Origin of the sequence: Kitasatospora sp. NPDC058115 (genome assembly GCF_042884635.1) — a bacterium.
Classification (GTDB): Bacteria; Actinomycetota; Actinomycetes; order Streptomycetales; family Streptomycetaceae; genus Kitasatospora.
This window is the reverse complement of the sequence record NZ_JBHVTL010000016.1, coordinates 57672-115342: the sequence shown is the minus strand read 5'-3', so window position 1 is coordinate 115342 and position 57671 is coordinate 57672. Positions and strand designations below refer to the sequence as shown.

General features: G+C 74.7%; 47 protein-coding genes (2 of these 47 cut by a window edge). 20 read left to right on the top strand and 27 right to left on the bottom strand.

Annotated features, from left to right (window positions below; genetic code table 11):
• The 3 genes from ACFVVL_RS18775 to ACFVVL_RS18765 form a co-directional block, all read left to right on the top strand.
• Positions 1 to 1759, top strand: partial view of a hypothetical protein gene (locus ACFVVL_RS18775; protein ID WP_387676521.1) — the end only. Its footprint begins 4157 nt before the window's first position; only the last 1759 of its 5916 coding nucleotides appear in the window; its start codon lies beyond the left edge, outside the window; the stop codon is at positions 1757 to 1759.
• Complete coding sequence (locus tag ACFVVL_RS18770; protein WP_387676518.1) at positions 1756 to 3294, top strand: hypothetical protein; 1539 nt, start codon at positions 1756 to 1758, stop codon at positions 3292 to 3294. Before ACFVVL_RS18775 ends, ACFVVL_RS18770 begins: the two co-directional genes overlap by 4 nt.
• A gap of 284 nt (positions 3295 to 3578) precedes the next feature.
• Positions 3579 to 4622: a substrate-binding domain-containing protein gene (locus ACFVVL_RS18765; protein WP_387676515.1), complete on the top strand. Its 1044-nt coding sequence runs from the start codon at positions 3579 to 3581 to the stop codon at positions 4620 to 4622.
• A gap of 84 nt (positions 4623 to 4706) precedes the next feature.
• Here ACFVVL_RS18765 and ACFVVL_RS18760 read toward each other — a convergent pair whose 3' ends face one another.
• Positions 4707 to 7052, bottom strand: coding sequence for a collagenase (locus ACFVVL_RS18760; RefSeq protein ID WP_387676513.1), 2346 nt, complete (start codon positions 7050 to 7052; stop codon positions 4707 to 4709).
• 371 nt (positions 7053 to 7423) lie between these two features.
• Here ACFVVL_RS18760 and ACFVVL_RS18755 point away from each other — a divergent pair, with 371 nt between their 5' ends.
• The 6 genes from ACFVVL_RS18755 (at position 7424) to ACFVVL_RS18730 (ending at position 14665) form a co-directional block, all read left to right on the top strand.
• Complete coding sequence (locus ACFVVL_RS18755; RefSeq protein WP_387676510.1) at positions 7424 to 8608, top strand: aminotransferase class V-fold PLP-dependent enzyme; 1185 nt, start codon at positions 7424 to 7426, stop codon at positions 8606 to 8608.
• A gap of 56 nt (positions 8609 to 8664) precedes the next feature.
• On the top strand, positions 8665 to 10008 hold the full coding sequence (locus ACFVVL_RS18750; RefSeq protein WP_387676508.1) for an extracellular solute-binding protein: 1344 nt from the start codon (positions 8665 to 8667) through the stop codon (positions 10006 to 10008).
• Between the two features lie 17 nt (positions 10009 to 10025).
• On the top strand, positions 10026 to 10946 hold the full coding sequence (locus ACFVVL_RS18745) for a carbohydrate ABC transporter permease (RefSeq protein ID WP_380290870.1): 921 nt from the start codon (positions 10026 to 10028) through the stop codon (positions 10944 to 10946).
• An 80-nt stretch (positions 10947 to 11026) separates the two neighbouring features.
• A complete protein-coding gene (locus tag ACFVVL_RS18740; RefSeq protein ID WP_380290868.1) occupies positions 11027 to 11824 on the top strand; it encodes a carbohydrate ABC transporter permease in 798 nt (265 codons plus the stop codon).
• Positions 11825 to 11832: 8 nt separating this feature from the next.
• On the top strand, positions 11833 to 13608 hold the full coding sequence (locus ACFVVL_RS18735; RefSeq protein ID WP_387676505.1) for a glycoside hydrolase family 36 protein: 1776 nt from the start codon (positions 11833 to 11835) through the stop codon (positions 13606 to 13608).
• Positions 13609 to 13636: 28 nt separating this feature from the next.
• Positions 13637 to 14665 carry a LacI family DNA-binding transcriptional regulator gene (locus tag ACFVVL_RS18730; protein WP_387676503.1) on the top strand — a complete coding sequence of 343 codons (1029 nt, stop codon included), beginning with the start codon at positions 13637 to 13639 and terminating at the stop codon, positions 14663 to 14665.
• A gap of 521 nt (positions 14666 to 15186) precedes the next feature.
• Here ACFVVL_RS18730 and ACFVVL_RS18725 read toward each other — a convergent pair.
• Complete coding sequence (locus ACFVVL_RS18725) at positions 15187 to 16116, bottom strand: hypothetical protein (RefSeq protein WP_387676500.1); 930 nt, start codon at positions 16114 to 16116, stop codon at positions 15187 to 15189.
• Between the two features lie 182 nt (positions 16117 to 16298).
• On the opposite strand from ACFVVL_RS18725, the gene ACFVVL_RS18720 reads away from it, so the two are divergent.
• Positions 16299 to 17543, top strand: a complete 1245-nt coding sequence (locus tag ACFVVL_RS18720; RefSeq protein WP_387676497.1) for a styrene monooxygenase/indole monooxygenase family protein — start codon at positions 16299 to 16301, stop codon at positions 17541 to 17543.
• A 15-nt stretch (positions 17544 to 17558) separates the two neighbouring features.
• Here the strand turns inward: ACFVVL_RS18720 and ACFVVL_RS18715 are convergent, their stop codons facing one another.
• Entirely contained in the window at positions 17559 to 17708 is a 150-nt protein-coding gene (locus tag ACFVVL_RS18715; RefSeq protein ID WP_387676494.1) for a hypothetical protein, read from the bottom strand.
• 147 nt (positions 17709 to 17855) lie between these two features.
• Between ACFVVL_RS18715 and ACFVVL_RS18710 the strand changes: the two genes are divergently transcribed.
• Positions 17856 to 19307: a WGR domain-containing protein gene (locus ACFVVL_RS18710; RefSeq protein ID WP_387676492.1), complete on the top strand. Its 1452-nt coding sequence runs from the start codon at positions 17856 to 17858 to the stop codon at positions 19305 to 19307.
• Positions 19308 to 19509: 202 nt separating this feature from the next.
• Positions 19510 to 19905, top strand: coding sequence for a hydroxyphenylacetyl-CoA thioesterase PaaI (gene paaI / locus ACFVVL_RS18705; protein ID WP_380287555.1), 396 nt, complete (start codon positions 19510 to 19512; stop codon positions 19903 to 19905).
• A gap of 39 nt (positions 19906 to 19944) precedes the next feature.
• Here the strand turns inward: paaI and ACFVVL_RS18700 are convergent, their stop codons facing one another.
• The 17 genes from ACFVVL_RS18700 to ACFVVL_RS18620 form a co-directional block, all read right to left on the bottom strand.
• A complete protein-coding gene (locus tag ACFVVL_RS18700) occupies positions 19945 to 21198 on the bottom strand; it encodes a phenylacetate--CoA ligase family protein (RefSeq protein WP_387676489.1) in 1254 nt (417 codons plus the stop codon).
• A gap of 20 nt (positions 21199 to 21218) precedes the next feature.
• Entirely contained in the window at positions 21219 to 22088 is an 870-nt protein-coding gene (locus tag ACFVVL_RS18695; protein WP_387676486.1) for an SDR family NAD(P)-dependent oxidoreductase, read from the bottom strand.
• Entirely contained in the window at positions 22085 to 23380 is a 1296-nt protein-coding gene (locus ACFVVL_RS18690) for an MFS transporter (RefSeq protein ID WP_380287501.1), read from the bottom strand. Before ACFVVL_RS18690 ends, ACFVVL_RS18695 begins: the two co-directional genes overlap by 4 nt.
• Positions 23377 to 24627, bottom strand: coding sequence for a phenylacetate--CoA ligase family protein (locus ACFVVL_RS18685; protein ID WP_387676482.1), 1251 nt, complete (start codon positions 24625 to 24627; stop codon positions 23377 to 23379). The genes ACFVVL_RS18690 and ACFVVL_RS18685 overlap by 4 nt, the downstream gene beginning before the upstream one ends.
• Positions 24624 to 25655 (bottom strand): RimK family alpha-L-glutamate ligase, encoded by a 1032-nt coding sequence (locus ACFVVL_RS18680; protein WP_387676479.1) that lies wholly within the window; start codon positions 25653 to 25655, stop codon positions 24624 to 24626. The genes ACFVVL_RS18685 and ACFVVL_RS18680 overlap by 4 nt, the downstream gene beginning before the upstream one ends.
• Positions 25652 to 27088 (bottom strand): KamA family radical SAM protein, encoded by a 1437-nt coding sequence (locus ACFVVL_RS18675; protein WP_380287504.1) that lies wholly within the window; start codon positions 27086 to 27088, stop codon positions 25652 to 25654. The genes ACFVVL_RS18680 and ACFVVL_RS18675 overlap by 4 nt, the downstream gene beginning before the upstream one ends.
• 7 nt (positions 27089 to 27095) lie before the next feature.
• On the bottom strand, positions 27096 to 28832 hold the full coding sequence (locus ACFVVL_RS18670) for a class I adenylate-forming enzyme family protein (RefSeq protein ID WP_387676476.1): 1737 nt from the start codon (positions 28830 to 28832) through the stop codon (positions 27096 to 27098).
• A gap of 98 nt (positions 28833 to 28930) precedes the next feature.
• The gene (locus ACFVVL_RS18665; RefSeq protein ID WP_380287506.1) at positions 28931 to 30334 is read right to left on the bottom strand and encodes a flavin monoamine oxidase family protein; all 1404 of its coding nucleotides are present in this window, start codon (positions 30332 to 30334) and stop codon (positions 28931 to 28933) included.
• Positions 30331 to 30573, bottom strand: coding sequence for an acyl carrier protein (locus ACFVVL_RS18660; protein ID WP_380287507.1), 243 nt, complete (start codon positions 30571 to 30573; stop codon positions 30331 to 30333). Before ACFVVL_RS18660 ends, ACFVVL_RS18665 begins: the two co-directional genes overlap by 4 nt.
• Positions 30574 to 30696: 123 nt before the next feature.
• The gene (locus tag ACFVVL_RS18655) at positions 30697 to 32235 is read right to left on the bottom strand and encodes an amino acid adenylation domain-containing protein (protein WP_387676472.1); all 1539 of its coding nucleotides are present in this window, start codon (positions 32233 to 32235) and stop codon (positions 30697 to 30699) included.
• Between the two features lie 522 nt (positions 32236 to 32757).
• Positions 32758 to 33474, bottom strand: a complete 717-nt coding sequence (locus ACFVVL_RS18650; RefSeq protein ID WP_387676469.1) for a chitinase — start codon at positions 33472 to 33474, stop codon at positions 32758 to 32760.
• A 183-nt stretch (positions 33475 to 33657) separates the two neighbouring features.
• Positions 33658 to 35238, bottom strand: a complete 1581-nt coding sequence (locus ACFVVL_RS18645) for a S41 family peptidase (protein ID WP_387676466.1) — start codon at positions 35236 to 35238, stop codon at positions 33658 to 33660.
• A complete protein-coding gene (locus ACFVVL_RS18640; protein ID WP_387676463.1) occupies positions 35235 to 36806 on the bottom strand; it encodes a hypothetical protein in 1572 nt (523 codons plus the stop codon). Before ACFVVL_RS18640 ends, ACFVVL_RS18645 begins: the two co-directional genes overlap by 4 nt.
• Entirely contained in the window at positions 36806 to 37576 is a 771-nt protein-coding gene (locus ACFVVL_RS18635; RefSeq protein WP_387676460.1) for a hypothetical protein, read from the bottom strand. Before ACFVVL_RS18635 ends, ACFVVL_RS18640 begins: the two co-directional genes overlap by 1 nt.
• 716 nt (positions 37577 to 38292) lie before the next feature.
• On the bottom strand, positions 38293 to 40275 hold the full coding sequence (locus tag ACFVVL_RS18630; protein ID WP_387676457.1) for a LamG-like jellyroll fold domain-containing protein: 1983 nt from the start codon (positions 40273 to 40275) through the stop codon (positions 38293 to 38295).
• A gap of 109 nt (positions 40276 to 40384) precedes the next feature.
• Positions 40385 to 40987: a DNA-binding response regulator gene (locus tag ACFVVL_RS18625; RefSeq protein WP_387676454.1), complete on the bottom strand. Its 603-nt coding sequence runs from the start codon at positions 40985 to 40987 to the stop codon at positions 40385 to 40387.
• On the bottom strand, positions 40984 to 42189 hold the full coding sequence (locus ACFVVL_RS18620) for a sensor histidine kinase (RefSeq protein ID WP_387676450.1): 1206 nt from the start codon (positions 42187 to 42189) through the stop codon (positions 40984 to 40986). Before ACFVVL_RS18620 ends, ACFVVL_RS18625 begins: the two co-directional genes overlap by 4 nt.
• 329 nt (positions 42190 to 42518) lie before the next feature.
• On the opposite strand from ACFVVL_RS18620, the gene ACFVVL_RS18615 reads away from it, so the two are divergent.
• Positions 42519 to 43157: a hypothetical protein gene (locus ACFVVL_RS18615; RefSeq protein WP_380287516.1), complete on the top strand. Its 639-nt coding sequence runs from the start codon at positions 42519 to 42521 to the stop codon at positions 43155 to 43157.
• 35 nt (positions 43158 to 43192) lie between these two features.
• Positions 43193 to 43810 carry an RICIN domain-containing protein gene (locus ACFVVL_RS18610; protein WP_387676446.1) on the top strand — a complete coding sequence of 206 codons (618 nt, stop codon included), beginning with the start codon at positions 43193 to 43195 and terminating at the stop codon, positions 43808 to 43810.
• A 122-nt stretch (positions 43811 to 43932) separates the two neighbouring features.
• Here the strand turns inward: ACFVVL_RS18610 and ACFVVL_RS18605 are convergent, their stop codons facing one another.
• The 5 genes from ACFVVL_RS18605 to ACFVVL_RS18585 form a co-directional block, all read right to left on the bottom strand.
• Positions 43933 to 44400 carry a hypothetical protein gene (locus ACFVVL_RS18605; protein WP_380287518.1) on the bottom strand — a complete coding sequence of 156 codons (468 nt, stop codon included), beginning with the start codon at positions 44398 to 44400 and terminating at the stop codon, positions 43933 to 43935.
• Positions 44401 to 44727: 327 nt separating this feature from the next.
• Complete coding sequence (locus tag ACFVVL_RS18600) at positions 44728 to 45675, bottom strand: hypothetical protein (RefSeq protein WP_387676443.1); 948 nt, start codon at positions 45673 to 45675, stop codon at positions 44728 to 44730.
• A 2-nt stretch (positions 45676 to 45677) separates the two neighbouring features.
• Positions 45678 to 46610 (bottom strand): ABC transporter ATP-binding protein, encoded by a 933-nt coding sequence (locus tag ACFVVL_RS18595; protein WP_380287520.1) that lies wholly within the window; start codon positions 46608 to 46610, stop codon positions 45678 to 45680.
• Positions 46607 to 47050: a septum formation family protein gene (locus tag ACFVVL_RS18590; RefSeq protein WP_387676440.1), complete on the bottom strand. Its 444-nt coding sequence runs from the start codon at positions 47048 to 47050 to the stop codon at positions 46607 to 46609. Before ACFVVL_RS18590 ends, ACFVVL_RS18595 begins: the two co-directional genes overlap by 4 nt.
• A gap of 287 nt (positions 47051 to 47337) precedes the next feature.
• On the bottom strand, positions 47338 to 47628 hold the full coding sequence (locus ACFVVL_RS18585; protein ID WP_380287522.1) for a hypothetical protein: 291 nt from the start codon (positions 47626 to 47628) through the stop codon (positions 47338 to 47340).
• Positions 47629 to 48140: 512 nt separating this feature from the next.
• Between ACFVVL_RS18585 and ACFVVL_RS18580 the strand changes: the two genes are divergently transcribed.
• On the top strand, positions 48141 to 49262 hold the full coding sequence (locus ACFVVL_RS18580; protein ID WP_387676663.1) for a serine hydrolase domain-containing protein: 1122 nt from the start codon (positions 48141 to 48143) through the stop codon (positions 49260 to 49262).
• A 52-nt stretch (positions 49263 to 49314) separates the two neighbouring features.
• The gene (locus tag ACFVVL_RS18575; RefSeq protein WP_387676437.1) at positions 49315 to 50814 is read left to right on the top strand and encodes an alpha/beta hydrolase; all 1500 of its coding nucleotides are present in this window, start codon (positions 49315 to 49317) and stop codon (positions 50812 to 50814) included.
• Positions 50815 to 50907: 93 nt separating this feature from the next.
• On the opposite strand, the gene ACFVVL_RS18570 is transcribed toward ACFVVL_RS18575, so the two are convergent.
• Positions 50908 to 52167, bottom strand: coding sequence for an alpha/beta hydrolase family protein (locus tag ACFVVL_RS18570; RefSeq protein WP_387676435.1), 1260 nt, complete (start codon positions 52165 to 52167; stop codon positions 50908 to 50910).
• A 131-nt stretch (positions 52168 to 52298) separates the two neighbouring features.
• On the opposite strand from ACFVVL_RS18570, the gene ACFVVL_RS18565 reads away from it, so the two are divergent.
• The 3 genes from ACFVVL_RS18565 (at position 52299) to ACFVVL_RS18555 (ending at position 54648) form a co-directional block, all read left to right on the top strand.
• Complete coding sequence (locus ACFVVL_RS18565) at positions 52299 to 53552, top strand: sensor histidine kinase (RefSeq protein ID WP_387676432.1); 1254 nt, start codon at positions 52299 to 52301, stop codon at positions 53550 to 53552.
• Complete coding sequence (locus ACFVVL_RS18560) at positions 53549 to 54220, top strand: response regulator (RefSeq protein ID WP_387676429.1); 672 nt, start codon at positions 53549 to 53551, stop codon at positions 54218 to 54220. The genes ACFVVL_RS18565 and ACFVVL_RS18560 overlap by 4 nt, the downstream gene beginning before the upstream one ends.
• Before the next feature lie 113 nt (positions 54221 to 54333).
• Positions 54334 to 54648 carry a cupin domain-containing protein gene (locus ACFVVL_RS18555; protein ID WP_387676426.1) on the top strand — a complete coding sequence of 105 codons (315 nt, stop codon included), beginning with the start codon at positions 54334 to 54336 and terminating at the stop codon, positions 54646 to 54648.
• 254 nt (positions 54649 to 54902) lie between these two features.
• Here ACFVVL_RS18555 and ACFVVL_RS18550 read toward each other — a convergent pair whose 3' ends face one another.
• Positions 54903 to 55520, bottom strand: coding sequence for a hypothetical protein (locus ACFVVL_RS18550; RefSeq protein WP_387676423.1), 618 nt, complete (start codon positions 55518 to 55520; stop codon positions 54903 to 54905).
• Between the two features lie 567 nt (positions 55521 to 56087).
• Between ACFVVL_RS18550 and ACFVVL_RS18545 the strand changes: the two genes are divergently transcribed.
• A protein-coding gene (locus ACFVVL_RS18545) for an AAA family ATPase (RefSeq protein ID WP_387676420.1) crosses the window boundary here: on the top strand, positions 56088 to 57671 show its 5' portion. It continues 1164 nt past the right edge of the window; the window shows 1584 of its 2748 coding nt (coding positions 1-1584); it begins with the start codon at positions 56088 to 56090; its stop codon lies off the right edge, out of view.

Genomic DNA, 57671 nt, shown 5'->3' with positions numbered 1-57671 from the left:
GGAGCGCCGCATCCTCTTCCTCGCCGACGAGGCGGACGCCTTCCTCAACGCGGACGCCCGGCCGGTCGAGACGGCGGGGGCGCAGTCGACCTTCCGCACCCTCACCGGCCTGATGAAGCTGATGGCCGACACCGAACGCCGCTTCAAGATCGTGTTCGCGGGTCTGCACCAGGTGCAGCGCTACAACCGGCTGACCAACTCCATCACCGGGCACGGCGGCGAACCGGTCCTGGTCGGTCCGCTGCGGGCGAAGGCCGCGATCGACCTGGTCGTCGAGCCGCTGGCCGCGACCGGGCTCTTCTTCGAGAACCCCGACCTGGTCTGGAGCATCCTGGCCCTGACCAACAACCAGGCCAACCTGGTCCAGATCGTCTGCGAGGGACTGGTCGAGGAGATGCAGGGCCGGGCCCTGTCCCCGGAGGGCGGGCGCCCCCGGATCACCAACGCCGACGTGCAGAAGGTCGTCGAGAACGGAGGCATCCGGGACAAGATCCGCGACCGGCTCCGCCTGACCATCGACCTGGAGGACCGCTACCGGGTCCTGACGCTGATCCTGGCCCTGCGCAGCCTCACGGACGGCTACGCCCGCGGCTACACGCCCCAGGAACTGCAGGAGGAGGCCCACCGGATCTGGCCCGACGGGTTCCCGGAGCAGAACGGCGTGGACGAGGTCCGCACCGACCTGGTGGAGATGGAGGGCCTCGGACTGGTCCTCCCGCTCCCGGGCCGGAGCAACAGCTTCGTCATGCGCAGCCCGAACCTCGTCAACATGCTCGGCACCCGCGACGAACTCAAGGCGGAGCTGCGCACCAGCGAGTTCACCCAGAAGTACGACTACAACCCGCGCGTCGCCCGTCGCTCCATCGGCGTCGACCGCGAACGGGTCATGCGGATGAGCCCGCTGACCGACGAGCAGTGGCACGACGCGCTGTCCCGGCGCACGGCGGTGATCACGGCCACGGCGGCGCTCGGTGCCGACCTCCTGGCCAAGGCGGCCGAGCAGCACGTCGGACGGGCGCGCCAGGTCGTGCCCGTGGCGCCCGCGGAGCTGACCCAGACGGTCACCCGGTGGGCCCGGGAGCGCTCGCCGCACCTGCTCCTCGCCGACCTCCGGGGCGTGCCCGCCGAGCAGGTGCGGGCCGACGTCGAGCGGCTCGCCAAGTACACCTCGGCCTCGGAGGAGGAGGGCAAGGAGATCCCGCGCCGGCGCGCGCTGGTCGTCGTCGACCCGCTGACCGCGCTGCGTCCCGACTTCCCGGCGGTGTTCCGGGCGCAGCCGCAGCGCTGGAACACGACCAGCCTGCGGGCCTGGCCGGAGCAGCCCTTCGTCTCGGTCCAGGAGCGCCGCAACCTGATCGAGGCGACCGGGGGCTGGCCCGGCTTCGTCGAGCGGGCCATCGCCCAGTACCTCCAGGGCGCTCCCCGGGAGCGGCTCTTCGCGGTGCTGCGGTCCCGCACGGACGACCCGGAGTTCGCCCGTGCGCACCTGCGGCGGGTCGGCCTGTCCGACCGCCGGGTCGAGCAGATGGCCGGCTGGGCCGACATGTTCAGTCCGGAGGAGCACCGGCAGGGCAGGGCCCACGCCGTCCCCCAGGACCTGGCCGTGGTGCTGGACGACGACCTGGACGAGGCCGAGGCGCTGCTGGCGGACCTGGAGGCGCTCGGGGTCCTCGACGACGACGGCGAGGTCCTCACCGTGGACAGCGTCACCTTCCTGGCGCTCAGGACCGTGGCGGGCGTGCAGGGCAGGGCGGTGTGACCGAGATCCTCGATCCGGCGGGCGTGCTCTCGCCGGAGGCGGTCCGCCACCTGCCGGGCGCCCGGCGCCACTGCGCCGGGGTGCTCGCCGACCTGCGTGCCGGGTTGAGCTGCGTCTGGCTGTTCCCGGACGCCGAGGTGGAGTCGGACCGTGCCGACCGGGCCGTCGCGGAGGTGGTCCACGGTCTGGACGACGCCGTGGAGGTGCCGGGCAAGGAGACGGCTCACCGGCCGGTGCCGGTCGGGGCCGCGCCGGAGGTGTGGGGCTTCTGGGAGCAACCCGGCGGCGGGGGCGGGGCGGTGGTCCACGGCTCCGAGGACGCGTTGGAGATCGACGACGGCTTCGGGGGCTGGGACCCGTTCGGCGTCTCCGGCAACGGGGGCTTCCCGGGGGCCGGGCGGCCGTCGCTCGCAGCCGCCGCCGACGCCCGGTTCCCCGGGGGCCGGGTCGGCGACGGCGGGGACGGTGACGGCCGGGACGGCGGAGACGGCGACATCGCCGCACGCCTGGCCCGCAGTCTCGGCCTGGACGGCGACCTGGTCGCCGAGTTGACCGGGGCCGCGGAGCGCCGCACGCCCGTGCTCGTCGTGCGCGCCTGGACGGAGGCGGACCCGCACGCGGTGTCCCGGCTGGTCCGCCGCTTCCAGGCGGCCGTGAAGGAGGCCGGCCTCCGGCCGGGCGACCGTCCGCGGTTGCTGGTGGCCTCCCGCCTCCAGGACCTGGAGGCCGACACCGTGGGCCTCCTCGACGGAACGGTGTCGCGGCCGCACTGGTGGTGGGGCGTCTGGAGCCACCTCGACACGGCGACCGTGGTGGCCGACGCGATGCCGCGGGCGGGCTTCGGGCAGGCCCACAGCCGCATGACGCCGACGAAGCTCATCCGGCACGCCCTGCGCCGCGAGACCGTGGTGCAGACGGCCGGGCCCGACCTCGGTCTCGCGGTGGAACTGGGCCGGGTCTGGAGCGGCCGGGTCGGTGAGCTGGCGTCCGCCCTGCACGCGTGCCGTTCCGTGGACGCCGCCGTCGCGCAGGGCTCCCAGGGCCGGGGCGCGCCCGGTGCGGCGTACGCGCCGCTCCCCGAGAGCGGCCTGCGCGAGGCGTGGTCGGCCGGGCTGGTCGACAGCTGGGAGGGGCAGGTCCGCCACAGCCCCCGCTCCGGTGGGTGGCCGACCGGGGGCCCCGAACTCGACAAGCTGGTCTGGCAGGCCCAGAACCGCATCCTGCTGCCCCTCATCGACGACGCCCGCCTCGGCTTCGTCGAGATCCTTCCGCAGATAGCGGTGCGCGGCGTCACCCGGCTCGTCGACACCTACGTCCGGCAGTCGCTGCGCGAGGCCAGGGGTGCGGCTGCGGATCCGGCCTCGATGGAACTGGGCGAGCTCTACGCCGCGGCGGTGCACCGGGACATTGCCTTGACCGAGGAGCAGTTCGGCCGGCTGCGCACGCTCCGGCGGGCCCGCAACAAGCTCGCCCACCGCACACCCCTCGACGACACCCTGCTCCAGGACCTGCTGGAAGCGCTCTCCGGCATCTGAGGCGTCCGGGAGACGCGGTGGCGGTCGCGGGCCCGGAGTTCACTGCCCCCCGGCGGCCGGCCCGGGCCGCCGGAAGGGAGGGGTGGCCGGGGGAAGAACTCTTGGGGTCGGAGGCGGGAGCAGGCCCGGATGTCGGCTGGTGGTGCGCCCCAATGCGCTTAAGGGAGACATGACTTGACGGCCCGGCGGCTGTTCGGCCGGTGGCCCGGCCGTGAAGATGGGCGGGCCTGTCGGCCGGTGGGGCCGGGCGGGCTGATACCCGGGAGGGATCTTCGATGCGTTCGATGGCTGCCCGTGTGACGACGGGACTCGCGGCCGCGGTGTGCGCGGCGGGACTGCTGGCGCCGGCGGCGGCGGCCGATCCGCCGCCCGGGACCATGCCGGCCGCCACCGACCTGGTGGGGGCCGGGGCGGACACCACGCAGGGATTCATGAACCAGACGTCCGCCGACTACGACGCTGCCATCATCGGGACGCAGCCCCGGCTCTACAGCATCGACGCGACCGGAGCCAGCCCGATCACCACCAAGACCGGGGCGACGCCCATCGCGCGGCCGGACGGCAGCCTGGCCGGCTTCAACGCACTGGTGGCCACCACCGCCGCGACCCTGGACTACGCCCGCACCTCGCGCGGGCCGGTGTCCAACATCAACCCCCAGCCGTACACCTTCGTGGCGTTCGCGCGCGACGCGGTGAGCTGGGCGGCCAAGCCCGGCGGCCACGCGCCCGCCAACCTGACCACGGCGCAGCTCAGGGACATCTACCAGTGCGTGGTCACCACGTGGAACCAGATCGACCCGGCACTGGCCAACACCACCATCAAGCCCGTGCTGCCGCAGGCGACCTCGGACTCCCGCCACGCCTTCCTGAAGGCGCTCGGCGGCGGTTCGGCGCTGCTCACCCCGGGCGCCTGCGTGACCACGGGCCCGCGCGGCGACCGCGGCACCGACCCGCTGCTCAACGACGACGACGTGGTGTTCCCGTACTCGGTCGGCCTCTACGTCGACCAGGTGTACCGGGGCCACGGCACCGCGGTGGAGTCGCCCGGCCCGCTGGCCCTGCGCCGCATCGACGGCATCGCGCCGGTCGACGCCTCGAACAACATCAGCTCCTCGTTCGTCGCCACCGCCTACGGCCACCAGCTCTGGCACGCCTTCCGCACCGCCGACTACTCCGCCGCCAACAGCCGCGGCGTCGCGCTGCGTTCCGTCTTCAACTCCTCCGGCTGGATCTGCGGCCACCCGGCCGCGACCGTCGCCCGCGGGTTCCTCCCGCTCCCGGCCCCCGGCTGCGGCGTCTCGGTGTGGGCCACGGGCCTCGCGCTCTGAGCCCGGCGGGGCGCCCCGGGGCACCCCGCCGGGCGGGAGGACCGGGCCGGTGGTGTACCGCCCGGTCCTCCCGCCCGCAGGGGGTCAGCGGCGCAGCGGCCCCTCGCAGGTGTAGTCGGCGCTGCCGGCCCGGCCGTCGGGCCAGACGTCGACCTTGCCGAACCAGCAGGTCATGTCGGCGAGGTTGTTGGCGGCGGCCCCGGCCCGGGTGAGCAGGAAGTAGTCGACGGTGTCGGCCATCGACTCGCGCACCTGCCCGGCGCTCAGGGAGTTGGTGAGGTTGGCGGTGATCCGGCCGGTGCAGGTGAAGCGCACGGCGTTGTTCCAGTCGGCGTTGTCCTTGCAGACCGGGGTGTTCTGGGTGGCGCGGGCGAAGGCGTCCTGCACCTCGTGGGCGTAGGCGAAGCGCAGCTGCCCGTTGGGGGTGTAGGTGGTGACCGGCACGTAGAGGTCCTCGGCGCGCGGGATCTCGGCGTCGAGGTGGGCGTCGTACTCGCGCTGGAGTCCGGCGTCCCGGCCGAGGCGGTCCCGCCAGGCGTTGTAGCCGTCGAGGTCGTCGGCGCGCAGCAGCCGGTACATCTCGGCGAGCTGGTCGGGGTGGCGCTCGCCGAGCAGGTTGAAGAAGGTGGCCGCGTACGGGTAGGCCCGGAAGCCGAGGCCGCGCCAGGTGGCGTGCAGGATCTGGTCGACGGTCAGCCGCGCGTTGCCGTCGCGGACGTCCGAGGCGACCTGGCCGACCATGTACTTGCGGGCCTTCACGCCGTCCTTGGCGGTCGCGCCGGCGAAGTACTCGGCGGTGCCCTCGTTCATCGCGAAGGTGGCGTCGCTCGGCCAGCGCGTGGTGTACCCGGTCTCCGGGATGGCCCAGCGGGCGTTGAGGTAGTGGGTGTACTCGTGCCGGAAGAGCTCCTCCAGGCTGAAGTACGACTCGGCGCTGGTGCGCTGGTAGGTGTAGAAGGTGGAGTCCTGCTCGATGAACATGCCGCCGTTCTCGACGTCGCCGATCCCGAACAGCAGGTACTGCAGCCACTTGTAGTTGGTCTTGGTGTCGTACAGCTGCACGGTGAGGACGGGGTGGGTGTCGTCGGCGAGCGGCTGGTCGGTGCCGATGGTGCGGAAGAACTGCGCCTTGACCTGCTTGGTGGCGTAGTAGAGCTGGTCGGCGGTGGCCTTGTCGAGGGCGGTGCGGATGACCAGGGTGCCGTTGTCGTAGCTGAAGGTGTGGGGGAAGTACTGCCGGATCAGGTCGGCCCGGCAGGCCTCGTAGGCCTGGCAGAGGCCGAAGTCGTTCACCGGGACGGCCACGTTGATCCACGGGCGGCTGAGCCGGCCGAAGTTGTCGCGGAGGGTGGTGATGACCCCGCCGACCTCGGCCTTCATCTCGGGCTTGAGCGCCTCGACGGTGGCCAGCCGGGCGTACTCGTTCATGGCGTCGCCGACGGCCCACTCGGTGTCGGTGCCCTTGAGGTGGGTGTAGCCGGCGAAGTCGCGGATGGCGTGGCGGTAGCCCGGGTTGTCGACGGCGGCGGTCCGGAAGGCTCCGCCGTCCTCGCTGACGTTGTTGACGCCCTGGAAGTTGATCTGCAGCGCGCTCTGCAGCGCCCAGTTCCAGCCGCGGTTGCCGATGTACGGGCTGGTGGCGGAGGCGTACTGGCGCAGCACCCGTTCGGTGAGCGGGAGGCGGCCGGGGCGCAGCCGGGGGGCGGTGGAGGTCTGCAGCAGCTCGCCCATGGCGTTGCCGGCCGCCTCGGTGGGGTCGAAGACCCGGGGGTTGGCGGTGTACGCGGCGATCGCGCGCTCGATCGCGGCCTTGGTGGTGTCGTCGTTGAGGTCGAGTTCGGAGTGGTCGAAGTCGAACAGGACGGCGACGTGCAGGAAGTACCAGAGCTGCTGCTGGTTGAGGGTGTTGGCGCTGTCGAAGCGCGGCGCGAGGGCGGTGATCCGCTCGGCGACCGCCTGCACGTGGGCCGGGGTGAGGACCTTGGCGAGTTCGGGGGTCCAGGTGCGCAGCAGCGGCAGCAGGCAGCTCTCGTAGCCGTGCGAGCCGTCCGCGAGGAAGTCGGCCAGCGCGGTGGGGGAGAGGGCGGCGAAGGAGGCGACGGAGCACGCGGCGTGGGTGCCGGCGGCGGGCGGGGCCGGGGCCGCGGTCGCGGTGGTGAGGTCGGACGGGTCGGCGACCGGCTGCCCGGCGGTCGTCGTCGGCCGGCGGGTCTCGTTGCCCGGCGCGCCCTCGGGGCCGGGGATTCCGGCGCCGGTGGTGCCGTGGGCGACGTCGCCGGTGGTGCCGAACGTGGAAGCGGGGGCGGCGGCCGGGGCGGTGGGGAGCGGGCCGGGCGTGGCGGCCTGGGCGCTCTGCACGAGCGGGGCCGCGAGGGTGACGGCGAGGGCCGCCGAGAGCAGGACTGTGCGCAGACGTGGGGTGGCTGACACCGGTTCTCCAGTGAGGGTGTGGGGGTGCACGGCGCTGGGCGTGGTGCCGGCCGAGGGCGTGGGGGAGCGCCAGGACCGCGGAGTCGCACGGCGGTTGCGGGGGCGACGGGACCGGCGTGGGTTTCCGGCATGGGTTCTCTGGCCCGTCGTTCAGTAAAATAGTAATGTCAAATTGCATTGCGCAAGAGGTGGTCGCCCGGGGCTCCGGGCGCGGGTAACGAGAGGGTCTCGACCGGGCCTTCCGGCTGCACGGGTCTTGACGCGCACTCGACCAGGGGCGTTTGCTGGCTCCCGCTCGTTCGATGTTGATCCCTTCTGTTGATTTGTGTGTGATTTGAACGTTCAAATCGCCCCAGAGGTGGGGGATGGTCATGCATGACTACCTGGCGCAGTTCGCCGAACCGTTCGGCTATCTGGACTTCGCCCGGTTCGGACCGGTCTCGGACCCGGTCCGCCGGGTGCTCGTCCGCGAGGCCGACCGGCTCCACCGGCGCGGCTGGGCCGCGCTCGACCGCCTCGACGCGGAGGCGGACGCGGCCGCCCGGACGGCGGGCGACCTGCTGGGCTGCGCCCCGCACGAGGTCGCCTTCGTGAGCTCCACCTCGCACGGGCTCTTCGCCGCCGCCCACGCGTTCGCACGGCCGCCCGCCGGGGCTCCCGCGCGGCAGGCCGGCCCGGCGTTCCCGCACCGGGCCGACCGCGCGGACGGGACCGTGCTGATGGCGCGGACGGACTTCCCCGGCGCGCTCTACCCGTGGCTGCGCGCCGAGGACCACGGGGGACTGGCCGTCCGCCTGCTCGACGGGCCGCTCACCGCCGACACCGTCCGGGCCCACCTCGACGACCGGGTGCGCGCCGTCGCGGTCTGCGCCGTGGACGCCGCGACCGGCTACCGGGCGCCGCTGGCCGCGCTCAAGGAGCTGATCGGCCCGGACCGGGTGCTGGTGGTCGACGCCGTCCAGGCCCTCGGCGCCGTCGACCTCGCCGTCGACGCGGCCGACGTGCTCGCCGCCGGCGGCCAGAAGTGGCTGCGGGCGGGCTGGGGCGCGGCCGTGCTGATGGTCCGTGACCGGGTCGCCGGGCGGCTCGGGCCCGGGCTCGGCGGCTGGTCCGGCGTCCTCGACCCGCTGGAGGCACCGGACCACCCGTGCCCGCCCAGGCTCGGCGCCGTCGCCCACACCCTCACCAACCCGGACGGACCCGCCGTCGCCGCCCTGGGCGCGGCGCTCGGTCTGGTGCGCGACACCGGGGCCGCCCGGATCGAGGCCCGGATCGGGGAGGTGCTCGGCGGGCTGCTCGCCGCGGCCCGCGCCGCCGGGGCCGAGACCGCCGGCGGACCGGGGGAGCCGGGAGCGTCCGGCAGCGGCATCGGCCGGCTGCGGCTGCCCGGCGCCGACCCCGCCGCCGTCCACCGGGCGCTGACCGCCGCCGGTCTGGCCACCACCCTGCGCGGCGGCTGGATCCGGCTGTCGCCGCACGCCAGCACCGACCCCTCGGCCGCAGAGCCGCTCGCCGAGGCCCTCGACCACCTCCGGCGGGGCGTCCGCGCCGCCTGAGCGGACCGCCGCGCCGATCCTCCGTCCAGCCCTTCACCCCCTCGGAAAGGCTTGCCATGTCACACCTCACCCGCCGCGACCTGCTGCGCGCCTCCGGCGCCGGCCTGCTGGCGCTGTCCGCGGGCGGCGCCCTCGCCGCCTGCGGCGGCTCCGACGGCGCCGGCTCCTCCGGCGGGGACGCCGCCACCGGGACCGTCACCGTCTGGTCCTGGACCAACGCCGCCGAGGCCCTGCGCGGGGTGGTCCCCGTCTTCGAGAAGGACAACCCCGGCATCAAGGTCGACGTCCAGGACGTCGGCAACCCGGCCATCTGGGACAAGATCACCGTGGGCCTCGCGGCCGGCGGCAAGGGCCTCGCCGACGTCCTCCACATCGGCTGCGACTACCTGCCCGGCTACCTGGAGAAGTTCCCCTCCGGCTTCGCCGACCTCTCCGCCCTCGGCGCCGACGCCCACAAGGACCAGTTCACCCCCGGCCTGTGGCCGGTCGTCACCGACAAGGCGGGACGCGCCCGAGCCCTGCCCTGGGAGGTCAACGCCCAGGGCTTCTTCTACCGCAAGGACATGTTCGACAAGGCCGGGCTCGACCCCACCACCTTCGCCACCTGGGACGACGTGATCGCCGCCGCCGGGGCCTTCAAGGCCGCCAACCCCGGCGTCGGCCTGGTCGGCATCAACCGGACCGGCACCCCCGGCCCCGACCTGGACTTCCTGCAGTCCCTCATGCAGCAGCAGGGCGCCTTCTTCTTCGACCTCCAGGGCGACATCACCCTCACCTCCCCCGAGTGCGTGCGCGCCCTCACCCTGCTCAAGCGCCTCGACGAGGCGGGCGTCGTCGTCGAGACGCCCGGCGCCACCGTCTGGCGTTCCCAGATGAAGGAGGGCAAGCTCGGCGCCGGACCGCAGCCCTCCTGGGCCGCACACTTCATCGAGAGCAAGTTCCCCGACCTCAGCGGCAACTGGCGGCTCACCCGGCCCCCGGCGGTCACCCCCGGCGGCAAGCGCACCGCCCTGGTCAACTCCACCCACCTCGCCGTCTCCGCCTCCAGCCCGCGCCGCGCCGCCGCCTGGAAGTTCGTCGAGTACGCGCTCACCCGGCCCGACGCCGTCAACACCATGTTCAAGGCCGGCAGCGTCTTCCCCGCGCTCACCGCCGCCTACCAGGACCCGGTCTACAGCGAGCCGAGCGCCTACTACGGCGGCCAGCCGGTCCTGAAGACCTTCACCGACCTGCTCGCCGAGGGCGGCGACGCCACCAACTACTCCGGCGACTACGCCCGCGCGCTCAAGCTCGTCAGCGACGCCCAGGCCAGGGTGCTCACCAAGGGCGCCGACCCGGCCGACGCCCTCCAGGAGGCCGCCAAGCAGCTCGCCCAGCAGACCGGGCGCAAGATCAAGTGACCACCACCGCCCCCTCGGTGGCCCCCGCCGCGAGCGCGGCCGCCCGGCCCGCGCGACCGGGCGGACCGGTCCGGCGCGCCCGGCTGCGCCGCCGGGCCGTGCCCTACCTGCTGCTGGCACCCGCGCTGACGCTCTTCGGACTCTTCAAGGCCTATCCCGTCGTCTCCTCGATGCTGCTGTCGCTGACCCCCGGCTCGGGCAGCGTCACCCACGGCACCGGACTCGCCAACTACCGCCGGCTGCTGGACGATCCGCTGTTCTGGACGGCGCTCGGCAACACCGCCCGGATCCTCGTCGTGCAGGTCCCGGTGATGCTCGCGCTCGCCCTGCTGCTGGCGGTCGGCCTCAACACGGCCCTGGTCCGCTGGCGCGCCGTGTGGCGGCTCGGCGTCTTCATGCCCACCGTCACCGGCCTGGTCGCCACCGGCATCCTGTTCTCCTTCCTGCTCAACACGGACAACGGCGCCGTCAACAAGGCGCTCCAGGCGATCGGCCTGCCCGCCGTCGACTGGTTCGGCAGCGGCTTCTGGTCCCGCATGGCGATCGTCCTCGTGCTGACCTGGCACTACACCGGCTACAACGCGGTCATCTACCTGGCCGGACTCCAGGGAATCCCCCGGGAGTTGTACGAGGCCGCGATGGTCGACGGCGCCGGACCGGTGCGCCGGTTCCTCTCCGTCACCCTGCCCGCGCTGCGGCCGGTGGTGCTGTTCACCGTGGTGCTCTCCACCATCGGCACCCTCCAGCTCTTCGACGAGCCCTATGTGCTGACCCGCGGCGGCCCCGACAACGCGACCCTCACGGTCTCCATGTACCTGTACGACAACGGTTTCCGCTACTTCGACTTCGGCTACGCCTCCGCCATCGCCTACGCGCTCACCCTGATCGTCGCGGTGCTCGGGGCCCTCCAGATGCGTCTGATGGGAGAACGCGAATGACGCCCGTCACGCCCACGGCCCCCGGTGTCCCCGCCGCCCCCGCCGCCCGAACGGGACGCCGCCGGCTGCGCGGCTGGCCGATGACCCTGCTGCTCGCCGCCGTCACCGGCCTGTCCGTCGCCCCCTTCTACTGGCTGGTGGTCTCCGCCACCCACAGCGACACCGAGATCTTCGACTGGCCGCCCCACCTGCTGCCCGGCTCCCACCTCGGCGAGAACCTCTCGCACCTCCAGGAACGCGTGGGCCTCGGCCGCGTCGTGCTCAACTCCCTGCTGGTGTCCGGAATCCAGACCGTCGGCGCACTCGTCGTGGCGCTGCTCGCCGGCTACGCCTTCGCCAAGTTCCGCTTCCGCGGCCGCACGGTGCTGTTCGCCGTGCTGCTCTCCACCCTGGTCGTGCCCGACCAGGTGATGCTCGTCCCGCTGTTCCGGATGATGATGTCCTTCGGCCTGCTCGACAGCTACCAGGGCCTGATCCTGCCCGGCCTGTGCGTGCCGTTCGCCATCTTCCTGATGCGCCAGGCGCTCAGCAGCATGCCCGACGAACTGCTCGACGCCGCCCGGGTCGACGGCGCCGGCGAACTGCGGGTGCTGTTCGGCGTGGTGGTCCCCGTCATGCGGCCGGTGCTCGCCGCGCTCGGGATCTTCCTGTTCCTCGGCTCGTGGAACAACTTCGTCTGGCCGCTGATCGCCCTGCGCACCCCCGCGATGCACACCCTGCCGGTCGCCCTCGCCACCCTCCAGGGCATGAAGACCAACACCGACTACGGCCTGATCCTCGCCGGAACCGCGCTGTCCACCCTGCCGATGATGGTCCTCTTCCTGGTCCTCCAACGGCAGTTCATCTCCGGCCTGCTGGCCGGCGCCACGAAGGGCTGAACCGAACCATGACGGAGAACGCCGAAGCCGCGGCGGCCGCGGAGGTCTGGGAGCCGCACGCCGCCACCGCCACCACCGACCGCCCGCGTCCGCTCGCCGTGCCCGGCCTCGCCCCCGGCCGGCTGGAACTGCTGGTCGCCGGCACCCCGGGCGTGCGCGCCGTCGCCGCGGACGTCGTCGAGATCACCGCCGAGGACCCGGGCCCCGACGGCACCGGCGACGTCCGGATCGAATGGCGCGTCCCCTGCACCGACGCCACCTCCTTCTGGACCCCCGAACCGCGCGGCACCGGCTGGCTGCCCGCCGCCTGGAGCGCCCCGCGCCGCACCACCCTCTCCCGCGGCGCCCCCGTCGCCGCCCTGGTCGGCACCGGCGACACCACGCTCTGCGCGTTCGCCGCCGACCGCGAGGACGCCCTGGCCAGCGCCGGCGTCGTCGAGGAGAGCGGGGAGTTCCGCTTCTGGGTCCAGGCCGCCGGCCGGCTGACCGTGCGCATCGACACCTCCGGCCGGCACTTCGCGCACAGTCTCGCCGACCTCGCCGACTGGTGGGCCGCCCTCGCCGGACGCCCGGCACGCGTCCCCGACGCCGCCCGCCTGCCCGCCTACTCCACCTGGTACGCGCTCCACCAGAACATCACCCCCGAGGCCGTCGAACGCCAGGCCGCGCTCGGCAAGGACCTCGGCCTCGACACGATCATCGTCGACGACGGCTGGATGACCACCGACCGCACCCGCGGCTACGCCCACTGCGGCGACTGGGAACCCCACTCGCTGCCCGACACCGCCGCCCACGTCGCCCGCGTCCACGACCTCGGCGTGCGCTACCTCCTCTGGTACGCCCTGCCCTTCGTCGGCAAGGACAGCGCCGCCTGGGACACCCTCTCCCGGTTCGCGCTCGCCGACGCCGGCCACCTCGGCGCCGTCGTCGTCGACCCCCGCTACCCGCAGGTCCGCGCCCACCTCGCCGACCGGCTCGCCCGCGCCGCCGAGGAGTGGGGCATGGACGGGCTGAAGGTCGACTTCGTCGACTGGTTCGGCGTCCAGGACCCGCCCGCACCCGGCCCCGAGGCCGACTGCGCCACCGTCGACGAGGGCGTGCACCTGCTGCTCGGCGAGATCCGCCGCCGGATCGACGCCGCGCGCCCCGAGGCGATGATCGAACACCGCCAGCCCTACGTCAGCCCCGGCCTGTGGCCCTACGCCACCATGGTCCGGGCCACCGACTGCCCGCTCAGCCCGCACGAGAACCGGCAGCGGATCGTGGACACCCGGCTGACCGCCGGACCGCTCGCGGTCCACGCCGACATGCTGATGTGGCACCCCGCCGAACCGGCCGAACAGGTCGCCTGCCACCTGATCAACGTCCTGTTCGGCGTGCCGCAGATCTCCGTCGACCTCGCCGCGCAGAACCCCGGGCAGCGGGAGGCGCTCGCCTTCTGGCTGGGCATCGCCCGCACCCACCTCGACACCCTGCAGCTCGGCGCGCTGCTCCCGGCCCGGCCCGACCTCGGCTACCCGATGGTGACCGCGATCGGCGACGACGAGGTGATCGTCGCCCGCTACGCGGCGCTGCCGGTCGCCGCGGCGGGGCAGTGGCGTACCCTGCTGGTCGCCAACGCCGACGCCGACCCGGACGTCCGCCTGGCCGGCGGGCTCGGCATCGTGGAGGTCACCGTCCAGGACGCCCGGGGCCGCACCGTCGGCACCACGACGGTCCGCCTCGACGGCGGGGCCACCGTCCACGTCCCCCGGGGCGGCCTGCTGACCCTGCGCCGGGTCTGAGGGCCCCGCCCCCGCCCGAGGAGCGCCGATGACCACCCCGGCACCGCGTCCGGCCCGCCGCGCCACCACCGTCGCGGACGTCGCCCGCGAGGCCGGGGTGTCCCGGCAGACCGTCTCCAACACGCTCAACGCCCCGCACCGCGTCCACCCCGACACCCTCGCCCGGGTCACCGCCGCCATCGACCGGCTCGGCTACCGGCCCGACCAGTCCGCCCGCTCGCTGCGCACCGGCGAACGCCGCACCATCGGCTACCTCGCCCCGGTCGACGACCCGCACGACCCCAACCCGCTGATGGCCGGCTTCCTCGAAGCCCTCGTCGACGCCGCCGGGGCCGAGGGCCACCACGTGCTGCTGCTGCGCCCGGCGGCGGGGGAGCAGCACGCCCGGGCGGCGATCGACGCGGTGGTGGCGGCCCGGCAGGTCGACGGACTCGTCCTCGCCGACGTCCTCCCCGACGACCCGCGCGCCGACCACGCCGCCCGCCTCGGCATCCCCTTCGCCGCCTTCGGCCGCACCGGCCCCGGGCTCCCGCAGCACTGGGCCGACATCGACAACGCCGCCGCCACCGCCGAGGCCGCCCGCCACCTCGCCGAACGCGGCCACCGCCGGGTCGCCTTCGTCGGCTCCGCCTCGCCCATGCCGTGGCTCGCCGCCCGCCGCGAGGGCTTCCACCGCGAGGCCGCCCGCCTCGGCCTCACCCTCGTCCCCCCGCCCGCCGACGGCGACCTCCGCACCCTGCTGCGTTCCCCCGACCGCCCCACCGCCCTCGCCACCGACAACGACCTCGCCGCCCTCGACATCTACGAGGCCGCCCGCACCGAGGGCCTCCACGTCGGCCGCGACCTCGCCGTCACCGGCTTCCACGACACCCCGCTCGCCCGCCATCTCCGCCCACCCCTCACCTCCCTGCGCCTCCCCCTGCGCCCCATCGCCACCGCCCTGGTCACCCGTCTCCTCGCCCAACTCCGCGGCGACCCCACCCCCGCGCACGGCCTCGAACTCCCCGCGGAGCTCGTCGTCCGCCCCAGCTCCGCCCACCACCCGCCGTCCCCCTGACCCGATCCCCGGAGCACGTGCCGCGACGGCTTGTCGTCGGTCGCCGATGGCCCCCGGCCCGGCGGCCGGGAGGGGCCCCGGCCGCATGGACTCCCTGCCCGTTCGTCCGGCCGCCGGGTGTCGCACACGGCGGCCGGGTGCCGGTGGGCGTGGGGCGCGTCCCCGCACAGGGGGCGCCTCGTCATGGCGACGGTCCGCGCGGGGCCGGAAGCGCCGACCGCCCGGCCGACGGCGGCGTACGCCGGCAGGACGGTCTCGTAGCCCGCGGTTCCCCCTCCGGGCGGGAAGGTCCCGGTCCTGGAAGGGGAGCCGCGGGCTCCGGCGGCCGGGCAGGTGCCGGGCCGAGCGCGGGCCGCACCGGTGAAGATCCCGGTGCCGGAGGCCGGGTGACGTCCACCCGGCCTCCGCACCGTCATGCGGAGCGTGCGCGTCCTGCCGTCCGTTCGCCGCGATCGGCGCTCGGCGGAGCCGGTGCCGGTGCCCGGCCGACGGAACGGGCCCGGCGCGGCCGCGGCGAGGTCCTACGGAGTCGCTCCGGCGGGCGGCAGCGTGGTGACGGTCGATCGGTCGAGTTCGATCGGCAGCTGATGGGCCAGCGCCGAAGCGAGCTGCTCGGCGACCTCGCGGGTCAAGGAGCCGCTGATGACCGCCTCGCCCCCGGTGATGGCCTCTCTCACGTAGGGGTGGGACACCACCTCCCCGTCCACCACGATCGCGAACTCGTTGCCGGGGCCGGGCAGGGCGGCGAGCCGGCCGGTGCTGGCGGCGAATTCCTTGGTGCCCGCGTCGTTGAAGGACAGCCGCACCTGCCAGCTGGCGGATTCCTGCGGGGCGAAAGCCGCTTCCGCGCCGACGATGTCGGCACTGTTCACGGAGGCGGGACCCAGCGCGAACTTGTACCGGACATCGTGTTCCGCTGCGGAGCCGAAGGCGAGGGCGGGTGCGGAGGCGGCGACCCGGAGGTCCGGGAGGTTCCGGTCGCCGGCGCAGTCGAGGGCGGCGAACCGGGCGGCCAGTTCGGGCGGGACGGTGCCTTGGGGGAGCGCGTCCGTCGGGTCGGAGGGAGCGGGCGCCGTCGGGCACGGTGCCAGCGCCAGGACGGGGCGGATGAGCAGCCGCCCGGGCTTGGTGACGGCGGTGAGCTTCTCGCCCGCGTCGCCGGGTGCGGTCACGGTGATGGTGGTGCCCTGGATCGTGGTCGTGACGTCGGTCAGGCCCAGGGCGGCCGCCCGCGCGCGGAGCTGGGAGGCGCTCTGTTCCAGGTTCTCCTTGGTGGCGGTGGCACCCGCGGTGAGGGTGACGGCGGTCCGTGTGGTGGCGCCGGTGGCGGTGGTCTTCGTGGCGCCCTGACCGGAGCACGCGGTGACGGCCGCCAGGACGAGCAGGACAGCCGCCGGGCGGGTGGGTCCGCGCAGGACGGTGCCCGCCCTGCGCCCGAATGAGGGATGCATGGCTGCCAGTGTTTCCACGCTCTCTCCGGCGGGGGACCACTTGACCCAACTGTGACAGGTTTCTTCGACGGTGGCCGTCCGCCCACGGGTGGCGGTGTGCCGGGTGGGTCGGACGGTGCGGGCATGCCGGGGGCTGGACATGGGGGGAGTGTCCGGCGGAAGCTGCTCGCCCGGTGACCGACATGGAGGTGCGTGCTGTGCGGCGGATCGCGGTGGTGGGGGCGGGGCAGGCGGGGTTGCAGCTGGGGCTGGGGCTGGTGGCGGCGGGCGGGTACGCGGTGACGGTGGTGGCGGCGCGGCGGCCGGGGGAGGTGCGGGGTGGCCGGGTGACGTCGACGCAGGCGATGTTCGGGCCGGCGTTGCGGGTGGAGCGGGCGGCGGGGCTGGATCTGTGGGAGGGGGAGGCGCCCGGGGTGCGGTCGGTGGACGCGGCGCTGGTGCCCGAACCGGGGGTCCGGGCACTGGAGTTCACGATGACGCTGGACGAGCCGGCGCAGTCGGTGGACCAGCGGGTGAAGATGGCGCGCTGGCTGGAGCTGCTGGAGGAGCGCGGCGGGCGGGTGGAGTACCGGGAGCTGGACCTCGCCGGGCTGCGGGAGTTGGCGGCGGCGAACGACCTGACGGTGGTTGCCGCGGGGCGGGGCGAGTTGGCCGGGATCTTCGAACGGGACGCCGCCCGTTCGCCGTTCGACGCGCCGCAGCGGCGGTTGTCGGCGCTGTACGCGCACGGGGTGGGCGCGCCCGACCCGGCGGCCGGGCCGCGGGCGCGGATGCACGCGGTGCCCGGGGTGGGGGAGTTGTACCTCCAGCCGGCGCTGACGCTGTCCGGCCCGTGCGACATCCTGCTCTGGGAGGCGCTGCCGGGGAGCCCGTTCGACTGTTTCGCGGACCGGCCGGATGCGGGCGAACAGCTGAGGAGGATGCACGAGTTGATGGCGCACTACCTGCCCTGGGAGGCGGAGTTGTGGGCCGGCGCCGAGCCCACCGACCCCGGCGGCTCGCTGTACGGCGCGCTGACGCCGGTGGTGCGGCGGCCGGTGGCGGAACTGGGCGGCGGGATCGCGGTGCTGGGGATCGCGGACGCGGTGGTGGTGAACGACCCGATCACCGGCCAGGGCGCGAACAGCGCGGCGCGGGCGGCGGACGCCTACCTGCGGGCGATCGTCGAGCGCGGGGAGCGGCCGTTCACCGCGGAGTGGATGGCCGGTGTGTTCGAGGAGTTCTGGGAGTGCCACGCCTGTCACGGCGTGGAGCTGACGGCCGCGCTGCTGACGATGCCCGACCACCTCCAAGCCGTGTTCGCGGCCGCCGGCGAGCACGAGTCGGTGGCCCGCCGGCTCGCCAACACCTATGCCGATCCCGTCGACTACGCCGCCTGGCTCGCCACACCCGAGCTGGTCGGCGCGTACCTCGCCACGGTCGGCTGAGACACCCGGCCGCCGTCAGGGTGCGTCGCCGATCCGCAGGGCGGTGGCGATCCGGCGGCGGCCGGTCAGCAGGGCCTCGGCGAGGACGCCGGCCGCGACCAGGGCGGTGAGGCCGAGGGCCGGCGGCAGGACGGCGGCGGGGCGCGGCGGCAGTCCCCGCGGCACGGGGGTGCCGAGCAGGGCGGACAGATCGAGGGCCGGGCCCGGGCGCGTCGTTGTCGGTGCCGGAGGCTAGGTTCTGAGGTGTCGCCGGGCACCGCGCCCGCAGCGGCCCGAAGCTCACGTACGCCGTGCCCGGAAGGGGCCCACGCCATGTCAGCCACCGCCACCGACGCCCAGTCGACCTACCTGGAGCTGTCCGAGGACAGCGGCAGCGCGCACAAGTTCTACGAGGTCCTGGTCAACGGGGCGGACGTCACCATCACCTACGGGCGGATCGGCGAGAGCGGCCAGACCAAGACCACCTGCTACCCCTCGCCGGAGAAGGCCGCCTCGGCGGCCGCCAAGAAGATCGGCGAGAAGGTCCGCAAGGGCTACGCCCCGGCGGTGCGCGGGGTGCGCCAGCGGCGCGCGGTGACCCGCCGGGCGATCGTCAGCAGCCGCTCGACGGCCCGCCAGGCGCCGGTGCTGTGGCGGTTCCGCTCCGGGGCGGCGGCGTTCGGCATCTTCGTCGGCGAGGAGCACGCCTGGGTCGGCAACGAGCGCGGCGACGTCTACACCCTCACCCACGACGGCGAGGTGACCGGCCGCTACGGCCTGCCGGACGGCGTCAAGTGCATCGTCGCCGACGACTGGTGGATCTACGCCGGCTGCGACGACGGCAAGGTGTACGACCTGGGCGGCAAGGTGCCGCGGGTGGCGTACGAGATAGCCGAGGACGTCGACATCTACTGGCTGGACATCCACGACGGCGTGCTCGGCGTGGCCGACGCGCGCGGCGGGATCACCACCGTCGACCACGAGGACGAGTTCCAGTGGCGCCGCTCGGCCGAGGGCAGCCACGGCTGGATGGTGCGCTGCGACGACGACGGCGTCTATCACGGCCACTCCCGCGGCGTGGCCCGGTTCGCGGCGCGCGGCGGCGCGCCGGTCTGGCACACCGCCACCGACGGCGCGGTGCTGTTCGGCTGGCAGGAGCGGGACGAGGTGTTCGCCGGCACCTCGCGCGGCTCGGTGCACCGGCTGCGCAAGGCGGACGGCTCCGAGGTGGCCCGCTACCGCTGCGACGCCTCGGTGTTCTCCTGCGCGGCCTCGCCCGACGGCCGGTACGTGTTCGCGGGCGACAACCACTCCTCGGTGTACTGCTTCGCGGCCGACGGCACCCGGCTGTGGAAGCTGGGCACCGGCTGCGGCTCGGCGTACAGCATGCAGTACCGCGACGGCCGGCTCTACCTGGTGACCACGGACGGTTCGCTGGTCTGCCTGGACGCGAGCGAGGAGGCGGTGCGCGCGGCCGAGGACGGCCGGCTGCCGCAGGCCGCCGAGGTGGACGGCAGCGGCTGGACGGCGGCGGTGGCCGGCGCCGCGATCGAGTCGGTGGCCGTCGGTTCGGTGGGCGCGACGGGCGGCATCGAGGTGGAGTGCGTGCAGGACGGCACCCGGCTGCGGGTGCGGGTGGTGTCGCCGGGCTTCGATCCGGCCCGCCGGGTGCAGTTCCCCAAGGACATCCGGGTGCCGGGCGCGCGGTACCTGGTGGCGGAGGTGCTGGAGTCCGGCAGCGGCTCGTTCTACCGCGCCCGCGGGGACATCAAGCGGCTGCTCTGAGTTCCCCCGACGGACTTCCCCCTCCCGCCGGATGTCCGTTGACAGCCCGGAGCGGGCCTCGGTGTAATGCGGGTGCGATTCGCACGTACGGCACACCGATCGTTTCGGGCTGTTCCCGGGGAAGCAGGGCGTCATGAGCGTGGACACCGAGGCCGTCGCGGATTCCGGGACGTCGGCGGAGACGGCCGTGCCGCAGTCCCGGATGGCCGCCCTCTACCAGCGCGACCGGACCTGCCAGGGGCTCGGCATCGCGCTCGACCGGGTGTCCACCGGGCACGCGGTGATGCGGATGACGGTCGGCCCGGCGATGGTGAACGGGCACGGCATCGCCCACGGCGGATTCCTGTTCCTGCTGGCCGACGCGGCGTTCTCCTACGCCTGCAACAGCTACGGCCCGGTGACGGTCGCCCAGGGCGCGCAGGTGACGTTCCTGGCGCCGGCGGCGGTGGGCGACGAGCTGACCGCCGAGGCGGTGGAGCGCACCCGCTCCGGGCGCACCGGCGTCTACGACGTGACGGTGCGGAACACGACGGGGAAGGTGATCGCGGAGTTCCGCGGCCAGAGCGTGATGCTGGCCGGAGCGCCGCACACCGACTGAGCCGGGGGCGCCCGCCCGGGCGGGCGCCCCCGGCCCCGGTCAGGCCGGCGGGCGTTCGTCGATGACCTGCTGGAGCTTGCCGGTGCGCGGGTTGGTGACCAGCTCCGAGCGCGGCACCCACTCGATCACCAGGTCGTGGATCACCCCGGCCGCCACGTCGTCCGGGTAGAGCGGGCGCGCCTCGTACACCGCCTCGATCAGCCGCTCGGTGAGGCCGGCCGGCGGCTGCTCGGTGCAGCCGAGGCGCAGGGTGAGCCCGTCCTTGCCGTCCCAGCGCCGCTGCACCATCTGCAGGCCGGAGATGATCCGCTCCGGGTCGTGGGCGAGCAGCACGGCGCGGATCTCCTCGGTCGGCATCGCCACCGTGCCGACCCGGGCGCCCTCGGCGGACCGGCCGACCAGGCGGAACCGCCCGCGCTCCACGTCGACCCATTCGGCGCGGTCGCCGGTCGGGTAGCGCAGGATCGGCATCAGGGTGCGGAACAGGTTGGTGACCACGACCCGCCCGGGCACCCCCGGTTCGGTGATCGGCTCGCCGGTGGTGTCGTCGACCAGCTCCACCACGGTCCGGTGGGGGAACGCCTCGTGCACCCGGACGTCGTCGCCGGGCACCGGCGCGCCGACCAGGCCGGCGTCCACCGAGGCGTAGCCGATCGAGGCGACGGCGGCGTTGGGGAAGGCCCGGGAGAGGATCGGACGCAGGTCGGCGAAGAGCAGGTCCCCGCCGAACAGCAGCAGTTCGATCCGCTCGGCGGTCCTGCCCTCCTTGACCAGGTGCTCGGCGACGGAACTGAGCTTCATCGGCTCGCCGGCCAGCACGTCCACGCCGAAGTCGTCGATCAGGTCGGCGATGTACGCCTCGGGCGCGGCGCCGACCGGCAGCCGGACGTTGTCGACCGGCGCGTGGTGCAGGGCGTTCTCGATGTAGAGGAAGCCGCCGTACAGCTGGCCGGCCCAGAACAGGTTGGCGACCCGGTGCCCGGGCCTGAGGCCGGCCTGGACCAGGCCCGCGCCGAAGGCGGTCACCGAGTCGGCGTGCTCGGTGCGGGTCCAGGGCGAGAACTTGGGCACGCCGGTGGTGCCGCCGGTCTTGTAGACGCCGGCGTCCGTCAGCGGGCCGGTGAGCAGGCGGTTGTCCGGCCAGGAGTTGGCGGCCCAGAAGGCGCTCTGCTCGATCAGCGGCAGCTGGCCGAGGTGGTCGACGCGCGGCGGGAGGTCCCGGTAGAGCTCGGCGTAGAAGGGGGAGTTGCGGCGGGCGAAGTCGACCAGCTCGGGAAGTGGCTTGGCGGGCACGGGTGGCTCCTGACGATCGATCAGTCCGGTCGGCCGGAGCGGCCGATCCAGGTGCGGGCGAGGGTCTGGACGGCCGAGCCGTCCGGGTCGGCGAGCTTCTGCTCCAGGTAGCGGGCGGCCCAGGCGTTGGTGGGGACGCGGAAGGCGGGCCGCTCGGCGCGCAGCGTGCGCACCACCACCTCGGCCACCTCGCGGGCCGGCTGGCCGGCGGCCTCCCAGCCCTGCCCGCCGACCCAGGCCAGGTAGTCGGCGAAGGTCGGCGCGTACGGGCCGGAGGCGGCCTCGATGGTGCGGCGGTCGATGTCGGGGAAGACCCCGAAGGCGGTGTCGGGCACGAAGCCGGGCACCACGACGGAGACCCGTACGCCGTGCGCGGCGGCCACCGGGGCCAGGCTCTCCATGAAGCCCTCGACCGCGAACTTGGCGGCGCAGTAGGCCTCGTTGAACGGCTGGCCGACCACGCCGTGCACGCTGCCGACGGTCAGCAGCCGGCCGCCGGCGGCGCGCAGCAGCGGCAGCGCGGCCCGGCTGACGGCGATCACGCCGAAGAAGTTCACCTCCAGGTTCGCCCGCAGCGCGGCGTCGGTGGACATCTCCAGGGTGGGATCGGAGTTGGAGACGCCGGCGTTGTTGACCACCGCGTCCAGCCGCCCGTACGCCTCGGCCACGCCGTCGACGCAGGCGGTGACGGACGCGGCGTCGGTGACGTCCAGCCGCCGGACGTCCAGGGTGACGCCGGCCTGCTCGGCGGCCTTGCGCAGGGCGTCGGCACGGGCCGGGTCGCGCAGGGTGGCGACGGTGGTGAACCCGGCGCGGGCGGCGGCCACGGCGGTGGCCAGGCCGATGCCGGAGGAGCAGCCGGTGACCAGCAGGACGTCGTCCGCCGTCATGACGCGCTCTCCGACAGCTCCGGCGCGGCGTCGGCGGGCTCCGGCCGCTGTTCGCGGGCGGCGGCGTCCAGCCGGGCCTGGATGCCGAGCGCCGGCAGGAAGGAGCAGGCGGCCAGCAGGGTGCCGCCGGCCATCACCCAGCGCGCCGCGTCCCGGATGCCCAGCGGCTCGGTGAGCGCCGACACGGCCAGGCCGCCGACCAGCGCGGCGAGCGGGATCACGCCCCAGGTGACGGTGCGGAACGCCGCGTGCATCACGCCCTGGTGCTCGGCGGACATCCGCGACTGGCGGGTGGGCGCGCTGCACACGTTGATGCAGGACATGAAGAAGCCGTAGCAGCCCATGGTCACCGCGATCACCGGCCCGGCGGGCAGCGCGGGCGCGGCCAGCACGCCCAGTCCGACCAGGCAGTGCAGCAGCAGCGACCAGGCCAGCGTCCGGCCCAGGCCGAGCCGCCCGCTGATCCGCGGGGCGACCACGGCGCCGATCAGCGCGCCGACCGCGCCGACCGACATGGCCGCGCCCAGCACGCCGACCGACACGCCGAGCCCCCGGTAGGCGAGCACCGGCAGCACCGTGACGAAGACCGGCCCGCCGGAGTTGAGCGTGACGGCCGCCAGCACCACCCGGCGCAGCACCGGGTCGGCCCAGTTCATCCGGAAGCCCGCGGTCAGCCGCTCCCACACGGTGCCCTCGACGACCGTGCGCTCGCCCCACCGCGGCATGGAGCGGAAGCAGGCGGCGGACACCAGGTAGCTGGCTGCGTCCACCAGCAGCGCGCCCACCCCGAGCGCGCTGTACAGCCCGGCGGCGATCGACGGCCCGGCCACCTCGGAGACCGAGTTGCTGCCCTCCAGCCGGGAGTAGGCGCGCACCATCCGGTCCTCCGGCACCACGGCGGGCACGGCGATCAGGTAGCCGACGTTGAAGAAGATGGTCGCGCCGCTGATCACCGCGACGCAGCCGAACAGCAGCGCGGTGGAGAGGAAGTCCAGCCAGTACGCGAGCGGGATCACCAGCACGGCGGCCAGCCGCAGCAGGTCGCAGACGAGCATCGTGCGGCGCTTGTCCCAGCGGTCGACCAGCACGCCCGCGACCGGGCCGAGCAGCGGGATGCCGAGGTACTGGGCCATCGCCACCACGCCGACCTGGAGGGCGGAGGCGTGCAGCACGAAGATCATCAGGGTGGGGACGACGAACACGGTGATCCGGTCGCCGACCACGCTGACCGTCTGGCCGGCCCAGAACAGGTTGAAGCCGCGCCCCAGGTCCTCGGGGCGCCGCAGCCTCACGAGGCCTCCCCGGCGGCCGCGCCGGCCTCGCGGACCACGAAGGAGGCGGTCTTGCCGGTGCGCCCGTTGCTGACCAGCGCGTCCGTGACCCGCACCGTGACGTGCTCCGGGTCGTGCTGGAAGGCGGTGCTCAGGGTGAAGGTGCCGGACAGCAGTTCGGCACGCAGCGCCGCCGCGTCCACCGCGGCGCCCGGTCCGGCCAGCAGCAGGACGTCCACGCCGGTGGCCCGTCCGCCGTCCTCGGTGATCACCACCTGGGCCCGGGAGACGCCGGGCTGCCGCTCCGCCCGGGTGACCAGCTCGTCCACGTGCAGGCCCAGGCCGCGCACCTGGACGACGTTGTCGCGCCGCCCCAGCACCCGGAACGAGCGGCCCGCCCGGCCGCACGGGCAGGTGGTCAACTCGCCCGCGTCGCCGGTGCGGTAGCGCAGCACCGGGTTGAGCACCTCCGGGTCGAGGGTGGTGAAGTCCAGCAGCCCGTCCGGGCCGGCGTGCACCAGCTGCGCGGGCAGCGGGTGGAAGGTGTCGGCGGGGCAGTCGGGCGTGTTGGTGCCGACCACCCAGGTCTCGGTGGAGCCGAACATGCCCCAGCGGCGGGCCTGCGGCGCGACCGCCGCGAGGTCCTCCTCCAGCTGCGGCTGCCAGGCCTCGCCGAGCCAGAGCACCTTGCGCAGCGTCGGCAGCTTGATCCCGGCGGCGCGGGCGTGCGCGAACCACAGCCTCAGCACGCTCGGGGTGCCGCCGATCGCGGTGACGCCGCGGCCGGCGAGGAAGGCCAGCCAGTCCGGGTACTCCTCCCGGGTGATCGAGCCCAGCGCGATCACCCGGCAGCCCGCCCGGTCGGCGAGCGCGGCGGCCAGGAAGTGCGCGCCCCACATCCGGCCGGCGCCCCAGGCGTTGGCGAACACGTCGTCACGGTCCAGCGCCTGCCAGTGGGCGTGCACACCGGCCATGTAGAAGCCGGTGGGCGCGTAGCCGACCTTGGGGGCGCCGGTGGAGCCGCCGCTCTGGAACAGCCAGGTGGCGGCGGTGTCCGAGCGCGGCTCCAGATGGGCGAGGGCGGTGTTGAGGTCGTCCTTGAGCAGCGGCGGCAGGGCGGCCAGGTCGTCGAGGGTGCGCACGGCGCCCGGGTGGGCGGCGTAGCGCGGGGCGAGCGCGGGCACCGTCCGCAGCAGCTCCAGCGTCCTGGCGGGGACGTGCAGGCGCGGCCCGGCCGCGTCGGGCGGCAGGGAGAAGGCGTCGGTCATCGGAGGTCCGATCGGGGGGTGGCGGTCAGGGGGCGGTTCGCGAGCCACGTGGCGTGGGCGTTCCGGTAGGCGGCGAACCGGGCCCGGGTGATGTCCCGTTGCAGCGTGCGCCCCGGGTCGTCGAAGTCCGGGGCGATCACGCCGTCCGGCTCCAGCTCGGAGAACCAGTACCGCTCGCCGTCGTACAGGAAGTCCACGCAGAAGAACGGGATCGCCAGCTTCTCGGCGAAGTACGCGGTGGCCTCTGCCAGTTCGGGCGGCACCGGCGGGAACTCCATCGAGCCGCCGCGGCTGGCGTTGGCCACCGGCGAGCCGGGCTCGGGCACCCGCCGCAGCGCCGCGTACGGCTTGCCGTCGATCACGTAGACGCGGTAGTCCACCGTGCCGTCGCCGAGGTAGGGCTGGGCGACGAGCGTGGTGTCGCCGCCCTGGGCGAGGCTGGCCAGGCCCCGGACGTCCTCCGGTCCGCGCGCCAGGTTGATCCCGCCGCCGCCGCACCAGCCGGCCGGCTTGACGATCGCCGGGTAGGTCAGGGCGCCGAGCGCCACCTCGTAGTGGTGCTTGGCGACGTCGCGGCCGGTGCCGATCCGGATCGAGGGGATCGGCGGCACCGGCGAGCCGGCCAGGTGGAGCACGGTGGCCAGCTTGTCGTTGCCGATCAGCGAGACGTGCGGCGGGAACGGCAGGTAGAAGCCGGCCTGCTCCAGCACCGCGTACAGCGCGTACTGGTTGAACACGTCCATCGACTGGTACGGCAGCGAGTAGAGCGCGGTGATGAACAGGGTGTCCTGCGGGGTGACCGGCTCCTCGTCGACGTAGACCCGCGGGTGCGCGGGGTCGGTGGCGTCCACGGTGACCGCGTCCGGCGCGTGCCGGCACCAGGTGAGGCCCAGCTCCTCGGCGACCTCGGCGTAGAGGTCCCAGAAGTAGTGGCGCCAGGTCGCGGTGGTCCGGGTGGACTCGCGGTCGGGGAAGATCCAGCACATCCGGCGCAGCGGGCCGGGGTCGTCTGGCGTGGCGGGGTTCACCGTGCTGCTCCTTCCTGGGGTGCGGGGTGCCCGGCCCGCTCCGCCCACCAGCGGCGGCCGGCTTCGGGGAGGGTGTCCACCGGGTCGTAGTAGGGGTGGAGGCGGTCCAGCGCGTCGCGTCCGGCCGGTCCGGCGCCGGACTCGCGGGCCTCCGGGCCGGTGCGGTAGTTCTTCGACCAGTACGAGATGCCGCGCTCGCGGTCGTAGGCCACCACCTGGTGCACCCAGCGCTTGCCGAGCCGCGGCACGTCGCAGACCAGGCGCGGGGTGGCGTAGCCGGGCAGGTAGCCCATGATCGCCTCCTGGAGGCGCTGCGCCTGGTGGAGGCTGGTGCGCCAGTGCTCGGCGTTGGGGATCATGTCGCAGAGGTAGAAGTAGTACGGCAGGATGTTGGCCTCGCCCTGGAGGGCGAAGCAGAGGTCCAGCAGGTCCTCGGGGGTGTCGTTGACCCGCCGAAGCAGCACGCCCTGGTTGCGCACGTCCCGCACGCCCGCGTCGAGCAGCGCCCGGGCCGCCTCGGCGACCAGCGGGGTCACCGAGCGGACGTGGTTGGCGTGGGTGTGCACGGCGAGGTTGACGGCCCGGCTCGCGGCGAGCGCGGCCACCCGGTGCACCCCCTCCAGCACCCGGGGCTGCAGCCAGTGCTGCGGCAGGCCCACCACGGCCTTGCTGGCGAGCCGGATGTCGCGCACCGACTCCAGTTCCAGCAGCCGGCGCAGGAAGGTCTCCAGCTGCGGCCAGGGCACATTGGCGAGGTCGCCGCCGGAGACCACCACGTCGCGCACGGCCGGGGTGCGCTTGAGGTAGTCGAGCATCTGCTCCTGGCGGTGTTCCGGGCGCAGGGCGAGCCGGGTCTTGGCGACCTGCGGGGTGGAGGTGCCGACCAGGTCCATCCGGGTGCAGTGGCCGCAGTACTGCGGGCAGGTGGCGGTCAGTTCGGCCAGCACCTTGGTGGGGTAGCGGTGGGTGAGGCCCTCGGTCACCCACATCTCGGCCTCGTGCAGCGAGTCGCGCTCGGCCTTGGGGTGGCTGGGCCAGTGCGGGAGCCGGTCGGCGTGCATCGGCAGCAGGTAGCGGCGCAGCGGGTCGGTCAGGAAGGCGGCGGTGTACGCCGCGGGGGTGACCGGGGCGTGCGAGGCCACGGTGTTGAGCAGCTGCGGCGGCACCAGTAGTGGCATCGTCGCGAACTCGGCCTGGTCGGCGTCGAGTTGGGCATAGACCTCGGCGGAGAGCAGGTCGCCCGCGACGGAGCGCAGTTGACGGGTGTTCTTGACGCAGTGGGCGCGCTGCCACTGGGCGTCGCGCCACTGGGCCTCGGTCACGTCGCGCCAGCCGGGCAGCCGGCGCCAGTCCGGTTCCACCAGGGGGGTGCGGACGTACTGGTAGGGCTGCGACGGCGCGGGGTGGGCGGCGGTCGCGCGGTGGTCGGCCATCCGGGGGCTACTGGCCGGTGAAGAGGGTGGCGAAGCGGGTGCGCAGTTCGCGCTTGAGCACCTTGCCGGTGGGCCCGAGCGGGAACTCCTCCGCCGTGCGGGCGATCCGGACGGCGGCGAGCGCGGCCAGGCCCGCCCCGGCGAGCGCCTTGTTGGCGGCCTCCTGCACGTCCGCCTCCGTGGCGTGCGCCGCCTCCTGCTGCAACTGGACGACGGCGATGGGGCGTTGGCCCTCCCCGGCGGCTCCCGGGACGCCGACCACCGAGCAGTCCCGGACCAGGTCGGCGCAGTCGGCCAGCAGCACCTCCTCGATCGGCAGGCTGTAGACGGGGCCGGCCGCGGTGTCGATGACGTCCACGGTCCGGTCCAGGTGGTAGAACCGGCCCTCGGCGTCGCGCCGGGCGACGTCCCCCGTCAGCCAGTACCCGGCCAGTTCGAAGCTGCTGGTCAGCCGCTCGTTGTTCCAGTAGCCCGGGGTGCGCGACGGCGAGTCGATCGCCAGCAGCCCGACCGTGCCGTCCGGCACCTCGTGGCCGTCCTGGTCCAGCACCGCGGCCCGGCGCACCACCTCCAGCGGCTTGCCGACGCAGCGGTCGTCGCGCTCCGACTCCGGCGTGGTGACCTGCCCGAACAGCGCCATGCCCATCTCGGAGGAGCCCAGGCCGTCGACGAACTGCGAACCGGGCAGGGCGGGTTGCTCGGCGCGCTCCTGCGGCAGCAGCCAGGGCCGGATCAGCCCGGCCGGGCGCTCGCCGAGGCGCACCAGACGGCGGATGTGGCCGTAGTGCGCGCTGTCGCCGGTGTTGAACCAGGAGTGCACCCTGGCGGCGGCCCTCACCGGCGCCTCGCCGGTGGCGAGTTCGACGAAGGTGCGGGGGAAGGAGGCGACCATGGTCGGCTGGAAGGCCTCCATGACCGGCTCGACCACCGGCCGGCGCCAGTCGGCCATCACCACGGTCGGCAGGCCGAGCAGGGTGGCGGTGAGGAAGTAGCTCAGGCCGCCCGCGTGGGTGTGCGGCATCAGGGACATCAGCCGGTCGTACGGCTCGGCCGGGAAGCGCACCATGCGCGGCTGCTTGCCGTCCCAGAACTGGCGGTGCCCCAGCATGGTGGACTTCGGCGTGCCGGTGGTCCCGGAGGAGTGGATCAGCGCGACCACGTCGTCCGGCGCGTGCCGGTACGGGTAGCCGGCGGGCAGGGCGCCGGAGGCCTCCGCGTCGAAGGCCTGGACCTCGGCGGCGAGCGCGAGGAAGCGGGGCCGGCGTTGCGGGTCCTGGCGGTAGGCGGCGGCGAGCCGGGTGGTGTCGTCGGCGACCACGCCGACCACGCCGACGTGATGGAGGTAGCGGACCATCACGTCGTGCCGCATGGCGTCGTTGACCAGCGCCGGGACCGCGCCCAGCGCGGTGAGCGCGAGGAAGTGCAGCAGCGGCTCCAGGCCCTCGGCGATCACCACCGCCACCGGCTCGCCGGGGCGCACCCCGTTGGCGTGGTACCAGGCGGCGTAGCGGTCGCGCAGCGCGGCCAGGTCGAGCAGGCTGTGGCCGCGCAGCACGACGGCGCCACGGTGGTCGGTGTGGTGGCTGTAGGCGAACGGGACCGCGCGGTTGGGGTTCACGGCGATCGCGTGGTCGAGGAAGTTGCCGGCCCCCAGGCCGGGCTCGGCCATCAGCCGCTCGCGGGCGGCGAGCGGCGCGACCGGGGTCGGCGCGGTGCTGCTCAGGGGGGAACTCGGGTCGCTCATGGCGTCTCCTGAGGGGGGTGGCCCGCGGTTCTTGTGGAACGGGAGCACGGGCTGAAGGGGGGAACGGTGCCGGGTGGTGCTGCCGCCGGGGCGGCGGATCAGGCCGCGCCGTCGAGGATCTCCGCGACGACCCGGTGGCCGGAGCGGATCGCGCCCTCCAGCAGGCCGAAGAACTCCGTGCTGGTCTCGGTGCCGGCCCAGTGCAGCCGGCCGTGCGGCGCGGTCAGCGCCGGACCGAGCCGCAGCCAGTCGCCGGGCCCGAAGAGCGCCGCGTAACAGCCCTTGCTGTAGGGGTCGCCGACCCAGTCGGTGACGTGGAAGCCGACCGGTTCGGGGAGCATCGGGAAGAGCCGGGCGGCCTGCGCGACCGCGGCCGCGCGCTGCTCACGCGGCCCCAGTGCGCCGTAGCGGTGCGCCTCGGCGCCGGTGACGAAGCCGGTGAGCACCCCGACCGCCGAGCCGGCCGGGGAGTCGTCCACCGTGGAGAGCAGCGGGCCCTCCGCGTTGACCGACCAGCCGGACAGGCCGTGCTCGCGCCAGACCGGCGACGGATAGACGAGGTTGACCTTGACCGCGCAGCCGCGTCCGGTGCGCGCGCCCGCCCGGCGGGCCGGGGGCTCGGGCCCCAGGTCGAGGGCGTCGGCGAGCAGCGGCGGCAGCGCCACCACCGCGACGTCGGCCCGGTACGCCGTGCCCCCTCCGGTGCGCACGGTGACCCCGTCGGCGTCCTGCTCGACGGACCGCACCGCCTCGCCGAGCCGCAGGGTGCCGTGGTGGCGTCCGGTCAGCCGGGCCGCCAGCCGCTCGCAGAGCAGGTGCGCGCCGCCCGCGATCCGGTCCTGCTGGGCGCCGCCCTCGAAGGCGTTGAGGTAGCGCAGGCCGCCGCCCGACCGCAGGTAGAAGGCCATGTGCAGGACCGAGACGTCGGCCGGGTCGGCGGCCATCATCTCGCCCAGGAAGAGCGGGAAGAACAGCCGGGCGTGCGGGTGGGTGAGGTACTGCTCCGCCCACTCGGCGGCGGTGACGGTGTCCAGCCGCGCGGCGTCCGGGGTGAGCCAGGGCGCCTCCGGCCGGATGGCGGCGGTCAGTTCGGCGAGGTGGTCGAAGAGGTCGCCGAGCGCCACCGCGTTGAGCGGCGGGAACCGGCCGTCCCGGGTGGCGTGTTCGCACGGCTCGCCGGTGCCGCCGTCCGCGCCCTCCGCGCCGTCCTCCTCGATCCCGAGGGCGAAGCGGCTCGCGCCGAGCATGGTGGTGGGAGTGGTGCGGAGGTCCAGCTCCTTGATGAGGTCCAGGAGCGCGGTGTGCCGGGCGCCGAGGTAGGCGGCTCCCGCGTCGACCCAGGCGCCGGGGGCGACCTCGATCCCGTGGGTCCGTCCGCCGACCCGTTCGCGCGCCTCCAGCACGGTGACGTCCACCCCGCGGGCGGCCAGCCCCTCGGCGGCGGTCAGCCCCGCCGCTCCGGCGCCGACGACGACGGCGGAGCGCACTCTGCGGCCTCTCATCCGGCGTTCGCGATCAGCTCGACGAGGCCCGCCGGGGTGGGCGCGAGCACGAAGTCCTCGAAGGACAGCTCGACGCCGTACGTCCGGGCGAGGGCGCTCAGCACGCGGGTGGCGACGAGGGAGTCGCCGCCCAGGAGGAAGAAGTCCGAGTCCGCGGCGACGTCGTCCGTCTCCAGGACGCGACGGAAGATCGCCGTCACGCCCTCGGTGTCGGCGGGGGTGGTGTCTGTGCTGCTCAACGTGGCTCCTAGGACCGTCGGGGGTGCGGCGTCGCCGGGGCGGCGCCGGGTGAGGGGGCCGTTCGTCCGCGCGGGCCCGGGCGCGCGGGCGCCACGGGGGAGCGGGCTACGGGTGGATCGGGGCTACGGGTGGGCCGGGGCCGGTGCGGCCTGGGCGGGCGCGGGCGCGGGGGCGGTGGCCGGTGCGCCGTGGCGGCGGTGCGTGGCGGCCCGGTCGACCTTGCCGCTGGCGGTGAGCACCAGCCCGGGCACGACGGTGATCCGGCCGGGCACGAGGTGGCCGGGCACCCGGTCGCGCAGGTACGCGCGGACCTCGGCGGCCAGCGTTCCCGTCGCGACCCCGGCGCGCGGGACCACGTACGCGACCAGGACGGAGCGGCCGGCCTCGGTCACCCCCGTCACCGCCACGGCCTGCACCCCGGGGTGGGCGCCGAGGTGCGCCTCCACCTCGGCCGGGTCGACCCGGATCCCGCGGATCTTGAACTCGCCGTCCATCCGGCCCTGGTGGGTCAGCACGCCGTCCGGTGCGCGGCTCACCCGGTCACCGGTGCGGAACCAGCGCACGCCCAGGCCGTCCTCGCCGAAGCGGGCCGCGGTGGCCTCCGGCAGGCCGAGGTAGCCGAGCGCCACGGCCGGCCCGCCGATCAGCAACTCGCCCCGGTCGTCGATCCGTTCGCGCACATGCGGCAGCGCCCGGCCGATCGGCACCCGGTCGCCGGCCGCCCAGGGCGTCGCCCGGTCGGCGGCCAGCGGCCCGTGCAGGTCCACGGCATGGGTGATCAGGGTGGTCTCGGTGGACCCGTAGGTGTTGAGCAGCCGGATCCGGCCGGTGTCGAGGGCGGCCCAGTCGGCGAGCCGCGCCGGGTTGGCGGCCTCGCCGCCGATCACCGTCAGCCGGACGCAGCCGGGCAGTGCGGTGCCCTCCTCGGCGAGGTGGAGGACCAGTTCGTGCCAGAAGGCGGTGGGCAGGTCGAGCACGGTGATCCGCTCGCGCTCGACCATCCGCAGGAAGCGCGGGAACGACCCGCAGTGGGCCTCGCGGTCCAGGACGAGCGCGGCGCCGCCGGTCAGCGCCGGGAGGATCTCCTCGAAGCAGGTGTCCCAGTTCAGCGAGGCGAACTGGAGCACCCGGTCCTCGGCGGTGAGGCCGAACAGGGTGCGCAGCGAGTCCACGGCGGCGGAGATCGCCCCGCGCGGCGTGACGACGGGTTTCGGCTGCCCGGTCGAACCCGACGTGAAGAGCAGATAGGCGGGACGCTGCGCGTCGTCCTCGGGTGCCGCGGCTAATCGCGGTGACCCGGTGCCCTGCGGGCCGGGCCGGTGGTCCAGGCCGAGGGTCGTCCGGCAGCCGGCCGCCGCGAGCATGTCCCGCTGCCGTTGCGGCGGGAACGCCGGGTCGACCGGGCAGTACGCGCCGCCGGCCGCCAGGACGCCGAGCAGCCCGACGACGGTGTCCGGCGTGTGCACCGCCGACACCGCCACCACGCCCGGACCGGTGCCGAGACGATCGGCCAAATCCATGGCCGATCGGTGCAGTTGGCGATAACTGATGTGCTGTCCGTGGTGGACGATCGCCGGTCGTCCGGGATATCGGCGCACGGTTTCCGTGAACGCGTCAATCAGATCGGAAGTGGCCCCGTTGATGTTGCGGTTATTTGTCATGCCCGCCCCAAAGAATGCCGTGCGAGCACGTGTTCGGTGCTCGGCGGACCGGGACTCTACCCGCCGGGACTGCGCAGCCACAATGGTTGTTGAGGATGTCGCTTCAAGGACGTGTGGTTGACATGTGAACGGGACTGGCTCTATCTGGGCGGGCTCCTGGGGTCCGAGTGACTGCGGACGGTGGCACTGCGATCACGCGCCGCACCGGCCCGGCGGTGCCGATTTCCGCGCAGATCGCACACCATCCAACTGCTGGGCTGTTTCCCGCCGTTCGGGAATCCGCCGGCCCGCCCGCCGCGGTTCCGCGGCCCGGGGCCGCGGCCGTCCGGGTGTTCCCGCTGCTCGCGGGCCCGGCGGGCAAGGGCTGTCATTCGCCCGGGAATTGACGCCGGGCCCGCCGCCGGAGCCACGATCGGACGCCGACGGATCGTCCGTCCGTCAACGGAATACGGCCTCCCCCGGCCCGGCCCCGCGCTCCCCGTCGGAGCCGGGCGGGGCCGGCCCCGACGGGGGGTCTCCCTGTCAGCAGGACAGGTTGCCGCCGCCGACGTCGGTGCCCAGGGCGGCGGTGAACTTCCGGTACAGGCTGATCCGGTCGTCGCGCTGGGCGGGGTTCCTGCCGTCGCACTCCAGGGCGCCGTTGATGGTGCGGATGGTCTCGCCGAAGCCCCTGTTGTTGACGATGGCGTCGTGGGAGGTCATCCGGCCGGCGCCGGTCTGGGTGTTCCAGAACCACAGGGCGGTCTTCCAGGACACCGCCGGGTCGTTCTGCACCAGGTTGGGGTTGTGCAGCAGGTCGAGGTGCAGGGCGTCGCCCGCGGCCTTGTAGTTGAAGTTCCAGCTCAGCTGCAGCGGGCCGCGCCCGTAGTACGCGGCCTGTCCGGCCGGGCATCCGTACGGCTGCGAACTGTCGCAGTAGTGCGGGTAGTTCGCGGTGTTCTGCTCGACGACGTACTTCAGCCCGGCGGTCTCGTGGCTGACGTTGGCGAGGAGGGCCGCCGCCTCGCGCTTGCGGGTGGCGGTGTCGCCGCTGGTCGCGAACTTCGGGTAGGCGCCCAGCGCGTCGACCAGGCCGCGGTAGGTGTAGAAGGCGTTCCTGGCCGGGAACAGCTGGTTGAACTGGGACTCGCTGACCACGAAGGAGCCGGCGGCGGACGCCGGCGCCGTCTGTCCGGCCAGGGAGAGGGTGCTCAGCACGGCGACCGAGGCCGTCGTCGACAGGGCACGCAGAAGCTTCATCGTTCCTCGCAGGGGAATCCGGGAACCGGTTCGGTGATGCGGTGCTTCGGGAGCGAAGCGCCGGAATCATCGTGGTGCCCGATTCCCGGAATCCGTGCGGCGCGCGGCGTCAAACCACCCCTTCGGGGAGAAAGCGTCACGCGGACCTGACGATGCCTCAAACAGGCGGAAGGGAATGCCGGTTCAGTGCTTGAGCAGCAGCGCTGCCGCCGCCAGCAGGTCCTGGTTGTGGCCGAGGACGTCGCGCCGGGTCAGCCGGTGCAGCGGGTCCGCGGCCACACCGAAGTCCTCCAGCGGGACACCGGTGTTGCCGCCGGCCCGGGTGGCCCGGCGCAGGGCGACCCGGAATCCGGCTCCGCGCGGCAGCGGCACCAGCAGCTCGGGCAGCCAGACGCCGAGCAGCTCGTACGTCCACACGTTGGCGCCGCCCGCGCCGGTGGTCGCGGCGGTGCCGAGGACCGGTCCCAGCCCGTTGTCCGCGAAGCCGGCGGCGAAGATGTCCGCCGCCGAGTAGGTGAGGGCGTCGACGATCAGCACCGTGGGCCCCGGGTAGCGCGGCAGTCCCTCGGCGACCGCGTCCGGGTCGGTGAGCGGGAACCCCTGCGAGTACGGCTCGCCGCTCTCCACCGCGTCGCGGATCGACGGCGCCCACGGACGGAAGGCCGGGTTGGCGCGGGCCAGCGCCAGCGCGGTGCGGGTGGTCGGCAGGGAGAACCGGACCGGCGTGACCGGGCCCGTGCCCAGCACCCGCAGGGCGGCCTCGGCGGCCAGGATGTTCCCGCCCGGATTGCCGCGGACGTCGACGACCAGGCCGTCGGCCGGCGCGCCCGCCGCGAGCGCCGCCACCCGCTCGGCGAACCGCCGCGCGCTCGCCACGTTGAACGAGTAGATCCGCAGGTAGCCGTACGGGCGGCGGCCGCGCGTCCTGCGGTACGCGAGGACGTCCCGGGGCGCCCGGGCGGCCGAGCGGCGGGCCGGGGCCGGGGCGAACAGCGCGCGTTTGGCCTGGCGGGCGGCCTCGTTGCCGGCGTCGATGCCGAGGTGGGTGACGAGCGTGGGCACCGGGTCCTGGTCCCGCCCGTTGTGCCGGCCGGCGGAGCGCACCCGCCACGGCACCCGGGTCTCGCGCAGCCGCCCGCCGGGGGTGCGGTAGGTGAGCAGGACCCAGCGCTCGTCCGGCGGGGGAGCGGTCCGCAGCGGGCGCAGTGTCAGCGACTCCAGCCCGCGCGCCAGCCGGGCGTCGGGACTGCAGCCCACCTGGGCGGCCGCGCTGCGTTCGACGGCCCGCTCGACCGGGACCCCGTTCCACAGCTCCAGCTCGACGCCCGCGTCGAAGTCCGCGTGCCGCAGCGAGTCGTCGATCCGGGAGACCGGGTAGTGCGGCGTGCCGTCCTCGTCGTGGTAGCACTCCACCAGGAAGCCGAGCACGGCGACCTGTCCCCGGTACGGGGAGGGCAGCTGGTAGACGGTGTGCAGATCGCGCAGGTCCCGGAAGACGGCGGCCAGTTCGGCGTGGAACTGCAACTCGCTGAGGGCGGGTACCCGGCGCTCCAGCAGCCGCAGCCGCTGCACCGGGTCGGTGGCGTAGCGGGCCCGTTTGAGCGGGAGGTGGACGTACAGCTCCTCGACCAGGACGCGGGCGGCGGTCAGCAGGCGGTAGCGGTCGGCGAGCGGCAGCGGGTCGGCGGCGGCCCCGGCGAGGAAGGCGTCGAGCCCGGTGGAGTCCGGCAGGGCGCGGGCCGGGGCGGTGAGCCGCGGGCTCACGGGTAGCGGGCCTTCAGGCGTTGCAGCTCCGGGATCCCGCTGCGGTCGACGGCCGCGAAGAAGGCGGCGTCGTGGGTCAGCGCGTCCGGCTCCGGGACGACCAGGCCGGCCGGGACGTCGTCGGTGCCGGCCAGGGCGGCCGCCTCGCCCTCGGGCATGTCGCCGAAGAGCGCGAGCGGCGCGTCGGGGTCGTCGAGCGGGCCGCCCCACGCCGCCAGCGCGTCCTGGGCGTCGCGCCAGGCGGCCTGCGGGTCCCGGCGGACCTTCGCCAGCGCCCGTCCGACGGCCGGCCAGTCGAGCCCGTCCAGGGCCACCCGGCGGCGCAGCCCGGGCGCGGGCTCGATCGCGCTGCCGGTGCCCGCCCCCGCGGCGGTCATCAGCGCCGCTGTGCCGTAGCGCGGCCGGCCGCGGGCGACCACCAGCAGGACGTGACGCTCGGTCGCGTCGACGAGGGTGCGGTAGACGTCCTTGCCGGGGTCGGGGCGGTCGAGCACCAGCAGGTCGGCGGCGCTGCCGGCCGCCAGCCGCCCCACCTGCGGTCCCCAGGCGGTCGCCAGCGCGTCGCCGGGGTTCGCGGTGACCAGGTCGCACAGGCTCCGGTCGTCGAAGTGGCCGGCCAGCTCGTGCTGGTTGAGGCCGTCGGCCACCTTGAGCTCGCCCAGCACGTGCTTGGTCCCCGACGGCGACCAGTCGGAGCCGAGCGCGATCCGCAGGCCCTGCGCCCGCGCCGCGACGACGTCCGTCGTCTCGCGGTAGAGCCAGAGGTTGGAGAACGGCGACCACACGACGGTGCCCCGCTCGGCGGGGTCGGCCGCCGCCACGGCGCCCTGCCAGGCCGCGAACTCGGCGGCGGTGAGCGCGGTGCCGTGCACGCAGACCAGGCCCGGCTTCAGGCACGGCGCGAGGTCGGCGAACTCGCGGTGGACGTGCGAGACCGGCTTCGCCGGGTCCGGCTCCGCGGCGCGCCGCCCCTCCGCGACGTGGTAGATCAGCACCCGGGTGCCGTCGAGCTTCGGCGCCGTCTCCTCGCGCAGCACGTCGGCGTCCTGCTGGAGCGCGGAGGTCAGCACCGTGTCCCGCCCCGCCGGGAGCTTCTCGGTGTCGACGATCCGCAGCAGCCCGCCGTCGAGCGGGCGGGTGGAGCGCGGCGCGCCCTGGACCGAGGTGGTGCCGCCGACCAGCGCCTTCACCTCGACGTACGCGAGCAGCGCCTCGGGCGCGGCGTGGCCGAGCACCTTGGCGGGCCAGGTGACGGTGGTCGCGTAGTCGGGCGCGTGCCGCTCGTCGACCCAGCGGTCGTGGTGCAGGTACGGCACGCCGACCGCCTCCCAGAGCGGCAGGGTGTGGTACTGGAGGTGGCCGTGCAGGTCGACCAGACCGGGCAGCACGAGGGCGCCGGTGGCCGTGAGGTCGACGACCGGGGCGGCGGCGAACCCGACGGGCGGCGGCCGGTCGGCCGGCAGCACCGCGTCCAGCCGGCCGTCGTCGCCGACGTACACCGCGCCGGGGTCGAGGACGGTGTGCCCGGCGTCGAAGGTGACCACGGTGCCGCGCAGGACGAGCGCCATCAGTCCCGCGCCTTCCAGACCAGCGTGTGCCCGTCGTCGGGCGACGGGCGGCTCACCGAGCTCGGCTGCCCCGTCCCCTTGGCGCGCACCCAGGCGTCGTCCCCCAGGAACGCCGGCACGCCGAACGGCAGATCGCGGCGCGGGATCGGGCGGTAGTCGCTCTCCTCGAACGTGTCACCGTAGTTGGGCCCGGTGTTGTCGCCGTCCTCGTCCGGCCCGACCACGACGCGCAGCGTCGTGACGGCCGCGCGCCAGCCGTCCAGCAGCGCCACCGGGTCGTGGCTCGACGGGTGCGGCACCTTCACCAGCACCGCCTGCTGCGGGCGGCCGTCCCAGAGCCGCACGGCCTCCTGCGCCATGAACCCCATCGCGACGACGGCTTGCAGGGCGGGGCCCACGGCCGTGCTGAACACCTCGTTGCGCCACTGGAGTTGGGCGTCGTCGCCGAGCCGCTCCTTCATCGCCTCGGCCTGTGCGGGGTGCACCGCGTACGCCCAGCCGTTGAGGCAGACGTAGGAGCGGGTCAGTCCCAGCTTCCCCAGGAAGCCCTGCACCCGCTGCCCGGCGTCGCCGACCAGGGTGCGGCCGGCGATCCGCTCGGTCGGCCCCGGATCCGAGGCCACCACCAGCACCCGGGCCGAGCCGTCGAGCCGCCCCCGGTAGAAGACCGGCCCCCAGTCGAACCAGAACGCCTGCTCGTCGGGCGGATCGGGCACTCGCGCGAACAGCTCCGCGAACGCGTCCGCCGGCCCCCGGTCGAACTCGGCCATCGCCCACCACCTCCTCAGCGACGGCCTCACGGGCCGTTGTGGTGTCCCTCCCAATGCACCACACCGCCCCCGGCCCCGCAAACGGGCCCGCCCGCCCCCCGGCGGGCGCGAGGACGACCCGCCCGGGGCCGGCCCTCGCCACCGGCGAGCCGCCCCGTGATCGCCACCCCGAACGCACCCACCGCCCCCCACGCTCCGGCCTCGGCCGCCCAGCACCGGCGGGGCAGGCGGAGGCCGTCGGCTCCGGGGCGGCGGTTCCGCTGCGCGTCGACCCGTGTCGTGGGTGGGTGTGCGGGTTCGGGGCCTCCGGGGGGCGGGTGGTGGCGTCGGGCGGTCATGAACTCGCCGATGCGATGCGGGGGCCGTCTGGTGAGGTGGAGGCCGTCGGCTCCGGGGCGGCGGTTCCGCTGCGCGTCGACCCGCGCTGTGGGCGGGTGTGTGGCCCGGTACCGCTGGGGCGGGCCGATGGCATCGGTTCCGGGGCGGCGGTCCCGCTGCGCCGCGCCGTCTCGCGCTGTGGGCGGGCGAGTGGGTTCAGGGCTTCCCGAGGGCGCGCAGGGGCGTCGGGCGGTCATGAACTCGCCGATGCGACGCAGGGGCCGTCTGACGAGGCGGAGGCCGTCGGCTCCCGGGTGGTGTGCGGGGCCGGCGGTCCCCGTGAGCCGCCCCCGGGGTGGTGCGTGGGTCCGGCACCTCCCGGAGGCGGGGCGGCGGGGTCAGGTGGTCATGAACTCGCGGGGGCGCAGGGGGCGCCTCGTGATGCGGACGTCGCCGATGTGGCCGTGGAAGACCTTGTCCAGCAGCCCCGCGTAGGAGTAGCCGCCCAGCATCCACGGGCGGCCGAGGGTGGTGAGGCCCACGGCGGGGGTGGACGGGTTGCGGGCGACCTCGCAGCCGTCCACGTACATCCGGCTGAGCTTGCCGTCGTTGACCACCGCGACGTGCCACCAGGTGTCCAGGGGCAGCTGGTGGCCCCAGCAGGTGGAGGCGCCGGTCTGGTTGAGGGGGTAGACGCACCACTGCAGGGCGGGGGCCTCGGAGAGGCTGAGCGTCACCACGGGCTCCTCGGGGTCCGTGCCGGGGCCGCTCCGGCCGGCCTCGCCCGCCATGCCCCAGCGGCTAAGCAGGGCCGACCAGCGGCTCTGTCCGGAGTCCCAGTCGGCGGGCAGCTTGCAGAACGCCTCGACGGTGAAGCCGCGTTCGAAGGTCTCGCGGTTCAGCGGAGCGGTGGGCACGGTCTCCAGGTAGGTGCCGCGCAGCGGTGAGCGGGCGCCCCTGAACAGCAGGCTGCCGTGGCCCGGCTGGTCGGGGTGGTGGTCGGCGGACCAGGTGAGCGCGTCGTCGAGGGTGCCGGGGGCGCTGCGCCGGAGCAGGTCGTTGCCCTGGCCCGTGAGGTCCTTGACGACCTGCTGCGGCGGGACCGCCGTGCCGTCGCGGCCGCCGTCGTCGAAGCGCCAGTACGCCACGGTGTCCCGCACCAGCAGCTCGGCGGGGCGGCGGGCCGGGCGCGGGGGGACGGGCGCGAAGCCGGCGAAGCGCCGGTCGAAGTCGATCGCGAGCGAGAAGCGGTCCACCTCCGAGGTGAGCTCGACCTGCTGCGCCGCCAGCGGGTTGCGCTCCTCGGCCGCGATCTCCTGGATCCACGGGGAGAAAGTGGAGACGTCGACGGTGTTGCGGTCGAGGTCGAAGCGGTACGCCCGGATCATCGCGGCGCCGCCGTAGTAGCGGTCCTGGTAGTTGGTGATGTGGACGTGGACGTCGTGGCCGGCCCGGTTCTTCAGCACGGTGCGCCCGGGCGGCCAGTAGTGGCCGTTGACGGTGAGGAAGATCTGGTCGTTGCCGCTGATCAGCCGGTCCCAGAGCTTGTGGCCGTAGTCGGACAGCTCGGCCCGCCCGGCGGCGTCGGCGTACGCCAGCTCGTGGGTGGTCAGGATCACCGGGACCTTCGGGTTGGCGGCGATCACCGCGTTGGCCCACGCGAAGCCGGCGTCCGAGAGCCGCCAGTCCAGCGAGAGCAGCATCCACGGGCGGCCGCCCGCCGTGAAGACGTGGCAGGTGTTGTACCCGTCCGGGCTGGAGCTGTGGTAGCCGGAGGTGCGGGCGGCCCGGGCCTTGCCGAAGGTCTCCAGGTACGGGGTGCTGCCGCGCCGGTCGTCGGTCGAGGAGCGGACGTCGTGGTTGCCGGCGAGTACGCCGTAGGCCGCGCCGGCGTCGTCCAGCAGTCCGAACACCTTGCTGACAGCGGCGTACTCGACGGCCAGCCCGTTCTCGGTGACGTCGCCGAGGTGGGCCAGGAAGACGATGTTGTCGTCCGTGCCGTCCTCCCGGTTGACGCCGCCGTCGAGCACGTAGCGGATCGAGGCCTCCACGGGCGCCGGGTGGATCCGGTCCTGGTCGAAGAGGTACTGGGTGTCCGGCATGACGACGACGGTGAACCGCCGGGCGTCCGGGTCCGGCTGCCAGCGCCCCTTCTTCGCCTTCCCGCGCGCCGCGCCGCCGCCGCCCTCGGCCGGGGCGGAACCGGCCGCCTGCGCGGGCTCCGCGCCGAGCAGTCCGAGCCCCGCCGTCCCGATCCCGGCGCCCAGCAGGCCGGCCCCGCGCAGGAACCGTCGCCGGCCGGCCGCGGCCGGACCGTCCCCGTCGAGATCGGCGGTCCGCGGGCACTCGCAGGCGTGCCCGGACTCGTGGATGTCGTGCATGTTCGCTCCCGAAGTGGTGTGGGCCCCGACGGTAGGGAGCGGGTCTGGTCGGAGATCATCGTCGGAGCCACGCGCCGCTGAACAGCGGCCGAACCCGGCGCGGCGAGGATCAGATCCACCCCTCTTCCCAGGCCCGGCGCGCCGCCTCGTGGCGGGTGCGGACGGCGAGCTTGGTGATGGCACCGGAGAGGTAGTTGCGGACGGTGCCGGGGGCGAGGTGGTGCTGGGCGGCGAGGTCGCCGATGGCCTGGCCGCGGTGGACGCCGCGCAGGACGTCGAGCTCGCGCGGGGTGAGCGGACAGGAGGTCTCGGTGAGGGCGTAGGTGGCGAGCCGGTGGTCGATGTAGCGCCCGCCGGCGTGCACGTCGCGCAGGATCTCGGCCAGCCGGTCGGCGGGAGTGGTCTTGGGGACGAAGCCCTGGACGCCCGCGGCCAGCGCGCGGCGCAGCACGCCGGGCCGGGCGTGGCGGGTGACCAGGACGGTGGGGACGGGGCGGTGACGGCGGATCGCCTGGGCGGCCGAGATGCCGTCGAGGCGGGGCATCTCCAGGTCCAGCAGGGCGATGTCGACCGGGTGCCGGGCGGCGGCCTCGACCGCGGCGGAGCCGTCGCGGGCCTGGGCGACGACGGTCAGGTCGGGTTCGAGGCCGAGGAGTGCGGCGAGCGCGCCGCGGGTGAGGTCCTCGTCGTCGGCGAGCAGGATGCGGATCACGAGGGGACCTTCCCGCGGGCGTGGCCGGTCAGTTCGAAGTGACCGCCCGGATGGGTGGCGGCGCGGACGCGCCCGCCGAGGGTGTGGAAGCGTTCCCGCAGTCCGGCCAGGCCGCTGCCGGGTTCCGCGGGGCCCGACGGGGCGCCGTCGTTGCGCAGCAGGACGCGGGCCTCACCCGCGCCGGTGGTGATGGTGATCCGGCAGTGGCGGGCCCGGCTGTGGCGCAGGATGTTGGTGACGCCCTCGCGGACCAGGGCGGCGAAGGCCGGCTGGAGCTGGTGGGGGATGCCGGCGGCCTCGCCGTCGACGGTGGTCCGGATCCCGGCGGCCTCCAGGATCTCCACGGCGTTGGCCAGTTCGGTACTCAGGCTGGCGCGCCGGTAGCCGTGGACCACGGCCCGGGACTCGTCGAGCGCGGCGCGGGCCAGGTCGGTCATCTCCCGCACGTGCGTGCGCGCCTCGTGGTCGCTGCGGCCGATCAGCTTCTCGGCCAGTTCGCCCTTGAGCGTGATGACCTGGAGCCGGTGGCCCTGGACGTCGTGCAGATCGGCGGCGAACCGCAGCCGCTCCTCGGCCACGGCCAGCGAGGCCGTGGTCTCGCGGACCTGTTCGGCCTCGCGCACCGCCCACCAGAGCCGGACCAGCATCAACTCCCCGCCGGCGATGAACAGCACCATTCCCGCGCCGATCACCCCCTGCTGCCCGGGCAGCAGGCCGGGGAGCTGGTGACGCCACTGCGTCACCGCCTCACCCAGCACTCCGCAGCCCACCGCGACCGCCGCCACCAGCCGCCGGCGCGCCCGGGAGGACAGCGACAGAGCCATCGCCGCCACCGTGGCCCCCGGCAGCATGGCCCAGTCGATCGCGGTATGCGGACGGTCCGCCATGTCGCCCCACACCGCGATCGCCGCGACCAGCAGCAGGTGGTTCCACCGCCCGCCGGCGACGGCGGAGCCGTGGAGCGGGGCCCGGCCCGCGCGGCCGTCCCGGACCGCCTGGCGGATCAGCCGGGTGTGCTGGACCGCGATGGCCACGAACACCGGAGGGGCGGCCAGGACCATGCGTCCGGGATACGGGTTGACCGCGAGATCGTGCGCGGCCAGGACCAGCCACGCGGGGCCCAGGGCGAGCAGCAGCCAGGAGGTCAGGCGGCCCAGACGCCCCGGATCGGCCGCCCCGGACCCCATGATTGAGGTGATCATCGAACGCCACCCTAGGGTCCGCCGCGGCCCGTTGTCTGTTGCCGAACCAGCCAAACGCATGACAACTGTCATACGCCGTCCGTGACTCGGCCCGGCCGGCCGGTGGCACCGGCCACTACTGGCGGGTGCCGCGCCCCGGCGAGACTCTTCACCACCCGGACCGCACCGGTCCCGGGAAGCCCCGCGGTCCGCCCGGACCGCGGCGGCCACCGCGCTCCGGGCGCGTACCGGCCGTCGGCCGGCGTCGAACCCCGTCCCACCTGCACGAGGCGTGCGCGCATCCGTCGACGCGCGCCTCCTCCCTGCATCCGCAACCGCTGGAGGAACACGTGAACACCACCCGCAGGACCCGCCGGCGCACCCTGGCCGCCTCGGTCGGCACCGCCGTGGCCGTGGGTCTGTCGGCCTTCGCCGCGGCCCCGGCCGCCCACGCTGACACCCTCCCGGCCCTCTGCAACCCCGCCGTGGACCGCACCACCACGGAGCCCTTCAACCTGCAGATCACGCCCGTCGTCACCGACTTCCTGATCTACAACGTCACCCCGGGCACCGTCGGACAGCACACCGACACCCTGAGCCGGGTCACCTCGGTGAGCACCACGGTCGACAACAGGACCGAGATCAGCGCCAGTGCGAGCGCGTTGTTCGCCAAGGTCGAGGTCAAGGTCGGCTTCTCGGTCCAGAAGACCACCTCCAGCACCACCAGCCAGACCGTCAGCGACACCTGGACGCTCAACACGCCCGGGCGGTACGGCCTCTACCGCGGCACCAGGGTCGTCACCGGCCAGTACGTCAACCGCGTCTGTGCCCAGACCGGCGCCACCACCGGCATCTGGGTCACCACGTCGGCGAGCCCCGGGAGCTTCACCACCTACGAGTCCCCGGAGATCGGCTCCGTCGGCTGCGCCCCCGTCCAGCCGGCCGGCACCGTGCGCCGGGCCGCCCAGCTCCTCATCAGCAGCTGCTGACCGCCCCCACCGACCCCATGACCACGGAGGACACCGTGACGAACCAGCCGCACCGCACCGCCTCCCGCCGGGGCCCGGCGCTGCGCGCCCTCGGCGCCGCCGCCCTCGCCTCGCTGGCCGGCCTCACCCTGCTCGCGGGCCCCGCGTCGGCCGCGCCCCAGGGGCTCGCGTCGACCGAGTGGCACGGCTACGTCTGCGACGACGGCTTCTACCGGATCAGGACGCCGTTCGGGAAGCTGGTGGAGCGGAACCCGAACAGCCCCTGGGGGCAGGCCGTCCAGAACTCCGACACCGGCGGCTACAACCAGCAGTGGAAGCTGTGCCACTACAACGCCGACAACCAGTACCTGATCCTGCGCAACCGGTCGAACGAGAACACCTGCCTGGGCGTCTGGAAGCAGAACCCGAACGACGCGTCCGAAGGGCTGGCCGACGGCGCCAACCTGAACGTCTTCGACTGCTCGGGGTACATCCACGCCAACCAGGCCTTCCAGTTCCTGTTCCCCACGCCCGGCTCCAACGAGGTGCTGATCATCCTGCGGCACAGCGGCAGCTTCGCCGCCGTCGCCGACCCGGCCGGCTCCACGGGTTCGGCCGTGGCGCAGTACACCTACCGGGCGAGCCTGTTCACGCTGGAGCACCTCGCCGCGTGACGACGGCGGGCCGCCGGGCCGGGGCAGACGCCCCGCGCCCGTGTGCGGGGCCGCGGCCGGGGCGGAGCGGCCCGGGGCCGGGAGCCGTGCGGCTCCCGGCCCCGGGTTCACGGCTGCCCGGTTCAGCAGGGGATGGGGGTGCTCACGGAGACCGGCGACGGGTACCAGCCGAACTTGGACACGCTGAAGGTGCCGCTGACGACGTTGTTGCACGGGACGGTGCTGCTCGGGCCGTTGACGGTGACCGTGCTCGCGAGGAAGTTCACGCCCTGGTTGACGGTGCCGAGCGAGGCGCCGCCGACGACCTGGCCGGAGATCGTGGTGGAGAGCTGCTGCGGCTGCGGCGGGAAGTCGGGGGACGGCGGGCCGGCCAGGGCGACGCGGCCGAGGAACTGGACATTGGTGCCGTTGACGGCGGCACAGACCTGGGTCATCAGACCGGCCTGCAGCGACCAGGCGCTACAGGTCTCGAAGGTCGCGGTCGTGGTCGAGGTACTGGTGGTCGCGGCCTGGGCGGGCGCGGCCATCAGCGTGCCGGCGGCGGCCGTGGTGGCCGCGAGCAGGGTCAGACCCTTCAGCGAACGGTTCATGGCGAGGTACTCCTTCACTCGGTGTGGTGTCCGCCCGGGGGTGTGCTCTCGGGGCGGTAGTGCTATTTCACATGTGAAACCTCACGTGTGCAATGGCATGAGTGTGTATGAGCTTCGAATGTCAGATGGATTCTTGGCATTTGGAATGGTGTGTCAGGCTGGAAAATGACCTTGGATGGCTAGATCGCATCGTGTCGGTCGGAGCCCGCCGAGGGGGACGTCGGCCGACGGGCGCCGGCCCCGGTGCACCGCCCGGAGCCGGGGCGGTGCACCGGGGCGGCGGACGCCCGCGGCGCGGGGCGCTCGGGCGCTCGGGCGTTCAGGCGCTCAGCGGACCTCGCGTCTGCGGACCAGGAGCCAGGCCACGGCCAGCAGCACCACGGCGAGGGCCGTGACGGCGAGCGCGGCCGGCCAGGGCGCGAGGACCGCCGAGGCGTCCTCGCACAGGCCGTCGGCGGTGCACGTCGCCGGAGCGGGCGGCTTCAGCTCGGTCGCGGAGGGGATCAGCACGGTCAGCGTCCAGGGCCGCAGGGCCGTCAGGCTGTTGCGGACGACGGCCTCCGCGAACAGGACGTAGACGAAGACCGTGGCGAAGGGGACGACGGCGCTGCGTGCCGCCCATCCGAACGAGGTGCCGAGCGCGCCGAGGGCGGCCACGACCAGGGTTCCGCGCAGCGCGGCCTGGAGGATGTCCGCGAGCCAGGCGGCGGTGACGCCGTCGGCGGTTCCACGGGTGGCCGCGGTCACGAGTGCGGCGCCGCCCACGATCGCCAGCACCACCACGGACAGCAGCACACCGGCCAGGGCGATGACGGCCACCCGGGCGACCAGCAGCCGGTGCCGGCGCGGTTCGGCGAGGATCCAGACGTTCGCCGAGCGGCTCTGCCAGTCCGCGCCGCCGAGGGAGGCCCCCAGGATGAACAGGATGCAGGCGGTCACCGAGGTGGCGACGGTCAGGTCGTCGGGCAGCGCGTCGGTCAGCAGGTAGCGCGGGTCGGTGTAGAACTGGTCCGGGTCGACCAGGGACGCGTCCACGCCCATCCGGGCTATCAGATCACCGCGCCGGCGCTCGGCCGCCGCGTGCGCGGCCGCCAGGTCCGTGTTGTGCGTGAGCCACAGGAAGCAGCCGTAGCAGAGGGCCAGCAACGGCGCGATCACGGCGGTGATTCCGAAGACCCTGGCGCTGCGCAGCCATTGGACGGAAACCGAGAGGAGTCGGCCGGCCGACGGCGCGCCGCGGACGACCGCCGGGGAGGGGGGGCTCGGGTGGGTCATCGTCATGCTCCGCTTTCCGGCTTCGTCCCGTCACCGGAAACGCTGGCGAGGAACAGTTCTTCGAGACTCGGGCGGTGCCGCCGGACTTCCAGCGGCGTCTGCCCGGCGTGGACGAGGGCCTCGACGGCCTTCTCCACGGGAATGCCCCGGACGTCCAGGACACCGGCCTCGCCGGCTTCGACGGCCTCGGCGGTCGCGCCGGAATTCCGCAGGACGCCCGCTCCGGAGTCCGGGTCGGAGCAGGTGATCAGCGCCCGGTCGGCCTGCGGGGTGATGAGCTCGTCGACGCGGCCCGCCAGGAGGGTCCGGCCGGCCTCCACGACGACGACGCTGTCGCACACCAGCTGCGCCTCGGAGAGCAGATGGGAGGAGAGGATCACGGTGCGCCCCTCGTCCCTGAGCTGCCCGAGCAGGGAACGGAGCCAGCGGATGCCCTGGGGGTCGAGGCCGTTGGCGGGCTCGTCGAGGACGACCAGGGCGGGGTCGTGCACCAGGGCGAGGGCGATGCCCAGCCGCTGGCGCATTCCCAGGGAGTAGCCCGTGACGGCCTCGTCCGCCCGGCCGGCCAGGCCCACGAGCTCCAGGGTGGCGTCCACCCGGCTCCGGGGCAGGCCCGCCAGCGCGGTCACCTGGTGCAGGAAGTGGCGGGCGGTCAGCCCCCGCGGTACCGGCGAGGCCTCGATCAGCGCTCCCACCGAGCAGGAGATCTCCGGCAGTTGGTGCGGCACCGTCCGGCCGAGCACCGTGATCGTCCCGCTGTCGGCGCGGGTCATGCCGAGCAGGCAGCGCAGGGCCGTGGTCTTGCCGCTGCCGTTCGGGCCGAGCAGGCCCAGGACCTCGCCCGCCCGCGCCGTCATGCCGAGGCCGTCGAGGGCCGCCCGTCGGCGCCTGCCGCGGCCGTAGAACTTGGTGAGCCCGTGGAGTTCGACCGTCATCCAGTCGCTCCGGCGCCCGCGGTCTGCGCCTGCGCGTCGAAGAGCGGGGCGCCGAGGAGCCGGCGGTCCCCGCTGAAGACCGCGCACACCACCCGCCGCTCGCCGGAGTTCCAGGCCTCCTCTCCCACCGGCGTGACCGGGAACAGGCTCAGGCGTCCGGTGGGGCGCTTGTCCTTGAAGGCGGCCTTGGCGAGCTTGTCGCCGCAGAAGGGCACCAGCGTCTTGACCATCGTGTCCTGCTTGCCCGGGTAGGCCCCGCCGGGCGGCAGGTAGGTGAGGGCGGGGGAGAGGACCTCGTACATGTGGGGGGTGTCGCACGGCACGGTGGCGACGTCCTTGCCGTCCTTGAGCTCCTCGCCCGAGAAGCACTGGCCGGGCTTGAGGTCGTACCAGGCGACGATCTGCGGTTCCGCGGTGGCGGTGGCGGTGGCGTAGGGCATCGTGTCGGCCACCGGTGCCGCGGCCTGTTCCGAGTCCCCTCCCGAGCAGGCGGACAGCGCCGCCACGAGGAGCCCCGATGCACAGACGAGAACTCCACGGTGGCTCTTTTTCAAAAGATTCACAACTCACCCCACTTGACGACCTGGCCGCACCGGAAGAAGGTCCGGGGCGCAGGGTGGTCGTTTCGCCCCTGCGCCCCGAACCTTTCACACCCTAGGTGATTCGGGGCCTGCCGGCAGGCGTTTCGCCGTCATATCCCGAATCGTTCACGCTCCATCGGAAGCGACTAGCACTGCTTGATGCCGTAGAAGGTGTCCCAGGTGTCGCCGTCGCTGCCGCCGTCGTTGTCGGCGTACCAGTACCAGATCTTGCTGGAGTCGATCGCGCCGACGTAGTGCCGCCCGGTGTTGTGGCTGTGGCCCTGGGCCTGGCTCGGAGGCTCGGCGCCGGCGCCCTTGTTGATCGTGATGGTGGTCGCGTTGCAGGCGGTGCTCGCCGACGCGGTGGGGGCCGCGACGAGGACGCCGCCGGCCGCCATGCCGACCGCCAGGAGCACGCCCGAGGCCTTGAGCTTCATTCCCATAGTTTCCCCTCGAATTGACTCGGAACTCGTATCGCGATCGCGATGGTCGGAACGTTAACTATCGATGTCGGGGGAAGTAAAGCGATTACCAACTCTGGAATTTCGATCACGATCAGATTTATCCGAAGAATCCGGAACTCTTTGACCAATCATTACCAGGCCGCACGTATCGGACGTGACAAAACGGTCAGCCGTCCCACCGGTCCCTGGTGTTACCCGCCGAGCGGAGACAATCGGCCACGGCGACGGTTTCCGGACTTTCGGTGGTGGGCCCGGCGGTGACGCGCGGGTGCGGAGTCCGCCGCGACCCGGCCCGCGCCGGCCTGCGGGCCGGACCACGTGCCCGGACCGCGTACGCCCGCAGGACGACGCGGTGCGGGCCCTGGGGATCATGCCCGGGGGGCCGTGCTCGTCCGGGGAGCTGACGACGGTGCGCCGGGCCCGGTGATGTCGTGGGAGGACGCCGAACCGAGAGGAACCCCGTGAAGCCGCAGCCCTTCCGCCTGATGACGATCGCCGTCGTCGCCGGGACCCTGGCCGTCACCGCCCCGTCCGCCGTCGCCGCCCCGTCCGCCGCGGGCGCCCCCCGGCCGGACGCCGTCCGGCAGAGGCTCGACGCGCTGGTGGCGGAGGACGGTGCGCCGGGGGCGCTCGGGACCGTCCGGTTCGCGGACGGCCGGACCCGCAGCTACACCGCCGGGGTGGGCGATGTGCGCACCGGCGAGCGGGTGCCCCGGGACGGGCAGGTGCGGATCGGCAGCAACACCAAGACGTTCACCGCCGTCGTCGTGCTCCAGCTCGTCGGCGAGGAGAGGATCGAGCTCGACGCGCCGGTGGAGCGGTACCTGCCGGGCGTCGTGCGCGGCGAGCGCATCGACGGCAACGCCATCACCGTTCGCCAACTCCTCCAGCACACCAGCGGGTTGCCCAACTACACCCGCTACCTCGGCGACGACGTCCGCCGCTACCGCCCGCGCGAGCTGGTCGACATCGCGCTGCGCCACCCGGCCGACTTCGCGCCCGGCGAGTCGTGGGCGTACAGCAACACCAACTACGTGCTGGCCGGCCTGATCGTCCAGGAGGTCACCCACCGCCCCCTCGCGGACGAGATCGACCGGCGCGTCGTCCGCCGCCTCGGCCTGCGGCACACCTACTTCCCGGCGCCCGGCGACGCGACGATCCGCGAGGCCCACCCGCACGGCTACTACCGGGAGACGGCGGACGGGCCGCTGACCGACATCACGGAGATGGACCCGTCCTGGGCCTGGGCGGCCGGGCAGTTGGTGTCCACGGCCGCGGACCTCAACCGGTTCTTCGGCGCCCTGGTGGACGGCGAGCTGCTCCGGCCCGAGCAGCTCGCCGAGATGCAGCGGACCGTCGACGCCGGGGAGCCCTTCGCCCCGGGCACCGGCTACGGGCTGGGTCTGGTGAGGACGCCGCTGTCCTGCGGGGGCGTCCACTGGGGCCACGGCGGCAGCATCCCGGGGTACGAGACGCGCGGCGGCGCCACCGCGGACGGGCGCGCCGCGAACATCACCATCACCGTGCAACCGGGCGACGTGGCGACGGCGCGGCACCTGGAGGCCGCCGTGGACGCCGCCCTGTGCGCGGCCGGGCAGGCGAAGTAGTACCCCCGAAGGAGGACGACACCCTGCGGGGTCGTCCCTATGGTCCAGACCTATGAGATTACGAGGACCACTGAGAACCGCCGGCGCCGCCCTCGCCCTGCTGCTCGCCGCGGCCGGTACCGGGGTGGCGGAGGCCGCCCCGCAGGAGCGGCCCCGGCCGCCGGTCTGGACGGACTGCCCCGCCGACCCGTCCGGGGCGCCGGTGGACCCGCGGCTGCGGTGCACCACCGTGCGGGTGCCGCTGGACTACCGGGACCCCGGCGGGCGGACCATCGAGATCGCCGTCTCGAAGCTCGCGACCGCCGCGCCGGGGTCACGGCGCGGCATCCTGGTGCACAACGCCGGCGGGCCCGGGATGGCCAGCCTGCACCTGCCCACCGCCCAGGAGCCCGGCTACCCGAAGGACGTGCTGGACCAGTACGACCTGGTGAGCTTCGACCCGCGCGGGGTCGGCCGCAGCGCGCCGGTGAGCTGCGGCCGGACGGCCGCCGAGGTGCCCTACGAACTGGTCTTCCCGTTCCCGGCCCCCGACGGCTCGATCGCCCCGAACGTGCGCTTCGCCCGTGACCTGGCGCGCGACTGCCTGGCCCGCAACGGCGAGTGGATCCGTCACCTCACCACCGCCAACACGGCACGGGACATGGACCGCATCCGGGCGGCCCTCGGCGAGCCGCGGATCTCCTACCGCGCCGCGTCGTACGGCACCTACCTGGGCGCGGTCTACGCCGAGCTGTTCCCCGGCCGCACGGACCGCTTCGTGCTGGACGGCAACGTCAGCCCCAACGTCACCTGGCAGGACCGGCTGGCCACCTGGGACGCGGCGAGCGAGCTGCGCTTCGCGGACTTCGCCGCCTGGGCGGCCGAGCGCGACACCACCCTGCGGTTCGGCGCCACCCCGGCGGCCGTGCGCGCCAACTACTTCGCCCTGGCGGCGAAGCTGGACCGCGCGCCGGTGAACCACCCGGTGGCCGGGCCGGTCAACGGCAACCTCTGGCGCACGCTCTACCGCCTGGACTCCTACCACACCGCGCTGTTCCAGGAGATCGCCGACTGGTGGCGCTACCTCGCCGACGACGGCGCCGGACCGGTGCCGTACTGGTGGCTGGCGAAGGGCACCCCGGGCATCCCGGACGACAACGACGTGGCCGCACTGGTCGCGGTGCTCTGCGGCGACACCCCGGCGCCGCGCGACCTCGGCCGGTACCAGCGGAACGTCACCGCGAGCCGGCAGCGCAACCCGGTCCTGAACGGCATGGGCGCCAACGTCTGGCCCTGCGCCTTCTGGCCGGCCCCGGTGGAGCCCGCGGTCCGGGTCACCGACCGGGGTCCCGCCAACATCCTGCTGCTGCAGACCGAACGGGACCCGGCCACCCCGCTGGTCGGCGCGCTGGGCATGCGGGCGGCGCTCGGCAAGCGGGCCCGGATGGTCACCGTGGACGGCGGCAACCACGGTGCGTACGACCGGTCGGTCCCGTCCTGCGCGGTCGACGCCGCCGACCGGTTCCTGGCGACCGGGGTGCTGCCGGCCCGCGACCTGTCCTGCCGCGCGTAAGCGCCGGAGGCCCGCCGGGGCCCGCCGGTACGGAGACGTCCGTACCGGCGGGCACCCGTCGCGCCGACCGTCGCGGGGGCGGGCCGCCGGGGGTCAGCGGATCAGCCGGACCTCCGGGTGGGCGGGGGAGGGCGCGGTGAACAGGGGCGTCGGGCGGTGGCGCAGGTGGAGGTCGAAGAAGGCGGCCAGATAGGCGCGTTGGGCGGCGACGGCGCGGGCCGGGTCGATCGTGCCGAGCAGGTGGTCGACCTCGTCGGCGGGCCAGGGCAGGACGGGCCGGGCGGCGGTCAGCAGCACCTCCAGGTCGGCGAAGCTGCCGTGCCCGGAGCCCTCCAGCAGGATCTGGCGGCGCCAGGAGGACAGGCGCGGCCACAGCGCGTCCCACATGGCGTCGCGCACCGGGCGGACGTCCGCGGCGCCGAACAGCAGCAGCGGCCGGTCCAGGCCGTCGGTGGCCACGGTGCCGAACACCGGGCCGTCGAGGGAGGCGCCGGCCAGCACGCGCGGGTCGTCGTGCAGCGTCTGGACGGCCGTCGCGCCGCCCATCGAGTGGCCGGCCACGCCGACGGCGGTCAGGTCGAGGGCCGCGCCGAGGCCGGGCGGGAGGGGGCGTCGCTCGGCGTCGGGGTTGCCGCCCGCGGCGAGTTCGGTGAGGCGGTCGAGCACGAAGCGGGTGTCCGCCGTCCGGTGGGCGACGATCTCCTCGTCCGTCATGGCGAACACGGCGGGTTTGTTGCGCACCTCCAACCGGCCGTCCGGGAAGGCGACTTCGCCCGCGTCGAAGGTGTGGTCGAGGACGGCCACCGCATAGCCGCGGGAGGCGAGGTCCTCGGCGGCGAGGGTGGCGAAGGAGCGGTCGGCGCGCGAGCCGGGGGAGTAGAGGACCACCGGGTGGCGGGAGGTGCGGTCGGCGGGCGCGTCGAGGCGGGAACGGGTGGTGGGCCAGGCGAGTTGCCCGGGGGCGACGCCGAGGTAGTCGGCCTCCAGGTGGGCCTGTTCGGCCGGTCCCGTCCAGGGCGCGAGCCGGTGGGCGGGCGCGCCGCAGGCGGCGGCCGGGTACCAGAGCTGCGCCATCAGTTCGCGCGGACGCGGGGTGGGCGCCCAGCGGTCGGGGCGCTGCGGGTCGACGAGGTGGAGGCTGGTGGTGCCGACCGGCAGCGGGCCGGTCGGCGCCGGGAGGGTGAGCGGGACCGGGGCGGTGCTGGTGCTGCTCACGGTGCTGGTGCTGCTCACGGTGCTGGTGCTGCTCACGGTGGTGGCCGCCGCGGCGGTGGGGGCGGTCGCGGCGAGGGCGCCGGTGGCGAGCAGGACGGCGAGCGCGGCGGCGGCCGGCCGGTGACGGTGGTGCGGCATCCGGGAGTTCCTTCGCGTCAGGGGGTGGTCTCCCGCCCACCGTGGCGCCCGGACCGGGCCCGGCGCGTCCCGCCGCGGGCGTACGACCGTGGTCGGATGCCGGTCCGTCCGCCCGTGGCTAGCCTGGCCGGGTGCAGAACGACCAGTGCCTCGCGCCCGTCCCGTGGACGAAACGGCTGGCGCCGGTGCACCGGGCGTGGACGGACCCGCTCGCCGCACTGGCCGGCACGGCCGTGACCGCCGCCCGGGTGCTCGGCGCCGCCCGGGACTTCGACCCGCACGGGCGCGGCAACCCGCCGCCGGACGGCCCCGCCGCGGTGGCCGTGGCGCTGCTCGCCACCGCGCTGCTCGGCCTGGCCCTGGCCGCCCGGCGGCGGCACCCGGCCGGGGCGTGCGGGCTCGCCGCGCTCGCCTGGGCGGGCACGGTGGCGGGCTGCCGGCAGCCGGCGATCGGGCTGGTCGTCGGGTTCTGGGCGGTGACGGCCGGGGTGCTGGTGGCGTACACGGCGGCGGCCCGGGACCGGCGGACCGCGCGGACGGCGCTCGGCGCGGCCGTCCTCGGCTGGGCGGTCACCCTGGCCGCGCCCGGCGAGGTGGGCGGCAACCTGCTGCTCGCGGTGATCGGGCAGACGGCCGGCTGGGCGGCGGGGGACGCGGTGCGCCGCCACCGTGCGCACAGCGCCGCGCTCGCCGCCCGGGCGGCGGCCCTGGAGCGTGCCGCCCGCTCGGAGGAACGGCTGCGCCTCGCACGTGAGTTGCACGATGTGGTGGCGCACAGCCTGGGCGTGGTGAGCGTCCAGGCGGGCTTCGGGCGGTACGCGCTGGAGCGCGCCGCGCAGCAGGACGGCCCGGCCGGCACCGCGCTCGCGGCGATCCGGGCGGTGAGTGCGGAGGCGCTGCGCGAGACCCGGGCGCTGCTGGCCGTGCTGCGCGAGGACACCGGGCCGGGGGCGCCGCCCGCCCCCGTGCCCGGTCTGACGGCGGCGGACCTGACGCGGCTGGCGGAGCGGACGGGCGCCGCGGGCGTCGCCGTGCGGCTGCGGATCCGCGGCCGGGAACGCGCCCTGCCGCCCGGCGTCGGCCTGTCCGGCCACCGGGTGGTGCAGGAGGCGCTCGCCAATGTGGTCCGCCACTCGGGCGCGGCCCTGGCTCGGGTGGAAGTGGAGTACCGGGACGGCGGGTTGTGGCTGGAGGTCACGGACGACGGCCCCGCCGACGGCCGCCCCCGCGCCGTCGTACCGGCGCCGTCCGGCGGCACCGGCCTGGCCGGGATGCGCGAGCGGGTCGCCCCGTACGGCGGCTGGTGCGAGGCCGGACCGACGCCGGCCGGAGGGTTCCGCGTCACGGCGGTCCTGCCGCTGGACGACGCGGCGGTCCGCTCGTGACGATCCGCGTGGTGGTCGCCGACGACCAGGCCCTGGTGCGGGCCGGGTTCGCCGGGATCCTGCGCCTGGCGCCCGGCTTCGCGGTGGCGGGCGAGGCGGCCGACGGCGCCCAGGCCGTCGAACTCGCCCGGCGGGAGCGGCCGGACGTCGTCCTGATGGACATCCGGATGCCGGGCCTGGACGGCATCGAGGCCACCCGCCGGATCACCGCCGGGCCGTCCGGCAGCCGGGTGCTGATCCTCAGCACCTTCGAACTCGACGACTACGTGCGCGCAGCGCTGCACGCCGGGGCCGGCGGCTTCCTGCTCAAGGACGCGGAACCGGCCGAACTCCTTGCCGCCACCCGGGCGGTGGCGGCCGGGGAGGCGGCGCTCGCGCCCAGCATCACCCGCCGGCTGATCGCCGGACTGCTCGCCGGCGCACCGGCCGCCGCCCCGGCGGACCCGGCCCGCACCCGGGCCCGCGAGGCCGTCGCCGTCCTCACCCCCCGGGAGCGCGAGGTCCTCGCCCTGGTCGGCGACGGCCTCACCAATCCGGAGATCGCCGCCGTTCTGCGCATCACCGAGGGGACCGCCAAGACCCACATCGGCCGCCTGCTCCACAAGCTCGCCGCCCGCGACCGAGTGCGCCTGGCCGTCCTCGCCCACCACGCGGGTCTCTCGCGCTGACCGCCGCGGGCGCGGCCGCGGCCGTGAGATTTTGCCGAACGGTCGACCAATCGGCCCGCGGACCCGGGTAGCGTCCAGCTCCGTTCCCCGTCGAAACCGCCGAGAGGTGTGCCATGAACCCGGTCGATCTGTACGAGGCGGCGTCCGCGCTGCCGACGCCGTGGAACTCCCGTGCGCTGGGGCGGGTGGGGACGGCCGTCGTGAAGGTCCTGCGGATGGACGGGCGGCCGCTTCCGCCCGAGGTGCACGAGGCGGCGGAGCTGTTGCTCGTCCTCGACGGGAAGCTCGAACTGCTCGTCGAGGGTGTCGAGCTGACGGTCGGCCCGGGCGAGCTCCACCGGGTGGCCGCAGGGGCCCGGCACGCCGTGCGGCCGGGCAGCACGGGGACCCTGGTCGTGGTGGAGGAGTCCGACCGGGCCGGGGCTTAGGACCGGCCTTCGAGCCCCGGCCTGCCGGGCGGCGAGCCCTCAGTCCTTCGGTCGGGAGGTGCCCTGCCTCCGTCTTGCGGTGTACGGGTTGGACGGCGGGGGCTTGAAGGCGGGCCCCGGCCGGGGTGGCGGTGTGCGGGCGCCGCTTCGGCAGGGGGCCCGGCTTCACCGGGCGCGCCGGGGCGGACACGGGTCGGGGCCGGTCGCGGGGGGAGATCGCGACCGGCCCCGGCTGTCGGGGGAGACGGGCGGGCTCAGCGGAGCCAGGCGTGGTCGCGGACGACCGGGAGGGCGGCCCAGCGGCGGGCGAGGCCCCAGGTGCGGCCGGCACCGGTGACGGCGAGGGCGATGAGCAGCAGGGCGTAGACGACGTGGTAGTCGAGCAGTGGGTTGGTCGACCCGCTCGCGGTGCCGTCGGCGAGGTGCCGGGCGGGCGGCCACTCGGCGGCCCACATCAGGGCGAGCAGGACGGTCCCGCCGGCGGCGGCGATCCGCAGGGCGACGCCTCCGGCCAGGGCGAGCCCGATGCCCAGCAGGCCGAGCATGAACAGCCAGTCCGCCCAGGCCTGGCCGGCCATGGCGTGGAAGGTCCCGCGGAGCGGGCCGACGGCGACGTGGGAGAGGAAGCCCTTGGCCGGCGACGCGCCGTCGATCCAGGCGCGGCCGTCGGTGGTGGAGTAGCCGAGGCCGAAGGTCTTGTCGGCGAAGGCCCAGAGGAACACGGCGCCGAGGGCGATCCGGGCGGTGGCGAGCGCGGCGCCGCCCGCGGTGACCCGGGCCGGGACGGCGGCGGCGGACGCGGAGGCGGTGCGGTGCAGGTGGGTGCGGGGGGCGCGGGCGCTGCGGGCGGCGGAGGCGTGCTGAACGGCCATGGCGGGGCTCCTCGGTGGGGGTGGGTCCTCGGGCGGGACCGGTGCGGTCCGACGGGCGTCGGGCCGGCCGTGCGGCGGAGCGGCGGTGCGGTTCATCTGCGGTACAGCCTGCCGCGCCCGCACCGGGCGGGTCTGCGGGCCGTTGGTCCCGGTGGGCCGAACAAGGGTCCCGACAGGTCGGTCCTGGTTGCGAACTCCCCGTGCGTGGACCGACCGCCGGGCTGGTTCGACAAGTGAACCGACAAGCGTGCGGAGGCCGTCCACGGGCGCCGAGCGACCGCGGGTCCATGGCCGGCTTCCGCGGCCGGGCCACCGGCGCCGGGAACGCCCCGATGGGGCCGAGCCTCGCCTTCGAGCCGGGCCGCAGGGCGGCCTGCTGCCCCGCCGTCCGCCCGGCCGGCGAGAAGGAGTACGCCGAGCGTCGGTTCCCCCACGAACCGGTGAAGGAGGCCGGTGGCGGATGGTCCGCCCCGGCACCCGGAGCAGCGGCGACGGGCGGAACGGGCCGCGACAGGGGATAACCTTGGGTGCCCGGAGGCGGGCCGACCGACCCAAGAGGAAAGCAGCGTGGCGCACGACAGGCAGGACCCGGCCCTGATCGGACGGCAGCGCGAGACCGGCCTGCTGGCCGCTGCCCTGGACCGGGCCGGCACCCGCGCGGGCGGGGCCACGGTGCTGCTGCGCGGCGACGCGGGCGTCGGCAAGAGCACCCTGCTCGCCTGGACCGAACGCGCCGCACGCGATCGCGGCTTCACCGTGCTGCGCGCCACCGGCACGGAGGCCGAGACCGACCTCGCCTTCGGCGCCCTGCACCAGGCCCTCTGGTCGCTGCTCCAGCGCTCCGGCGCGCTCTCCGCCCACCAGCGGGACGCCCTGGAGAGCGCGTTCGGCGCCCGCTCCGGCACCCCGAGCGGCTTCGCCGTCGGCGCCGCCGCCCTCGCCCTGCTCGACGACGCGGTCCGCACCGCCCCGGTCCTGCTGGTCCTGGACGACCTGCACTGGATCGACTCCTCCAGCGCCACCGTCTTCGGCTTCCTGCACCGGCGCTGCGCCGAACTGCCGGTGGTGATCCTCGGCGCCACCCGCCCGGACGGCCAGGCCGCCCAGGCCTGGGCCGCCGAGCCCGTCGACGTCCGGGCGCTGCCCCGGGCGGACGCCGCCGCGCTGCTCGGCAGCCGCTACCCCGAGCTGGCCGTCGGCACCCGCGACCGGGTGCTCGCGGAGGCGGACGGCAACCCGCTGGCCCTGGTGGAGCTGCCCCGCCAGCTCGCCGCCGCCCAGCAGCGCGGGGTCGCCCCGTTGCCCGACCGGCTGCCGCTGGGGCGCCGGCTGGAGCGGATGTTCGCCGAGCGGCTGGACGCGATGACCCCGGAGGTCGGCCGGCTGCTGCTGCTCGGTGCCCTGGCCACCGGCCCGGACCTCAGCAGCGGCAGCTGGCTGCGCGCCCTCCCGGACGGCACGGCGGGGGAGACCCTGGAGCGGATCGAGGCGGACGGCCTGGCCCGGCTCGACGCCACCGGGCAGCTGGTGTTCCGCCACCCCCTGGCCCGCACCGCCGTGCTCTCCGCGGCCTCCGACACCGCCCGCCGCGAGGCCCACCGGGTGCTGGCCGGCACCCTCGCGCCGGGCGACCCCCGGCGGCTGAACCACGAGGCCGCCGCCGCGCTGCTGCCCGACGGCGACCTCGCGCACCGCCTGGAGACGGCCGGCCTCGACCTCGCCCGGCGCGGCGGCCACGCCGAGGGCGCGCTGCTGGTCGAACGCGCCGCCGTGCTCAGCCCCGACCCCCGCGACCGCGTCCACCGGCTCACCCGGGCCGCCGTGATGGCCGCCCACGGCGGGCAGCTGCGGCACACCGCCGCCCTGGTGGAGGAGCTCAAGACCGCGGCCGTCCCGCCGGACGTCGCTCCGCTGTTCGCCTACGCGGTGGTCTACGCCGACCAGAGCCACCACGTCGACTTCGCGTCCTCGGCCGCCCTGCTGCCGGGCGCCCTCGACACCCTGACCGCCCCGGAGGCCGACACCTCCGGCGGGCTGACCGAACAGGTCTTCTTCAAACTCCTGCTGGCCGCCACCTACACCGACGACCCCTGGGCCTGGCAGGCGCTGCACCGGCACCGCGACGCCGTCTCCGAGGTGGGCCGGATCTGC

Coding starts and splice junctions, on each gene's coding strand:
- ACFVVL_RS18765 (WP_387676515.1), top strand. CDS start 3,579: ATGGCTGCCCGTGTGACGACGGGACTCGCGGCCGCGGTGTGCGCGGCG.
- ACFVVL_RS18755 (WP_387676510.1), top strand. CDS start 7,424: ATGCATGACTACCTGGCGCAGTTCGCCGAACCGTTCGGCTATCTGGAC.
- ACFVVL_RS18750 (WP_387676508.1), top strand. CDS start 8,665: ATGTCACACCTCACCCGCCGCGACCTGCTGCGCGCCTCCGGCGCCGGC.
- ACFVVL_RS18740 (WP_380290868.1), top strand. CDS start 11,027: ATGACCCTGCTGCTCGCCGCCGTCACCGGCCTGTCCGTCGCCCCCTTC.
- ACFVVL_RS18735 (WP_387676505.1), top strand. CDS start 11,833: ATGACGGAGAACGCCGAAGCCGCGGCGGCCGCGGAGGTCTGGGAGCCG.
- ACFVVL_RS18730 (WP_387676503.1), top strand. CDS start 13,637: ATGACCACCCCGGCACCGCGTCCGGCCCGCCGCGCCACCACCGTCGCG.
- ACFVVL_RS18725 (WP_387676500.1), bottom strand. CDS start 16,116: ATGCATCCCTCATTCGGGCGCAGGGCGGGCACCGTCCTGCGCGGACCC.
- ACFVVL_RS18720 (WP_387676497.1), top strand. CDS start 16,299: ATGGAGGTGCGTGCTGTGCGGCGGATCGCGGTGGTGGGGGCGGGGCAG.
- ACFVVL_RS18710 (WP_387676492.1), top strand. CDS start 17,856: ATGTCAGCCACCGCCACCGACGCCCAGTCGACCTACCTGGAGCTGTCC.
- paaI (WP_380287555.1), top strand. CDS start 19,510: ATGGCCGCCCTCTACCAGCGCGACCGGACCTGCCAGGGGCTCGGCATC.
- ACFVVL_RS18695 (WP_387676486.1), bottom strand. CDS start 22,088: ATGACGGCGGACGACGTCCTGCTGGTCACCGGCTGCTCCTCCGGCATC.
- ACFVVL_RS18685 (WP_387676482.1), bottom strand. CDS start 24,627: ATGACCGACGCCTTCTCCCTGCCGCCCGACGCGGCCGGGCCGCGCCTG.
- ACFVVL_RS18675 (WP_380287504.1), bottom strand. CDS start 27,088: ATGGCCGACCACCGCGCGACCGCCGCCCACCCCGCGCCGTCGCAGCCC.
- ACFVVL_RS18670 (WP_387676476.1), bottom strand. CDS start 28,832: ATGAGCGACCCGAGTTCCCCCCTGAGCAGCACCGCGCCGACCCCGGTC.
- ACFVVL_RS18665 (WP_380287506.1), bottom strand. CDS start 30,334: ATGAGAGGCCGCAGAGTGCGCTCCGCCGTCGTCGTCGGCGCCGGAGCG.
- ACFVVL_RS18655 (WP_387676472.1), bottom strand. CDS start 32,235: ATGACAAATAACCGCAACATCAACGGGGCCACTTCCGATCTGATTGAC.
- ACFVVL_RS18650 (WP_387676469.1), bottom strand. CDS start 33,474: ATGAAGCTTCTGCGTGCCCTGTCGACGACGGCCTCGGTCGCCGTGCTG.
- ACFVVL_RS18640 (WP_387676463.1), bottom strand. CDS start 36,806: ATGGCGCTCGTCCTGCGCGGCACCGTGGTCACCTTCGACGCCGGGCAC.
- ACFVVL_RS18635 (WP_387676460.1), bottom strand. CDS start 37,576: ATGGCCGAGTTCGACCGGGGGCCGGCGGACGCGTTCGCGGAGCTGTTC.
- ACFVVL_RS18630 (WP_387676457.1), bottom strand. CDS start 40,275: ATGCACGACATCCACGAGTCCGGGCACGCCTGCGAGTGCCCGCGGACC.
- ACFVVL_RS18620 (WP_387676450.1), bottom strand. CDS start 42,189: ATGATCACCTCAATCATGGGGTCCGGGGCGGCCGATCCGGGGCGTCTG.
- ACFVVL_RS18605 (WP_380287518.1), bottom strand. CDS start 44,400: ATGAACCGTTCGCTGAAGGGTCTGACCCTGCTCGCGGCCACCACGGCC.
- ACFVVL_RS18600 (WP_387676443.1), bottom strand. CDS start 45,675: ATGACCCACCCGAGCCCCCCCTCCCCGGCGGTCGTCCGCGGCGCGCCG.
- ACFVVL_RS18595 (WP_380287520.1), bottom strand. CDS start 46,610: ATGACGGTCGAACTCCACGGGCTCACCAAGTTCTACGGCCGCGGCAGG.
- ACFVVL_RS18590 (WP_387676440.1), bottom strand. CDS start 47,050: ATGCCCTACGCCACCGCCACCGCCACCGCGGAACCGCAGATCGTCGCC.
- ACFVVL_RS18585 (WP_380287522.1), bottom strand. CDS start 47,628: ATGAAGCTCAAGGCCTCGGGCGTGCTCCTGGCGGTCGGCATGGCGGCC.
- ACFVVL_RS18580 (WP_387676663.1), top strand. CDS start 48,141: ATGACGATCGCCGTCGTCGCCGGGACCCTGGCCGTCACCGCCCCGTCC.
- ACFVVL_RS18575 (WP_387676437.1), top strand. CDS start 49,315: ATGAGATTACGAGGACCACTGAGAACCGCCGGCGCCGCCCTCGCCCTG.
- ACFVVL_RS18570 (WP_387676435.1), bottom strand. CDS start 52,167: ATGCCGCACCACCGTCACCGGCCGGCCGCCGCCGCGCTCGCCGTCCTG.
- ACFVVL_RS18555 (WP_387676426.1), top strand. CDS start 54,334: ATGAACCCGGTCGATCTGTACGAGGCGGCGTCCGCGCTGCCGACGCCG.
- ACFVVL_RS18550 (WP_387676423.1), bottom strand. CDS start 55,520: ATGGCCGTTCAGCACGCCTCCGCCGCCCGCAGCGCCCGCGCCCCCCGC.